Source organism: Streptomyces sp. NPDC048623 (assembly GCF_040650755.1).
In the GTDB taxonomy this organism is placed as follows: Bacteria; Actinomycetota; Actinomycetes; order Streptomycetales; family Streptomycetaceae; genus Streptomyces.
The window spans coordinates 1-56,675 of the sequence record NZ_JBEZHV010000010.1; the positions used below are offsets into that span (position 1 = coordinate 1).

48 protein-coding genes and 1 pseudogene (1 of these 49 running past the window's edge) are annotated in these 56,675 nt (G+C 72.6%); 20 read left to right on the forward strand and 29 right to left on the reverse strand.

Going from position 1 to position 56,675, the window contains the following annotated elements; genetic code table 11:
* Window positions 1-242: 242 nt before the first annotated feature.
* Window positions 243-599, forward strand: coding sequence for a DUF805 domain-containing protein (locus AB0C73_RS16570; RefSeq protein WP_362530016.1), 357 nt, complete (start codon window positions 243-245; stop codon window positions 597-599).
* A gap of 159 nt (window positions 600-758) precedes the next feature.
* Here AB0C73_RS16570 and AB0C73_RS16575 read toward each other — a convergent pair whose 3' ends face one another.
* Complete coding sequence (locus AB0C73_RS16575) at window positions 759-1,265, reverse strand: GNAT family N-acetyltransferase (RefSeq protein WP_362530019.1); 507 nt, start codon at window positions 1,263-1,265, stop codon at window positions 759-761.
* A 69-nt stretch (window positions 1,266-1,334) separates the two neighbouring features.
* Window positions 1,335-2,705, reverse strand: coding sequence for a hypothetical protein (locus AB0C73_RS16580; protein WP_362530022.1), 1,371 nt, complete (start codon window positions 2,703-2,705; stop codon window positions 1,335-1,337).
* A 217-nt stretch (window positions 2,706-2,922) separates the two neighbouring features.
* Between AB0C73_RS16580 and AB0C73_RS16585 the strand changes: the two genes are divergently transcribed.
* Window positions 2,923-4,410, forward strand: a complete 1,488-nt coding sequence (locus AB0C73_RS16585) for a SpoIIE family protein phosphatase (RefSeq protein WP_362530024.1) — start codon at window positions 2,923-2,925, stop codon at window positions 4,408-4,410.
* 195 nt (window positions 4,411-4,605) lie between these two features.
* On the opposite strand, the gene AB0C73_RS16590 is transcribed toward AB0C73_RS16585, so the two are convergent.
* Window positions 4,606-6,102: a hypothetical protein gene (locus tag AB0C73_RS16590; protein ID WP_362530026.1), complete on the reverse strand. Its 1,497-nt coding sequence runs from the start codon at window positions 6,100-6,102 to the stop codon at window positions 4,606-4,608.
* Window positions 6,103-6,339: 237 nt separating this feature from the next.
* On the opposite strand from AB0C73_RS16590, the gene AB0C73_RS16595 reads away from it, so the two are divergent.
* The 3 genes from AB0C73_RS16595 (at window position 6,340) to AB0C73_RS16605 (ending at window position 12,082) form a co-directional block, all read left to right on the forward strand.
* Window positions 6,340-7,470 (forward strand): aminoglycoside phosphotransferase family protein, encoded by a 1,131-nt coding sequence (locus AB0C73_RS16595; RefSeq protein WP_362530028.1) that lies wholly within the window; start codon window positions 6,340-6,342, stop codon window positions 7,468-7,470.
* A gap of 373 nt (window positions 7,471-7,843) precedes the next feature.
* On the forward strand, window positions 7,844-9,715 hold the full coding sequence (locus tag AB0C73_RS16600) for a peptidoglycan recognition family protein (RefSeq protein WP_362530473.1): 1,872 nt from the start codon (window positions 7,844-7,846) through the stop codon (window positions 9,713-9,715).
* A gap of 171 nt (window positions 9,716-9,886) precedes the next feature.
* Window positions 9,887-12,082 (forward strand): germacradienol/geosmin synthase, encoded by a 2,196-nt coding sequence (locus tag AB0C73_RS16605; RefSeq protein ID WP_362530031.1) that lies wholly within the window; start codon window positions 9,887-9,889, stop codon window positions 12,080-12,082.
* Window positions 12,083-12,166: 84 nt separating this feature from the next.
* On the opposite strand, the gene AB0C73_RS16610 is transcribed toward AB0C73_RS16605, so the two are convergent.
* From AB0C73_RS16610 to AB0C73_RS16645, 8 genes are all read right to left on the reverse strand, one after another.
* Window positions 12,167-12,535 (reverse strand): RNA-binding S4 domain-containing protein, encoded by a 369-nt coding sequence (locus tag AB0C73_RS16610; protein WP_362530034.1) that lies wholly within the window; start codon window positions 12,533-12,535, stop codon window positions 12,167-12,169.
* Between the two features lie 18 nt (window positions 12,536-12,553).
* A complete protein-coding gene (locus tag AB0C73_RS16615; RefSeq protein ID WP_362530037.1) occupies window positions 12,554-13,054 on the reverse strand; it encodes a hypothetical protein in 501 nt (166 codons plus the stop codon).
* 50 nt (window positions 13,055-13,104) lie between these two features.
* Entirely contained in the window at window positions 13,105-16,233 is a 3,129-nt protein-coding gene (locus AB0C73_RS16620) for an AAA family ATPase (RefSeq protein ID WP_362530039.1), read from the reverse strand.
* Between the two features lie 278 nt (window positions 16,234-16,511).
* Window positions 16,512-16,709 (reverse strand): DUF397 domain-containing protein, encoded by a 198-nt coding sequence (locus AB0C73_RS16625; protein ID WP_362530476.1) that lies wholly within the window; start codon window positions 16,707-16,709, stop codon window positions 16,512-16,514.
* Between the two features lie 189 nt (window positions 16,710-16,898).
* Complete coding sequence (locus tag AB0C73_RS16630) at window positions 16,899-18,065, reverse strand: thiolase domain-containing protein (protein ID WP_362530042.1); 1,167 nt, start codon at window positions 18,063-18,065, stop codon at window positions 16,899-16,901.
* A 10-nt stretch (window positions 18,066-18,075) separates the two neighbouring features.
* Window positions 18,076-19,155: a thiolase domain-containing protein gene (locus tag AB0C73_RS16635; protein WP_362530044.1), complete on the reverse strand. Its 1,080-nt coding sequence runs from the start codon at window positions 19,153-19,155 to the stop codon at window positions 18,076-18,078.
* The gene (locus AB0C73_RS16640) at window positions 19,152-20,090 is read right to left on the reverse strand and encodes an OB-fold domain-containing protein (protein ID WP_362530046.1); all 939 of its coding nucleotides are present in this window, start codon (window positions 20,088-20,090) and stop codon (window positions 19,152-19,154) included. Before AB0C73_RS16640 ends, AB0C73_RS16635 begins: the two co-directional genes overlap by 4 nt.
* A 66-nt stretch (window positions 20,091-20,156) precedes the next feature.
* A complete protein-coding gene (locus tag AB0C73_RS16645; RefSeq protein WP_362530048.1) occupies window positions 20,157-20,963 on the reverse strand; it encodes a crotonase/enoyl-CoA hydratase family protein in 807 nt (268 codons plus the stop codon).
* A 179-nt stretch (window positions 20,964-21,142) separates the two neighbouring features.
* Here AB0C73_RS16645 and AB0C73_RS16650 point away from each other — a divergent pair, with 179 nt between their 5' ends.
* Window positions 21,143-22,774 (forward strand): acyl-CoA synthetase, encoded by a 1,632-nt coding sequence (locus tag AB0C73_RS16650; protein ID WP_362530050.1) that lies wholly within the window; start codon window positions 21,143-21,145, stop codon window positions 22,772-22,774.
* Between the two features lie 15 nt (window positions 22,775-22,789).
* Here the strand turns inward: AB0C73_RS16650 and AB0C73_RS16655 are convergent, their stop codons facing one another.
* Complete coding sequence (locus tag AB0C73_RS16655) at window positions 22,790-24,310, reverse strand: alpha/beta hydrolase (protein WP_362530052.1); 1,521 nt, start codon at window positions 24,308-24,310, stop codon at window positions 22,790-22,792.
* Between the two features lie 154 nt (window positions 24,311-24,464).
* On the opposite strand from AB0C73_RS16655, the gene AB0C73_RS16660 reads away from it, so the two are divergent.
* On the forward strand, window positions 24,465-25,295 hold the full coding sequence (locus tag AB0C73_RS16660) for a pentapeptide repeat-containing protein (RefSeq protein WP_362530055.1): 831 nt from the start codon (window positions 24,465-24,467) through the stop codon (window positions 25,293-25,295).
* Window positions 25,296-25,307: 12 nt separating this feature from the next.
* On the opposite strand, the gene AB0C73_RS16665 is transcribed toward AB0C73_RS16660, so the two are convergent.
* The 5 genes and pseudogenes from AB0C73_RS16665 to AB0C73_RS16685 form a co-directional block, all read right to left on the reverse strand.
* Complete coding sequence (locus AB0C73_RS16665; protein WP_362530057.1) at window positions 25,308-26,087, reverse strand: GNAT family N-acetyltransferase; 780 nt, start codon at window positions 26,085-26,087, stop codon at window positions 25,308-25,310.
* 40 nt (window positions 26,088-26,127) lie between these two features.
* Window positions 26,128-27,420, reverse strand: a complete 1,293-nt coding sequence (locus AB0C73_RS16670; RefSeq protein WP_362530060.1) for a cytochrome P450 — start codon at window positions 27,418-27,420, stop codon at window positions 26,128-26,130.
* Window positions 27,417-27,974 carry a cupin domain-containing protein gene (locus AB0C73_RS16675; RefSeq protein ID WP_362530062.1) on the reverse strand — a complete coding sequence of 186 codons (558 nt, stop codon included), beginning with the start codon at window positions 27,972-27,974 and terminating at the stop codon, window positions 27,417-27,419. The genes AB0C73_RS16670 and AB0C73_RS16675 overlap by 4 nt, the downstream gene beginning before the upstream one ends.
* Window positions 27,975-27,990: 16 nt before the next feature.
* Window positions 27,991-29,214 (reverse strand): cytochrome P450, encoded by a 1,224-nt coding sequence (locus tag AB0C73_RS16680; RefSeq protein ID WP_362530065.1) that lies wholly within the window; start codon window positions 29,212-29,214, stop codon window positions 27,991-27,993.
* 248 nt (window positions 29,215-29,462) lie between these two features.
* Window positions 29,463-30,518, reverse strand: a pseudogene (locus AB0C73_RS16685) (type III polyketide synthase); the annotation flags it as partial.
* A gap of 437 nt (window positions 30,519-30,955) precedes the next feature.
* Between AB0C73_RS16685 and paaK the strand changes: the two are divergent.
* Complete coding sequence (paaK, locus tag AB0C73_RS16690; protein ID WP_362530068.1) at window positions 30,956-32,245, forward strand: phenylacetate--CoA ligase PaaK; 1,290 nt, start codon at window positions 30,956-30,958, stop codon at window positions 32,243-32,245.
* On the opposite strand, the gene AB0C73_RS16695 is transcribed toward paaK, so the two are convergent.
* Window positions 32,211-33,740 (reverse strand): fatty acyl-CoA synthetase, encoded by a 1,530-nt coding sequence (locus AB0C73_RS16695; RefSeq protein WP_362530071.1) that lies wholly within the window; start codon window positions 33,738-33,740, stop codon window positions 32,211-32,213. The genes paaK and AB0C73_RS16695 overlap by 35 nt on opposite strands.
* Before the next feature lie 275 nt (window positions 33,741-34,015).
* On the opposite strand from AB0C73_RS16695, the gene AB0C73_RS16700 reads away from it, so the two are divergent.
* Both AB0C73_RS16700 and AB0C73_RS16705 read left to right on the forward strand, forming a co-directional pair.
* A complete protein-coding gene (locus tag AB0C73_RS16700) occupies window positions 34,016-34,573 on the forward strand; it encodes a hypothetical protein (RefSeq protein ID WP_362530074.1) in 558 nt (185 codons plus the stop codon).
* A 4-nt stretch (window positions 34,574-34,577) separates the two neighbouring features.
* Window positions 34,578-35,423 (forward strand): S1 RNA-binding domain-containing protein, encoded by an 846-nt coding sequence (locus AB0C73_RS16705; protein ID WP_362530076.1) that lies wholly within the window; start codon window positions 34,578-34,580, stop codon window positions 35,421-35,423.
* A gap of 23 nt (window positions 35,424-35,446) precedes the next feature.
* Here the strand turns inward: AB0C73_RS16705 and AB0C73_RS16710 are convergent, their stop codons facing one another.
* Complete coding sequence (locus tag AB0C73_RS16710; RefSeq protein WP_362530079.1) at window positions 35,447-35,848, reverse strand: DUF5958 family protein; 402 nt, start codon at window positions 35,846-35,848, stop codon at window positions 35,447-35,449.
* Window positions 35,849-36,253: 405 nt separating this feature from the next.
* Between AB0C73_RS16710 and AB0C73_RS16715 the strand changes: the two genes are divergently transcribed.
* A complete protein-coding gene (locus AB0C73_RS16715; RefSeq protein ID WP_362530082.1) occupies window positions 36,254-36,580 on the forward strand; it encodes a DUF427 domain-containing protein in 327 nt (108 codons plus the stop codon).
* Window positions 36,581-36,595: 15 nt separating this feature from the next.
* On the opposite strand, the gene AB0C73_RS16720 is transcribed toward AB0C73_RS16715, so the two are convergent.
* Entirely contained in the window at window positions 36,596-37,267 is a 672-nt protein-coding gene (locus tag AB0C73_RS16720; RefSeq protein WP_362530085.1) for a CDP-alcohol phosphatidyltransferase family protein, read from the reverse strand.
* 110 nt (window positions 37,268-37,377) lie between these two features.
* Between AB0C73_RS16720 and AB0C73_RS16725 the strand changes: the two genes are divergently transcribed.
* A complete protein-coding gene (locus AB0C73_RS16725; RefSeq protein WP_362530088.1) occupies window positions 37,378-37,980 on the forward strand; it encodes an SRPBCC family protein in 603 nt (200 codons plus the stop codon).
* Window positions 37,981-38,068: 88 nt separating this feature from the next.
* Here AB0C73_RS16725 and AB0C73_RS16730 read toward each other — a convergent pair whose 3' ends face one another.
* A complete protein-coding gene (locus AB0C73_RS16730; RefSeq protein ID WP_362530091.1) occupies window positions 38,069-39,442 on the reverse strand; it encodes an NAD(P)/FAD-dependent oxidoreductase in 1,374 nt (457 codons plus the stop codon).
* A gap of 440 nt (window positions 39,443-39,882) precedes the next feature.
* On the opposite strand from AB0C73_RS16730, the gene AB0C73_RS16735 reads away from it, so the two are divergent.
* The 4 genes from AB0C73_RS16735 to AB0C73_RS16750 all read left to right on the forward strand — a co-directional run bounded on the left by AB0C73_RS16735 (window position 39,883) and on the right by AB0C73_RS16750 (window position 43,478).
* The gene (locus AB0C73_RS16735; protein ID WP_362530094.1) at window positions 39,883-41,457 is read left to right on the forward strand and encodes a radical SAM protein; all 1,575 of its coding nucleotides are present in this window, start codon (window positions 39,883-39,885) and stop codon (window positions 41,455-41,457) included.
* Window positions 41,454-42,257, forward strand: a complete 804-nt coding sequence (locus AB0C73_RS16740; RefSeq protein ID WP_362530095.1) for a methyltransferase domain-containing protein — start codon at window positions 41,454-41,456, stop codon at window positions 42,255-42,257. The genes AB0C73_RS16735 and AB0C73_RS16740 overlap by 4 nt, the downstream gene beginning before the upstream one ends.
* Window positions 42,258-42,447: 190 nt before the next feature.
* Window positions 42,448-42,570, forward strand: coding sequence for a hypothetical protein (locus AB0C73_RS16745; RefSeq protein ID WP_362530097.1), 123 nt, complete (start codon window positions 42,448-42,450; stop codon window positions 42,568-42,570).
* A 188-nt stretch (window positions 42,571-42,758) separates the two neighbouring features.
* The gene (locus tag AB0C73_RS16750; protein ID WP_362530099.1) at window positions 42,759-43,478 is read left to right on the forward strand and encodes a Crp/Fnr family transcriptional regulator; all 720 of its coding nucleotides are present in this window, start codon (window positions 42,759-42,761) and stop codon (window positions 43,476-43,478) included.
* Window positions 43,479-43,509: 31 nt separating this feature from the next.
* On the opposite strand, the gene AB0C73_RS16755 is transcribed toward AB0C73_RS16750, so the two are convergent.
* Complete coding sequence (locus tag AB0C73_RS16755) at window positions 43,510-44,019, reverse strand: hypothetical protein (protein WP_362530101.1); 510 nt, start codon at window positions 44,017-44,019, stop codon at window positions 43,510-43,512.
* Between the two features lie 270 nt (window positions 44,020-44,289).
* Between AB0C73_RS16755 and AB0C73_RS16760 the strand changes: the two genes are divergently transcribed.
* Genes AB0C73_RS16760 through AB0C73_RS16770 form a run of 3 tightly spaced genes read left to right on the forward strand, consistent with a single transcriptional unit; the run spans window position 44,290 to window position 46,831 of the window.
* Window positions 44,290-44,796: a hypothetical protein gene (locus AB0C73_RS16760; RefSeq protein ID WP_362530104.1), complete on the forward strand. Its 507-nt coding sequence runs from the start codon at window positions 44,290-44,292 to the stop codon at window positions 44,794-44,796.
* 53 nt (window positions 44,797-44,849) lie between these two features.
* Entirely contained in the window at window positions 44,850-46,256 is a 1,407-nt protein-coding gene (locus AB0C73_RS16765) for an SPFH domain-containing protein (RefSeq protein ID WP_362530107.1), read from the forward strand.
* Between the two features lie 32 nt (window positions 46,257-46,288).
* A complete protein-coding gene (locus AB0C73_RS16770) occupies window positions 46,289-46,831 on the forward strand; it encodes a hypothetical protein (protein ID WP_362530110.1) in 543 nt (180 codons plus the stop codon).
* 388 nt (window positions 46,832-47,219) lie between these two features.
* Here AB0C73_RS16770 and AB0C73_RS16775 read toward each other — a convergent pair whose 3' ends face one another.
* The 3 genes from AB0C73_RS16775 to AB0C73_RS16785 all read right to left on the reverse strand — a co-directional run bounded on the left by AB0C73_RS16775 (window position 47,220) and on the right by AB0C73_RS16785 (window position 50,899).
* Window positions 47,220-48,107 (reverse strand): serine protease, encoded by an 888-nt coding sequence (locus tag AB0C73_RS16775; protein ID WP_362530113.1) that lies wholly within the window; start codon window positions 48,105-48,107, stop codon window positions 47,220-47,222.
* 132 nt (window positions 48,108-48,239) lie between these two features.
* Window positions 48,240-49,793: an acyl-CoA synthetase gene (locus AB0C73_RS16780; protein ID WP_362530115.1), complete on the reverse strand. Its 1,554-nt coding sequence runs from the start codon at window positions 49,791-49,793 to the stop codon at window positions 48,240-48,242.
* Window positions 49,790-50,899, reverse strand: a complete 1,110-nt coding sequence (locus AB0C73_RS16785; RefSeq protein WP_362530117.1) for a nitronate monooxygenase — start codon at window positions 50,897-50,899, stop codon at window positions 49,790-49,792. The genes AB0C73_RS16780 and AB0C73_RS16785 overlap by 4 nt, the downstream gene beginning before the upstream one ends.
* Window positions 50,900-50,997: 98 nt before the next feature.
* On the opposite strand from AB0C73_RS16785, the gene AB0C73_RS16790 reads away from it, so the two are divergent.
* Window positions 50,998-52,677, forward strand: coding sequence for a serine hydrolase (locus AB0C73_RS16790; protein WP_362530120.1), 1,680 nt, complete (start codon window positions 50,998-51,000; stop codon window positions 52,675-52,677).
* Between the two features lie 19 nt (window positions 52,678-52,696).
* Here the strand turns inward: AB0C73_RS16790 and AB0C73_RS16795 are convergent, their stop codons facing one another.
* The 4 genes from AB0C73_RS16795 to AB0C73_RS16810 form a co-directional block, all read right to left on the reverse strand.
* Window positions 52,697-53,605, reverse strand: coding sequence for a LysR family transcriptional regulator (locus AB0C73_RS16795; RefSeq protein ID WP_362530123.1), 909 nt, complete (start codon window positions 53,603-53,605; stop codon window positions 52,697-52,699).
* Window positions 53,606-53,609: 4 nt separating this feature from the next.
* Window positions 53,610-54,809, reverse strand: coding sequence for a glycine C-acetyltransferase (locus AB0C73_RS16800; RefSeq protein WP_362530125.1), 1,200 nt, complete (start codon window positions 54,807-54,809; stop codon window positions 53,610-53,612).
* A gap of 19 nt (window positions 54,810-54,828) precedes the next feature.
* A complete protein-coding gene (gene tdh / locus AB0C73_RS16805; RefSeq protein WP_362530479.1) occupies window positions 54,829-55,857 on the reverse strand; it encodes an L-threonine 3-dehydrogenase in 1,029 nt (342 codons plus the stop codon).
* Between the two features lie 211 nt (window positions 55,858-56,068).
* Window positions 56,069-56,675, reverse strand: the end of a protein-coding gene (locus AB0C73_RS16810) for an NAD(P)/FAD-dependent oxidoreductase (RefSeq protein WP_362530127.1). 974 nt of this gene lie beyond the right edge of the window; only the last 607 of its 1,581 coding nucleotides appear in the window; its start codon lies off the right edge, out of view; it ends in the stop codon at window positions 56,069-56,071.

The window sequence follows — 56,675 nt, forward strand, 5'->3', positions numbered from 1 at the left end:
GACCGCCAGTTACGTCCTCACCAACGGCTCCGCCCGTTTCGTGTTCACCTCCGTCATCAAGGCCACCACCGACTGGCGCGCGAGGGGGCGACGCCGTTCACTTCTGTCGCGCCCATGTCTGTGAACGGCCACCGCCAGGTAACGAATTGACCCACGAGGTTTCGGCCACATAAGTTCTGCGTAAGCCTTGCTCCACAGGGACAGGCTCTCCCGCTCATACACCCAGTCCTTGGGGGGACAAAGTGAACTGGTACCTCGACGTTCTCAAGAAGTACGCAGTATTCAGCGGCCGGGCGCGCCGCCAGGAATTCTGGATGTTCACCCTGTTCAACCTGATCGCGGCGATCATCGTCATGGCCATCGACATGGCGATCAGCACCTACCCGCTGCTGTACGTCATCTACTTCCTGGCCGTCTTCCTGCCGACTCTGGGTGTGACCGTCCGGCGTCTGCACGACACCGGCCGCTCCGGCTGGTGGATCCTGATCGACCTCGTGCCGTTCGTCGGCTTCATCATCCTGATCGTCTTCCTCGCCAGCGAGGGTGAGGCCCAGGTGAACGCCCACGGCCCGAACCCGAAGGCCGCCCCGGCCTACTGACGGTCCGCACGGCGATCCGTACGCCGTACCGCTCGCGGGACCGCTGCCGAAGCCCCTGGAAGCCATGGCTTCCAGGGGCTTCTCGCATGCGCGCACCCGGTTCGGACACCCGGCGGCGTCCGGCTGTTGCTCGGCCGCGCAGGATCTGGCAGGTCGGTCTCAGGACGTGCGTCGGCGGCGGTAGAGGACCTGGTGGGCGTCCCACTCCACGAAGGACTCGGCGTGGGTCATGCCGACGGCCTCCAGGAGGCGGCGGGAGCGGACGTTGGCCTCCTGCGTGACCGCGACGACGCTGGGCGTCTCCGCGAGGGCGTGGTCGACGGCCGCGGCGACGGCCTCGCGGGCGTACCCCTGTCCCCAGTGCTCGGGCAGGAACTGGTACGAGACCTCCGTCTCCCCGTCCCGTCCCGCCCGCGCCACCGTGACCAGGCCCAGCACCGCGCCGTCGGCGACGCGCTCGACGGCGTGACAGCCCGGCGCGCCGACGATCCGCTCCCGCCGGATGCGGATCACCGACTCGACCACCGGCCCGCCCAGATGCCGCCGCACCTCGGGGTCGGTCCACAGGCGCGTGACGGCGGGCAGGTCCCGGGTACGTACGGGGCGCAGCACGAGGCGCTCGGTGACGAGCGGTGTCAGCGGCGGTGAGGCGGGGACGGGGGCCATACGTCGATGATGGCAGGCCCGGGGACGTACGGCCCACGGGGTCGCGTCGGCACGGCCCGGGAGGCCCGCTCAGCCGCCCAGCCTGCGCTGGAGCGCGGCGAGCGCTCCGGCGTGGCGGCCCGGTACGGCGCGGCGCAGTTCGACGAGCGCGGGGCCGAGGGCACGGGCCCTGGCCGGGTCCTCGATCTGCTCCCACTGGTGGTGCGCGCGATCGACCGCGCCCGCCACGTCGGGCTCGTTCGGGCCCTGCCGCAGCCCGAGCCGGGCCTGCGCCGCGGCGATCCACAGCTCGCAGCTCCGGGCCGGCTCCCCCGCCAACCGCGCCAGATCCGCCCGCACCTCCACCCAGTGCAATGCTTCCCCCGACCGCGGCCCGTACCGCCGCAGCGCGTCACTCTCCCACGCGGCCGCCACCGCCGCGGCCTCGCTGTGCCGCCCGTCCATCGCCGCGGCCAGAATCGCCGGATGCGGATCCGCCCCGGTCCCGGGCCGCGGCGGCCCGGCGGGCGCTGCGGGAGCGACCACGGAACCCCCGTGCGGCGGGTGTTCCGATGGGGCTCCGACCGCTGCGGGCACGGGCACGGAGGCTTCCGCGCTCGCCTGCCGCGGGGGCCTGACGGGCCTGTCAGGCGTGTCGGTCCGTACCGCCGCGCCCGCACGCCCCAGCCTCCTCGTCGGCGGCGACTCCACGAAGGCCGGCTCCGGAGCGGGAACCGCGACCGAAGCCGGGACCGGAGCCGGGACCGCTGCCGAAGCCGGCACCGGGACCGGAGCCGGAGCCGGCGCCACGGCGGGGGCCGACGCCTCCGGCGGGGTCAGCAGCAGCGACTCCGTCTGCGGGCCCGCCGCCGCGGCCGCCCCCGCCGCCTCCAGGTGGAGCACCGGAAGCGGCGGCCTGGCGCCCGTACGCCACAGGGTCGCGAAGTGGCGGAGGTAGTCCGGGGTGGTGAGGGGGCCGCGGCGGGGGAAGGGGGTGATGCGGGCGTAGAGGGGGATCGCGGGGCCGAGGGTGAGGGCGGACGGGTCCGTCGTGAGGCGCTGCCAGAGCTCGGGGTCGGCGGCCAGGTCGGCGACGACGTGGGTCGTGCCGGGGCGGCGCGCGGCGAGTTCGGTGGCGAGCCAGTGCCAGGGAAGTCCGGTGTAGCGCAGGGTCGTCGGCGTGCTGCGGGCGAGCGCCAGGTGCGGAAGCCGCTGGCGGCGGTCGAGTTGGACCTGGCCGGCGAGGTAGAGGGCGAGCGGTCCCGGCGTGGCCGCGGCCGCGCGGAGGCGGGTGAGAACGGTCTGCGGGTCGAGGGGGTCCGCCAGTTCGACGACCGTGGCCATGTGCGCCCCGGCCAGCACCCCGGCGGGCACCGCCGCGAGCGCGGGCAGCACGGACGCCGCGTCCATGGCACGTCCCCGTCCGGCCGGCGCCGCGGCCAACAGCACGGCCGTACCCATTGCGTTCACCTCGTCGCTCACCACACCAGCACCGTAACCTGTACGGCGTTGGCCGATTCTCGCCTGGTCTCTCCGCGCGCCGAAGGCATATGTCAGAAGCACCACCGGATCGAGTGTTGCCGAATGTCTTACGAGGTGTCCCGGGCTGTGCGAGAGTCGTACCCGGGATCCACCTCCCAGACTTGGCCGCGCCACGTCGCCTGCATCGGAGTACGACATGCCGTCCCATCAATTCGCGGACCGTCCCGCCCAACCACCCGAGCCGGGCACGGTGGACGCACTGATCTCGCAGACGCGCCGGCTGCGCGGTGGGGTCGACGCGGTACGCCGGGACGCCGTCGCGGACGAGGACGACCCGCACAACCGGTGGCAGCGCGCCCTGTGCGATCTGGCGGTGCATCAACTCGATGATCTCGGTGCCCACTTGGGGCAGTTGAAAGCCGGCCTTCCCGGCTCCGTCTCCGGCTCCGACGACGGCCCGGGTCTCGCCCCCTTCCCCTCCGCCGCGGGCGCCGTCCACGCCGAGTCCGGCCTGCCCGCGCCGCTCCCCTCGCAGCGGCTCACCGGCTCCCTCCTCTCCCGCGTCGGCAGTGCCGAGTGGGATCTCCTCACGGACGCCGCGCACTGGTCCGACGAGTTGTTCCAGATCTTCGGGCGCCCGCGGGAGAGCGGGCCGATGTCCCTGGACGAGCTGCCGTCGATGGTGTTCGCCGAGGACCAGACGCTGCTCCAGACGATGGTGACCGACTGTCTCATCGACGGGAAGCCGATCGACGGCGAGTTCCGCATCGTCCGCACCGACGGCCGGGTCCGCACGGTGCATCTGACGGGCGAGCCGGTCCTCGACTCCGACGGCTGCACCGCGTCCATGTGGGCCGTCTTACGCGATGTCAGCGAACTGCGCCGCACCGAGCGGGCGGTCCGCGAGACCCGCGACAGCCTCCAGCGCCACCAGCACATCGAGCACACCGAACGCCGGGTGGCGGTCGAGCTCCAGGAGGCGGTCCTGCCGCCCTGGCGCGGCTCGCTCCGCTTCGCCCACGACGGACCCGCGCCGCTCGACGTGGCCGGGCACTATCTGCCGGCCGCCACGCCCGGCCTCATCGGCGGCGACTGGTACGACGCACTCGCGCTCCCGGACGGGGACGCGCTGCTGACGGTCGGCGACCTGACCGGCCACGGGGTCGCGGCGACCTCCTCGATGGCGATGCTGCTCGGCGCGCTGCGCGGCATGGCGGTGGCCGGGATCCGGCCGGGCGCCCTGATGGGACACCTCAACCAGCTCCTGGACAGCTCCGTCCAGCCCGCCCTGGGCAGCGCGATGTGCTGCCGTTACGACCCCGCCGGCCAGATCCTCGTCTGGGCGCAGGCCGGTCACCCCGCCCCGCTGCTGTTCCGCGACGGGACGGGGCGCTCTCTGGCCAGACCCGAGGGCGTGCTCCTCGGGGCCACGACGAGTGCCGTGTACGAGGAGGCCGGGACCCGGCTGCTCCCTGGTGACGTGCTCCTGCTGCACACCGACGGGCTGACCCGCACGGCAGGCGGCGTGGACGACGGCCTCGGTACGGAGCGGCTCCTGGCCCTCGCCCCGCGGCTGGCCGCGGCACGGGACGCGCAGGACTGTGTCCGGGCGGTCGTGGAGGAGTTCGGCGAGGGGCCGCGCGAGGACGACGCCTGCGTGATGGTGGTCCGGGTCGGGCGGTGACCCCGGCACTGCCGCCGCGACAGCACCCACGCGCAGGACACGTACGCGTGCTCCGGACGCGCGCAGGACGCGTACGCGTACCCCGGAATCAGGAGCGGGCCCGGCCCGCTCCTTCCGCACGTCCGCAGCGGACCCTGCGGCCTTCGCGGACCCCGTGGACCACCCCGCGGACCTCCCATCCGCTCCCCCGGCCCCTCACGCCTCCCCCGTCCTCGGGCGGTTCGTCGGCGCCTTGGGGAGGGCCGTCTTGATCTCCTCCCGCAGGTGGTCGATCTTGGTGTAGCCCGCGTACTCGCCGGTGAGCCGGTACATCTCGCGGAGCCGGACCCAGGTGCGGTGCGAGGAGGTGTCGCCCATGGAGACCAGCGCGAGCCGCGCGTAACCCGCCGCCTGCTCCGGGTCGTCGGCGATGAAGCAGGCCGAGGCCATCGAGATGTGGTCGAAGAGCTTCGAGCGGTTGTGCCCGTCGCGGCGCAGCTCCAGGGCGAGCCTGGCGTGGCGCTGGGCCGGGACCGCGGCCGCCGGGTCGTGCTCGGCGAGGGTGCGGTAGGCGAGCGCCTGCATGCCGTGCAGGTCCGCCTCGTCGAAGTTCTGCATCCAACTGGGCTTGTCCTCGCCCTTGTCGGACACGAACAGGTCCTCGGCCTCGCCGAGCGTACGGCGCATGGCCTGGCCGCGGCCCATCGACGCCTGCGCCCAGGCCTCGATGGTGCGGAACATGGCCTTGGTGCGCGGCAGCAGATGCAGACGCTCGCCGGAGCCCGAGGTGGCGAGCTTCATCAGGTCGAGTGCCTCGTCGGGCCGGCCCAGGTGCACCATCTGGCGGGCCGCGCGGGAGAGCGCCTCGCCGGCGCGCGGCCGGTCGTCGCCCTCGCGGGCCGCGTGCGCGGCGATCACGAAGTACTTCTGGGCGGTGGGTTCGAGGCCCACGTCGTGGGACATCCAGCCGGCGAGCACGGCCAGGTTGGCGGCCACGCCCCACAGGCGGCGCTGGAGGTGTTCGGGGTGGTGGTAGGCGAGCATGCCGCCCACCTCGTTGAGCTGGCCCACGACCGCCTTGCGCTGGAGGCCGCCGCCACGGGAGGCGTCCCAGGCGCGGAAGACCTCCACCGAGCGCTCCAGGGCCTCGATCTCCTCCGACCCGATGGGGGCGGCCTCGTAGCGGTCGTACCCAGCGGGGTCGGCGTGGAGGGGATCGATGGCGCGGGGGGCGGCGCCGGGGTGTGCGGGGTCGGTGTGGAGCCAGTCGTGCATGGCGTTGGTCAGTGCGGAGCCGGCGACAAGCGCGGCACCCGCGCCCACCAGGCCGCGTCGGTTGAGCATGAGGTCCATTCCCGTGAATTCGGTGAGGACCGCTGCCGTACGCTCGGGCGCCCAGGGGAGCCCGTCAGGGTTGTCGGTGTTCCTGACGTTCTGCCGTTTCCCGGCGCGCCCGTGTCGTACGAACCCGAGGTCCTCGATGGTCACGACACGGCCGAGTCGCTCGGTGAACAGGGCTGCCAGCACCCGGGGCACGGGGTCGCGGGGGGTCTCCCCCCGGTCGATCCAGCGCCGTACCCGTGAGGTGTCGGTCGCCAGCTGGGGGTGGCCCATGGCCGCCGCCTGCCGGTTGACGAGTCTCGCGAGTTCGCCCTTGGACCAGCCGGCCAGGCCGAAGAGGTCTGCCAGGCGGGTGTTGGTCTGCTCTGTCACGTCTAAGCCCCCAGGTTCTCGGCTGAGTTGACAGTAGCCCCCTGTCATAGGCCTGGCGACAATTCGCCAGGGTTCGCCAGGGTGCGCTCGATGTTCCGCCACCCGCGCCTGGGTGTCAGGTAGGAACGCGCCACCCCGCGCCGCCGACCGGCCCACATTTTCCCCAGGGTGCGGACCGTTCGGTCTCGCGGGGCGACGCACGCAACTCGTCGGCGCACGAAGGGATCTGTCTCCTCCATGTACACAGCATCGTCCTCCGTGTCCGCTCCGCCCCGGCCGCTCCACCGCACCGTCCCGGCCGGTTCCGGTCCGTATCTCGCCCCCGCTCCCGCCCAGGGAGCGGTGCGGCCGAGGCGCTGGGCGGGGAGCACCGTCCAGCCGCCCAGCGGGAGGATCGACCTGTCCGGCCCCCAGGGCGCCCAACTGCGCATGGCCATCGCGTCCGTCCACCGGATCTGCCCGGAGTTCAATCCAGTGCAGGTGCTGCGGCGCAGCGGCCGTTCCGTCCTGATCGTCGGGACGACCGGCCGGACGACCGCGGTGGCGAAGTGTTTACTGGACCACTCCCCCGCGTGGGTCGAGCGGTTCCGGCACGAAATAGCGTCCTACCGTTCGTTCGTCCGGCACCGTCCTCCGGTGCGGGCGCCGCGGCTGATCGCGGCAGACCCGGAGAACTGCACGCTGGTGATCGAGCGGATGCCGGGGCGGGCCGCGGCCCTGACGCGCCACCCCGTGGACGCGCCGCCGCGGGCGGACGTGCGGGCCGCGCTCGGTGCGATCGCACGTCTGAACGCCTGGCGACCGCCGGCCGGTACCTTCGACGCGCCGCTCGACTACGGGGCGCGGGTGGCGCGCTACCACGAGCAGGGTCTGTTCACCGACCGGGACCGGGACGACCTCCAGAAGCTGCTGCGCGGGCTCACGCACGCGGGCGGGCGGCAGGGCATGGGGCAGTTCTGTCACGGTGACGCCCTGCTCTCGAACATCCTGCTCTCGCCGGCGGGTCCGGTCCTGGTGGACTGGGAGCACGCGGGCTGGTACCTGCCGGGCTACGACCTGGCGACGCTGTGGGCGGTGCTCGGGGACGCTCCCCTGGCGCGGCGGCAGATCAGCCAGCTGGCGCAGCAGGCGGGGCCGGCGGCGCGGGACGCGTTCCTGGTGAACCTGATGATCGTGCTGACCCGCGAGATCCGGACGTACGAGACGGCGGTGCAGCGCACGATCAAGGAGGCGCCGCCGGCGGGTTCGGTGCCGGTGCCGGCCGGGGCGGTCTCGCCCGGCGAGGAACAGCGGCTGCTGCTGCGGCGGCTGCACGACGACTGCGCCATGGCACGGCGGGCCGTGCGCGCGGCGGTCGGAACGCGGTAGCGAAGCGGTCCGACGCAGTACGGGGGTGGCGCGCCGCGCGCCCGGTGCCGACACACCGGGGCGCGGTGCTTCGTTTTTCCCGCGCCTCGCCCTGGGAGCGGCGTGGCGACCCCAATGGTCCACACCACTGACGCGCCGCAGGCGGGCGGGCCGCCCGCGCGAAACTCCGCGCCGCCGCGCGCGTAGCCGCTCTGACGTGGGAAATCGCCGGTGGCGACAGGTGATTGACGGGGCGTCTGGAACGGGATACCCCTGTACGGGTTCGGTTCCGCACGCCCCCGTTCTCCCCCTGTCGCTGGAGGCTGCCTTGCTCCGTTCCGCGTCCCTCAGACGTGCCGCACCGGCCGTCCTGCTCCTTCCACTGCTCGCCGGGATGCCCTCGGCCACCGCCGGCACGCCCGAGCCGGATTCGCTCCAGCGCCAGTTCGCGGTGGCGGCCGAGCGGCATCACGTACCGCAGAGCGTGCTGCTCGCCGTGTCGTATCTGCAGTCGCGCTGGGACGGGCACGGCGGCGCGCCGAGCGTGACCGGCGGCTACGGTCCGATGCATCTGACGGACGCCGTGACCGCACTGGCCTCGGCGCCGCATCACGCGGACGGTACGGAGGACGCGCGCGGCGACGACGCCCGGGCGCCCCGCACGGGGGTTGGGGCGGTAGCCTCGCCGCCGGCCGGTGAGCCGCCCGCGCGGCTGCGGACGCTCGAACAGGCGGCGCGGCTGTCCGGGCGGCCGGCGGCGGAGCTGCGTACGGACCCGGCGGCGAACATCGACGGCGGTGCGGCGCTGCTCGCCGAGGCGCAGCGGGCGGCGGGGCTGCCGGCGAGCGCGGACCCGGCCGACTGGTACGGGGCGGTGGCCCGCTCTTCGGGTGCGGACGACACGGCGACGGCCGCGGCCTACGCGGACGACGTGTTCGACGTGATCCGGAGCGGCCAGTCGCGCACCACGGACTCCGGGCAGCGGGTGACGCTCGCGCCGGATCCGGCGGTGGTTCCGGCCACCGGGCAGCTGGCCGCGCTGGGGCTCCGGGATGCGGCGAAGGGTCCGGTGGAGTGTCCGGAGACGGTGGCGTGCGAGTGGGTGCCGGCGCCGTACGAGGAGTTCGGGGACGGCGACTACGGCAATCACGACAAGGCGGACCGGCCGGTGTCGCAGTCGGTCGACTACATCGTGATCCATGACACCGAGGCGGACTGGGACACCACGCTGAAGCTGGTGCAGGACCCGACGTATGTGTCGTGGCAGTACTCGCTGCGTTCCTCGGACGGGCATGTGGCGCAGCATCTGGCGCTGAAGGACGTGGGCTGGCACGCGGGCAACTGGTTCGTGAACGCCAAGTCGGTGGGCCTGGAGCACGAGGGCTTTCTGACGTCGCCGGACTCCTGGTACACGGAGGCGATGTACCGCTCGTCGGCGCGCCTGGTGCGCTATCTGGCGCAGCGGTTCGGCATCCCGCTGGACCGGCAGCACATCCTGGGGCACGACAACGTGCCGGGGACGGTGACGTCGACCATCAAGGGGATGCACACGGATCCGGGTCCGTACTGGGACTGGGCGCACTACTTCCAGCTGCTCGGCCGGCCGATCACGCCGAGCGCCGGGCCGGACGCCGGGGTGGTGACGATCCGCCCGGACTACACCGCGAACCGGCCGGTGTACACGGGGTGCACGACGGCCGGGGTGGCGTGTGCGCCGCACGGGAGCGGGGCGGTGCGCCTGCACACCGCCCCGAGCGCCGACGCGCCGCTGGTGAAGGACATCGGGCTCTACCCCGGCGGGCAGGAGGCGACGACCGGGGTGAACGACACGGGGGCGCGGGCCTCGACCGGCCAGAGCTTCGCGGTGGCGGAGCGGCAGGGCGACTGGACGGCGGTCTGGTACCTCGGGCAGAAGGCGTGGTTCCACAATCCGCCGAAGGAACCGACGGCGGTGGACGCGCGGGGGCTCGTCCTGACGCCGAAGGAGGGTCTGGCGTCGGTGCCGGTGTACGGGCGGGCGTATCCGGAGGCCTCGGCCTATCCGGCGGGGGTGCCGGTGCAGGCGGTGTCGCCGCTCCCGTACAGGCTGCTCGCGGGGCAGACGTACGTGGTCGGTGGCCGCACCCCCGGCGAGTACCTCTTCGCTCCGACGTTCGACACGACGGGGCATGCGGTCGTGCGTGGCCAGGAGGAGTACTACGAGATTCAGTTCGGCCATCGGGTGGCCTTTGTGAAGGCCGCTGACGTGCGCGTTTCCCAGGGCTGAGGGAGCGCGGCCGACATCGGACAGGTGCCGGTCGGACCGCGGAGCGGGGCGCGGTCCGACCGGCACCTCATGCCACCGGTACGACTATTCCGGTGCTCGCGTGGGGCCCGGGGCCGAGGGGTAGGGCTCGCCCGGACGCCCGCCCGACGCTCACCGAAAGGCCTCCCTGGCATGGCTCAGCCCTTCGTTCTGCCGGATTTCTATGTGCCGTATCCGGCCCGGCTCAATCCCCATCTGGAGGCGGCCCGCACGCACACGTGCGACTGGGCGCGGGAGATGGGGATGCTGGAGGGCTCCGGCATCTGGGAGGAGGCGGACCTCCGGGCGCACGACTACGCGCTGCTGTGCTCGTACACCCACCCGGACTGCGACGCGGAGGCGCTGTCCCTGGTCACCGACTGGTACACCTGGGTCTTCTTCTTCGACGACCACTTCCTCGAGGTGTTCAAGCGCACGCCGAACCGGCCGGCCGGCAAGGCCTATCTCGACCGGCTGCCGCTGTTCATGCCGGCCGATCCCGCGGCCGGGATGCCCGAGCCGGCCAATCCGGTGGAGGCGGGCCTGGCCGATCTGTGGCGGCGCACGGTGCCGGCGATGTCGGCGGCCTGGCGGGTGCGGTTCGCCGAGGCGACCGAGGCACTGCTCAACGAGTCGCTGTGGGAGCTCGACAACATCACCGACGGCCGGATCGCCAATCCGGTCGAGTACATCGAGATGCGCCGCAAGGTGGGCGGTGCGCCCTGGTCGGCGGGGCTCGTCGAGTACGCGGCGGGCGCGGAGGTGCCCGAGCGGGTGGCGTACTCCCGGCCGCTGCGAGTGCTGCGGGACGCGTTCTCGGACGCGGTGCATCTGCGCAACGACCTCTTCTCGTACCAGCGGGAGGTCGAGGAGGAGGGCGAGAACAGCAACGGCGTCCTGGTCCTGGAGACGTTCCTCGGCTGTACGACACAGCAGGCGGCCGACGCCGTCAACGACCTGCTGACCTCGCGCCTCCAGCAGTTCGAGAACACGGCGCTCACCGAGGTGCCGGCGCTCTGCGTGGAGCAGGGCCTGGGTCCGGCGGAGGCGGCGGCCGTCGCCGCCTACACGAAGGGACTGCAGGACTGGCAGTCCGGCGGGCACGAGTGGCATCTGCGGTCCAGCCGCTATATGAACGAGGGCCTGGTGACCGGCGTTTCGGGGCGTTCCGCCGGGCTCGGGACCTCGGCGCTCGACATCAGGAACCTGCTCGGCCGCCCGGCCCGGGGCCGGGCGCGCACCCTCACGCATGTGCCGCACCAGAGGGTCGGGCCGTCCCTGCTCCCGGAGTTCCGGCTGCCGTACCCGCTGACGCTGAATCCGCACCACGCCGAGGCCAAGCGCCGCTCGGAGCAGTGGGCGCAGCGGATGGGGCTGCTCGACGACATCTGGGACCGGCGGATGCTGGACGGCTTCGACTTCGCGCTGTGCTCGGCGGGTCTCGACCCGGACGGCACGCTGGAGGAGCTGGAGCTCAGCGCGCTGTGGCTGACCTGGGGCACGTACGCGGACGACTACTACCCGATCGTCTTCGGCCGCCCCCGCAACCTGCCGGGCGCGAAGCAGCAGACGGACCGCCTCAAGGCCCTTCTCTCGCACGCCGGTTCAGCGGCGACACCGTCCCCTCAGCACCCTCTGGAGCGTTCCCTCGCCGACCTCTGGGCGCGCACGACCGCACTGATTGACGAGGCGGCCCGGGCGCGCCTGCGCGCGGCCCTGGAGTCGATGCTGGACAGCTGGATGTGGGAACTGCTCAACGTGGCCCAGCACCGGGTGCCCGACCCGGTCGACTACCTCGAGATGCGCCGCAGCACCTTCGGCTCCGAACTGACCATGCTGCTCGCCCGCTTGCGCCGGACCGAGTCGCTGCCGCCGGGGATCTTCGACACCGGCACCGTGCGGGCCCTGGAGGGTTCCGTCATGGACTACGGGGCGATGATCAACGATCTGTTCTCGTACCAGAAGGAGATCGAGGTCGAGGGCGAGCTGCACAACCTGGTGCTCGTGGTGCAGACGTTCTTCGACTGCGACTACCCGACGGCGGTGCGGATGGTCGACGATCTGATGCGGGGGCGGCTCCAGCAGTACGAGCATCTGAAGCGGCGTGAAATCCCGCTGTTGTACGCCGACTTCGGGCTCGACGCGAGCGGCCGGGCGGCCTTCGAGGCGTATCTGCGCGAGCTGGAGGACTGGTTGGCCGGCATCCTGCACTGGCATCGCGGCGTGCGGCGGTACGGCCCCGAGGATGTGCACCGGGGTGCGGGCTCGACGCTCGCGCGCCGGGGGCCGCAGGGGCTCGGCACCGGCTCGGCGCGGCTCACGACACTGTTCGGCACGCCGGTGCGCTGACGCGGACGGGCCGCCTCCGCGTCAGCGTGGGGCGGCCCGTGTCGGGTCGGAGGGGGGGACGGCGGCGCGGTCAGGGCCCCGTGGTCAGGGCTGGAGTCCGCGCAGCCGGTCGAGCTCGCGGCGGTCGCGCTTGGTGGGGCGGCCCGTGCCGCGGTCGCGGACGGCGGCCACGGCGACGTGCTCGCGGGGCGGCGGGGGCGGGCTGTTGTCGACGTAGGCCTCGGCGGCGGCCGGCGGACCGACCCGCTTGGTGAGCAGCTGCTTCACCTCGACGATCCGCTCCCGGCCACCGTGGAAGACCCGTACCTCGTCGCCCGGCTTCACGGCCTGGGCGGGCTTGGCGCGCTCCCCGTTGACCTTGACATGGCCGGCGCGGCAGGCCGCGGCGGCCTGGGAGCGGGTCTTGGTGAGCCGCACGGCCCAGACCCAGCTGTCGACGCGCACACTGCTCATCGGCCCCCGCCTTCCCGGTCAGCCCTGCTGGAACAGTTCGGCGGGCAGCGGCTTGAGCAGCGCGTACAGGTCGTCGGTGATGGGCCGGTCCCAACTGGCGATGGTGACCAGGATGTTGTCGCTGCGGTCGAACTGCACACAGGAGATACGGCTCTCGGAGAGCTTGAGGCGGCGCACGATCAGCAGGTTGTCGCCCTGCATCACCGGCATGTCCTCGCGGTCGAGCACCTCGACCGGCTCGTCGTTCTCCAGGGCCGCGAGCAGCTGGGCGACCTCGAAGGGGACCTGCCCGTCGGCGAGCTCGCGGGCCGGGGAGCCCTCCGGCAGATTGCCGATGATCATGGCGGGGCCGCGGCCGCCGAACAGGTCGTAGCGGAGGAACACGCCCTGGCAGCTGCCGTCGGGGGCCGGGAGCAGACCGGCGCCGAGGTTGCCGGGCCAGTCCCCGGGGTCCATGGCCAGGACGTCGAAGTCCGGGCCCGCGGGTGTGGCGGCGCTGCGGCGGCGGAGGAAGGACATACCGCCATGGTACGTGCCCCGGCGCGCGTCGCGGCGCGCCGGGGCCACGGTCACCGGCCGTTGGCGGGCAGGGCGCGCAGGGCGCCGTCGAGACCCGCCCGGTCGGTGCCCAGTTTGCGGTAGACGGCGGACAGCAGCCGGGTGGCGGTGGTCCGGTCGACGCCGAGGGCGGCGGCCGGGTCCTGGCCGCGCGCGGCGAGCTCCGCGGCCGCCCGCTCACGGGCGGTGAGCGTGTCGCCGTCGGCCGTGTGCAGGGCGCGGGGGCGCAGCCCGGCGGCCGCCAGCTCGGCCCGGGCCTCCTCGACGAGCCCGTCGGCACCGCAGTCCTGGGCGGTCTCCAGGCCCCGGTAGAGGTGCTCGGCGGCTTCGGCGTGGCGTTCGGTCCGGCGGAGCGCGGCGCCGAGTGCGACGAGCGAGCGGGCCAGCTCGTAGGCGGCCGGGGACTGGTCGAGCCAGTCGACGGACTCCTCCAGGAGCTTGATCCGCTCGACGCCTTCGGAGACCTCGGCGGCCACCCGCAGCGCCTGGCCGATCGCGGACGGTGCGCCGTACTGGCGGGCCCGGGTGACGGCCTCCTGCGCGGTGGCGAGGGCCCGGGCCGGGGAGACCGCGGCCTGGGCGAGGGCCAGGTGGAGCTGCCAGGGGCAGCAGGAGGGGTTGCGCTTGCCGCGCGGGTCGAGGCGCATGCCGACCGCGGACAGCTCGCCGAGGGCCTCCTCGGTGCGGCCGGTGGCGAGCAGCAGTTCGGCGTGGACGGTCTCGCAGTCGGGGATGGTGACGGCGGTGGGGAAGGGGTCGCCGAAGTCGTGCTCGCGGGCGACGCGCTCGGCCTCTTCCGTACGGCCGCGGGCGAGGAGGACCTCGATCATGACGCCGGTCGCGTACCAGAGGGCCGGCGTGCGCGGGCCGACACGCTCGGCGAGGCGGAGTCCGGCGCGGGCGAAGTCCTCCGCCTCCATGAGCCGGCCGCGCCGGAAGCGGATGTAGCCGATGAGGGTGTACGCGAAGGCGAGGTGGGCGCCGCGCCAGCCCTGTTTCTCGAACTCGGAGGTGCCGGCGGCGAACAGCTCCTCGGCGCGGCCGGGCCGGTCGGCGTACAGGTGCAGCAGGGCCACGAGGACGGGGACCTCGAAGTTGCGGCTCTCGTCGGCCCAGCTCAGGCCGCCTTCGAGGGCGCGCTCGGCGTGGCGGAGGGCGACGGTGGCGGGTTCGGCGCGCAGGGTGGCGTCCCAGGCGCGCAGGCCGATGATGTAGCGCTCGGTGAGATCGCGGCCGGTGAGCCGCTCGGCGAGGGCGGCGAGGCGCCGGGAGCGGGCGGGCGAATCGGGTTCGTCGGCGCGCAGGGTGTCCCACATGAACTTCTCGGCCTGCATGCGCAGCCGGCTGCGGGCGTCGGTGGTCTGCCGGGTCTCGCGTTCGAGGAGTTCGGTGGCCTCGACGAGCCGGTCGCTGTGGGCGAGGACCTGGGCGAGACGGTAGACGATGCCGTGCCGCAGGGCGGGGTCGGCGACCGGCTCCTCCAGGGCGGCGCGCAGATGGTTGACGGTGGTGGCGGGTTCGGTGAGCAGCGAGGCGCAGCCGAGCTCGAAGAGCACGGCGGCCCGCTCGTCGTAGTCCGGGGGTTCGCGCAGGGCGCGGGCGAGATAGCGGCGGGCGGTGTCGGGGGCGCCGGCCCGCAGGGTCTCCTGGGCGGCGGCGCGCAGATGCTGCACCACCCAGGGGTCGCTCTCCGGGTGGGTCTCGACCAGGTGGCGTGCGGCGGCGGTGGAGCCGAGCCCGGCGTCGACGACGCACCAGGCGGCCTGGCCGTGGAGGGCGACGCGGGTGGCGGCCGGGATGGCGTCGTAGACGGCGGAGGCGATGAGCGGGTGGACGAACTCGAGGGTGTCGCACTCCGGGTCGACGGGTTCGGCGAGGACACGGGCGCCGCGCAGCAGGGTGGCGCTGCGGGCGACGTCCTCGCCGCCGAGTGCGGCGACGGCACCCGCGAGCTGCGGGGAGATCTCGGTGCCGAGGACCGCGCAGGCCCAGGCGAGGCGGACGGTGGCGGTGCCGAGGCGTTCGATCTGGGCGATGAGTCCGCTGCCCTTGACGGCGGCGGCGAGGTCGCGCAGGGCGTGGGCGCGGTCGGCGGTGGGTTCCAGACCGCGGTCGCGGATGCGGGCGGCGAGCTCGACGGCCTCGAAGGGGTTGCCGGAGGTGACCTCCCAGCACTCCTGGCAGAACTCGTCCTCGGCGTGGGCGCCGACCCGGTCGCGGACCAGGCGGGCGATGGCGCCGGAGGTGAGGGGTTCCAGGCCGAGCGGGCGCTGACCGGACCGGCGGCCGGTGAACTCCTCGCCGGTGTCCGGGAGTTCGTCGGGCCGGTAGGCGACGACGAGGAGCATGGGGAGTTCCTCGGCGCGCGGCGAGAAGGCGGAGAGCCAGCCGAGGGACTCGGGGTCGGCCCAGTGGGCGTCGTCGAGGACGACGACGAGCGGGGCACGGCGGACGGCGAGGTGGGTGAGCACCCAGTCGAGTCCGTCGCGCAGACCCTGCGGGTCGGGCGGGGAGCCCTCGGCGGCGGTGCACAGGCCGAGGGCGGGGCCGACGATGTCGTACCAGCTGCCGAGGCGCTCCCTCAGTTCGGTGCGGGAGGCGGCGGCGAGCTGGGGCTGGAGGAGCTGGCGGGCGACGTGGAAGGCGACCCGCTGTTCCTGGTCGCCGCCGCGGGCGGACAGCACCGTGCAGCCCTTGGCGGCGGCACGGCGGCGGATCTCGGCGAGCAGGGTGGTCTTGCCGAGCCCGGCGGGCGCGGCGAAGGCGAGGACACCGCCCTGGCGGACGGTGCGGCCTGCGGACCCGGGTTCGGGGGTGGTGCGCGGACGGTCGGTGGGCCTGGCGGCGTGGTCGGCGCCCTTCACCAGGCGGAGCGCCGGTCCGGCGAGGGCGTCCCGGGGCTGCGGGACGCGGTCGGGGCGCTCGCCGGGACGGGCCCGGCCGACGGCATCAGCGTTGGCCTCGCCACGGGCCTCGGGCACGCCGGGGGATGCGGCGGGTCCCGCGGGGGCGCCGGGCGGTCCCGCGTCGGTGACGTGCCCGACGAGGAGGTTCAACGCCTCCTCCGCCGCCGCGAGTTCGGCCTCGCGCTCGAACAGGCCGAAACCGCGGCCGGCCCGTCCGCCCGTGTGTGCTGCCATCGTCCACCCCCACGCCGGGGGCGCACGCCCGGCGCACAGGGGGGTGCGTCCGGGGGCGACGGCCCCACCAAAGGCCCAGCGTACGCCGGGATGCGCCCTCAGGGAGCGGGATTGTGGGGGATGTTCACTTCCGGCCCGCACCTGGCCGACGATCTTCACCGGCGGCCGGGTTCGCCCGGCTTACGACCCGTCTTGCGACCCGTCGTGCGACCCGCCTGACGAGCACGTCGCGCACGGTATCCGCGCGGGGGCGGGCCCTGCTCTCATGTCACGTCACATCACGTCAGATCGAACTCGCCGTCACGCGCGTTCACCACGAACGCGCGCCACTCGGCGGGGGTGAACACGATCGACGGACCGCCGGGGCGGCGCCCGTTGCGCATGGCGATGAAGCCCTCCACGAACGCGATCTGGACGTCCCCGACCCCGTGACTGCCGGAGCGCCAGTCGGCCCCCGCCAGATCGAGCTCCGGCAGGTCCTGTCCCGTGCGCCCGTGCTGGGCGAGCCCGTGCCGGTCGCCTCCGTGCTGCCTGGTGGGGCCGGTGATGGTGCTGTCCGCCACGTCGGTGCTCCTCTCGCGTTCCCCGCGTCACGCTCCGCGGTCAGGCCGACACGGCCTGGTCCGGGCCTCAGCGTAGCGAGCGGCCCAGGCCGCCGACACCCCTCAGGAGGTGGGCGGCCGGTCGCCGACCAGCCACATGGAGAAGAACTGTGCGCCCCCTCCGTAGGCGTGTCCGAGCGCCGTGTGCGCCCCCTCGACCTGGTGCTCGCCGGCCCGCCCGCGCACCTGGAGGGCCGCCTCGGCGAAGCGGAGCATGCCGGAGGCGCCGATGGGGTTGCTGGACAGCACACCGCCGGAGGGGTTCACCGGCAGGTCGCCGCCGAGTTCGGTGACACCGGCCTCGGTGAGCTTCCAGCCCTCGCCCTCCTCGGCGAAGCCGAGGTTCTCCAGCCACATCGGCTCGTACCAGGAGAACGGCACGTACATCTCGACCGCGTCGATCTGGCGGCGCGGGTCGGTGATCCCGGCCTGCCGGTAGACGTTGGCGGCACAGTCCCGGCCGGCCCGAGGGGAGACGAAGTCCTTGCCGGCGAAGAGGGTCGGCTCGCTGCGCATCGCGCCGCCGAGCATCCAGGCCGGCGGGCGGGGCGAACGGGCCGCGCCCGCCCGGTCGGTGAGCACCATCGCGCACGCGCCGTCGGAGGACGGACAGGTCTCGGAGTAGCGCACCGGGTCCCACAGCATCGGCGACGCCTGCACCTTCTCCAGGGTGATGTCGTGCTCGTGGAGGTGCGCGTAGGGGTTCTTCAGGGCGTTGCGACGGTCCTTGTACGCGACGAGTGAGCCGATCGTGTCGGGGGCGCCGGTGCGCCGCATGTACGCGCGCACGTGCGGGGCGAAGAAGCCGCCCGCACCGGCGAGCAGCGGCTGCTGGAAGGGCACGGGCAGCGAGAGGCCCCACATGGCGTTGGACTCGGACTGCTTCTCGAACGCGAGGGCGAGGACGGTGCGGTGGACCCGGGCGGCCACCAGGTTGGCGGCGACCAGGGCGGTGGAGCCGCCGACCGAACCGGCGGTGTGGACCCGGAGCATGGGCTTGCCGACCGCGCCGAGCGCGTCGGCGAGGTACAGCTCCGGCATCATCACGCCCTCGAAGAAGTCGGGGGCCTTGCCGAGGACGACGGCGTCGATGTCCGCCCAGGTCAGCTCGGCGTCGTCGAGCGCGCGCCGCGCGGCCTCGCGGACGAGCCCGGCGAGGGAGACGTCGTGGCGGGCGGCGACGTGCTTGGTCTGCCCGATCCCGACGACGGCCACCGGTTCCCTGCTCATGCGAGTCCCCTTACTCATGCGAGTCCCCTTCGAGTACGGCGACGAGGTTCTGCTGCAGGCAGGGCCCGGAGGTGGCGTGGGCGAGGGCCCGGTCGGAGGCGCCGCGGTGGATACGGGCGGCGGCCTCGCCGATGCGGATCAGCCCGGCGGCCATCAGCGGGTTGGCGGCGAGCGCGCCGCCGGAGGGGTTGACGCGCACCTCGTCGCCGAGGCCGAGGGCTTGGCGCAGCACGACCTCCTGGGAGCTGAAAGGTGCGTGGAGTTCGGCGGTGTCGATGGGCCGTTCGGCGGCCGGGTCGTAGGCGCCGGCCCGTTCGGCGGCGAGGCGGGTGGAGGGCGAGTCGGTGAGGTCGCGGACGCCGAGCGCGTGGGCCTCGATGCGATGGTCCATGCCGGTGATCCAGGCGGGCCGGGCACACAGCTCGCGGGCCCGGTCACCGGCGGCCAGGATCACGGCGGCGGCGCCGTCGCCGACCGGCGGGCAGTCACCGGTGCGCAGCGGCGCGACCTGGTAGGCGCCCTGCGGGCGGGCGCCGGGGAGCTGGGCGTGCGGGTTGGAGGCGGCGTCCCGGCGGCTGCGGGCGGCCACGGCGGCGAGCTCCGCCTCGTCGGTGACACCGGCGTCGATCAGGGCCTGCGCCTGGAGCGCGGCGAGGGCGACGGAGTCGGGCCACAGCGGGGCGACGTAGTAGGGGTCGAGCTGGCGCGAGAGCACGTCGCGCACGGAGCCGGGCGAGGACTTGCCGTACGCGTAGACGAGCGCCGTGTCGGCGTCGCCGGTGAGCAGCTCGACCCAGGCCTCGTACAGCGCCCAGGCGCCGTCGGCCTCGACGTGGGACTCGGAGATCGGCGGCCAGGCACCGACGCCGTCGAGGGTCATGGTGAAGGAGAACGCGCGGCCGGCGAGGTAGTCGGAGGAGCCGGAGCAGGTGAAGCCGATGTCGGAGGTCTTCAGACCGGTTTGGCGCAGTACGTCGTGGAGGACCGGCATCACCATCTCGACCTCGGAGAGTTCGTCGGTGCGGCGGGTGTGGTCGGTCTGGGCGAAGGCGACGATCGCCACCTCCCGGCCCGGGCGGGCAGCGCTCACAGCAGCTCCTTGTACGTGTCGTAGGCGGCGTCCGGCTCGCCGCTGGGCCGGTAGTGGTCGGGGTGCCGGCCGCCCTCGGTCCACACGGGTTCGACCCTGAGGCCCATCCGGACCTGGTCGTAGGGGATGCCCCCGATCCGCCCGTGCAGGGCGAGGCCGGCGCCGTCGAGGGCGATGTGGGCGTAGACGTACGGCACTTCGATGTCGAGGTTGCGCGCCTTGATGTTGACGATGCAGAAGGTGGTGACGGTGCCGCGGGGCCCGACCTCGACGCGTTCGGTGGTCGCGACGCCACAGGTGGGGCAGGCGCCGCGGGGCGGCACGTACACCTTGGCGCAGGAGGGGCAGCGCTCGCCGACGGTGCGCCGCTCGGCGAGGGACTCCAGCCAGGCGGTCTGGGCGCGGCCGGGGGTGTAGTCGTAGTCGAGCCGGGCGGGGGTGACGATGCCGGTGACGGGCTCTTCGAACACGCCGTCGTGGGGGCGGGGCCGGGAGTCCTCGGGGCTGCCGTCGTACGGCTCGAAGCAGGCGATGTCGGTGATGGCGCCGGTTCGTTCCGCGGCCCAGCGGATCCGCACCCGCATACCGGTGCGTACGGCCTCGGGGCCGGGGGCGTCCAACGCGTGGAGCAGCGCGGTGTCCGCACCGTCGGGCCGGACTAGCACCCAGGCGAAGGGCGTGGCCAGCGGCTGGCCGGTGCGCGGCTCGGGGTTCCAGGCCCAGGTGGTGACGGTGCCGGTGTCGCCGAGTGCGACGAGTTCGCGCAGTTCGGCGGCGGTCTCGGGGTCGTACTCGACGGGCGGGACGAGGATCCGGCCCCTCTCGGTGCGCACCCCGAGGAGGGTGCGCTCGCGCAGTCCGGTGAGGAAGGCGGACTTGACGGGGCCGAGGGAGCGGGTGAAGGGGAACTCGACGGTGAGGGGGGCGCGGAGCATCTGGGTCTCCTGGGGTTCCTTTTTGAGGGGGTGCGGGTGGGGTGCCTGCGGCGGGGTGGGGAAGAATCACTCCCGGCGATACACCGGCGCACGCTTCTCCGCGAAAGCCGTCGCCCCCTCCTTCGCGTCCGCCGTCGCGAAGATCGGCCACCCCCGCTTCAGCTCCGCCGCCAGCCCCTCCGCCTCCGTCATCTCCGCGGTCTCGTACACCGACGCCTTCACCGCCTCCACCGCCAACGGCCCGCACCCGTTCACCCGCTCCGCGATCTCCAGCGCCGCCTCCAGCGCCGTCCCGTCCGGCACGACGTGCCCGATCAGCCCGATCCGGGCCGCCTCGTCGGCCGTGTACGCGCGCCCGGTGAGGAGCATTTCGAGGGCGTGGGTGCGGGGGATCTGGCGGGGCAGCCGGACGGTGGAGCCGCCGATCGGGAAGAGGCCGCGGCGGACCTCGAAGAGGCCGAAGGTGGCGGAGGCGCCTGCGACCCGGATGTCGGTGCCCTGGAGGATCTCCGTGCCGCCGGCCACGCAGTGGCCCTCGACGGCGGCGATGACCGGTTTGCGCGGGCGGTGGTGGCGCAGCATGGCCTTCCAGTGCAGGTCGGGGTCGGCCTTCATCCGGTCCCGGTAGCGGTCGCCGCCCGCCATTCCGGCCCCGGCGAGGGCCTTGAGGTCCATACCGGCGCAGAACGAGCCGCCGGCGCCGGTGAGGACGACGGACCGGACGGTGTCGTCCGCGTCGGCGGCGAGCCAGCCGTCGTACAGGCCGACCAGCATCGGCAGCGAGAGCGCGTTCTTCGTCTCGGGCCGGTTGAGGGTGAGGACGAGTGTGGCGCCCTCGCGCCGCACGGTGAGATGTTCGGTTCCGCCGCTCATGGATGTCTCCCGTCGCCGGCGTCGTCGCCATTTCTGGAACAGGTTGCAGGAGTCTCCAGGCCACTTCAATAGTTTTCTGACACATAGTCAGATTCTTCTGTGCGCCCTCTTCCCACCTCTGCCCATCGGCGCTCTAATGACCGGCCTAGTACCCGGCGGGCCAGGGATCAGGAGGAACGGTGGAGTACAACCTTGCCGACCTGTTCGAATCGGTCGTCGACGTGGTCCCGGACCGCGAGGCACTGGTGTACGTCGACCACCCCGGCACCGGCGCCGAGCGCCGGCTGACCTATGCCGAGCTGGACGCCGCCGCCAACCGGCTCGCCCACCACCTGATCGACGCGGGGCTGCGGCCCGGCGAGCACCTCGGCCTCCACCTGTACAACGGCGTCGAGTATCTGCAGACCGTGCTCGCCTGCCTCAAGGCCCGGTTGGTGCCGGTCAATGTCAACTACCGTTATGTGGAAGAGGAGTTGGTCTACCTCTACCGCGACGCCGATCTGGCCGCGCTCGTCTTCGACGCCGAGTTCGGCGCGCGGGTCGCGGGCGCGCTGCCGCAGACGGAGAAGCTGCGGCACCTCGTGCGGGTGGGGACCCCGCCCGAGGACTCGCCTGTGCTCGACTGCTTCGCATTCACGGCGGCCGAAGCGGCCGGTTCACCGGAGCGCGGCTTCGCGCCGCGCTCGGCAGACGACCTCTTCATCATCTACACCGGCGGCACCACCGGCATGCCCAAGGGCGTGATGTGGCGCCAGGAGGACCTGTTCTTCGCGGGCCTGTTCGGCGGGGACCCGAGCGGCGAGCCGGTGAAGCGGCCCGAGGAGCTGGCCGAGCGGGTCGCGGCGGGCGGCGCGGGGATCACCTTCTTCCCCACTCCCCCGCTGATGCACGGCACCTCCACCCTCACCTCGTTCATCGCCTTCCACTACGGGCAGCGGGTGGTGCTCCACCGCAAGTACGTGCCCGAGGAGGTGCTGCGCACCATCGAGAAGGAGAGGGTGTCCAGCGTGTCCCTGGTCGGGGACGCGATGCTGCGCCCGCTGATCGACGCGCTGCACGGGCCGCTCAAGGGCACGGATCTCTCCTCCCTCTTCAGCCTCTCGTCCTCCGGCGCGATCATGTCGGACACCGTGCGCGACCAGTTCCGGGCGCTCGCGCCGAACGTGCTCCTGCTCAACAACTTCGGTTCGTCCGAGTCGGGTTCGAACGGGCGGGCCACCGACGACTCCGGCCCCGACAAGGGTTTCCGGCTGCACGTCAACGAGCGCACCCAGGTGGTCGACCCGGCCACCCACGAGCCGGTACCCGTCGGCGAGGTCGGCCGGCTCGCGCAGCGCGGCCATGTGCCGCTCGGTTACTACAACGACCCGGCGAAGACCGCCGAGACCTTCTTCCGCAAGGGCGACGAACGCTGGGTGCTGCTCGGCGACATGGCGACCGTCGACGCGGAGGGCATCGTCACCGTCCTCGGCCGCGGCTCGCAGTGCATCAACACCGGTGGCGAGAAGGTCTATCCGGAGGAGGTCGAGCAGGCGCTGAAGTCCCACCCGGACGTGTACGACGCGCTGGTCGCCGGCGTGCCCGACGCGAAGTGGGGCAGCCATGTCGCGGCCGTCGTCCAACTCCGCGACGGGGCGGCCCCGTTGGAACTGGCCGCGCTCCAGGACCACTGCCGCACCCGGCTCGCCGGATACAAGGTGCCGCGCCAGCTCGTGCTCGCCGACACCATCCAGCGCTCCCCCAGCGGCAAGGCGGACTACCGCTGGGCCCGGTCGGTGGCGGCGCGGGCGGACGCGGCCGGCCGGACCTGAGCCCGGCTCGTACCCTCAGACGCCGAACTCCCGCAACGCCTCCAGGAACTGCCGCGGCCGCTTCTCGTGGATCAGATGCCCGGCCTTGATGGTGACGAGCCGGGCGTCCTGGATCTCCTCCGCCATCCAGGTCAGCTGCTCCTGCGGCAGATGGCTGCCCTTGCCGCCGGCGACGATCAGGGTGGGGCGGGAGATCTCGGGGAGTTCCGTGCGCCAGGCCGGGTCGGGCTCGTTCAGCTGCGCGTCGGTCGCGGCGACCACCGCCCAGTCGAAACCGAGCGGCCCGTCCGGGCGTTCCACGAAGCCGCGCGGCGGATCGAGCGGGAAGAAGACCGGCGTGTCCTCCAGGACGAGCCGGTCCATCAGCTCCGTCTCGCGCTGGGCCAGGAGGTACACGGCCGCGCCGCCCATCGAGTGCCCCACGACGGCGGGACGGGTCAGGCCGAGGGCCTTCAGGAAGCCGCTCAGCTCGTCGCGGAAGACATCGAAGCCGTAGTGCCCGGGCCAGTCGCTGAGCCCGTGGCCGCGCAGGTCGAGCGCGTACACCCGCCGGTCGGTGGCGAGTCCGGCCGCGATCTCGGCCCAGTGGGTGCTGTTCTCGCCGCGGCCGTGCACCAGGACCACCGGCGGCGCGCCCTCGGGGCCGCTGACGCGGTAGGCGAGCCGGACGCCGTCGACGGTGACGGTGCGCACCTCCGGGTCGAGGAACGCGGCGACCGGGCGGACGAAGGCGCCGGCGTCGTCGATCCACGGGTAGTGGCCGGCGCCGGGCTGGACCACGAGCTCGGCGCGCGGGAAGCAGGCGGCGAGCTCGGCGGCCCGGGCCGGGCCGGGGCCCGCGTCGTACTCGCCCGCGAGGACGAGGACGGGGGCGGTCAGCTCGCGCAGCGCGGCCCGGGTGGCCTCGGGATCGAAGGCGCCGGGCGCGTGGAAGGCCTCGGCGGCGGCCCAGTTCATCTCGGTGGCGCTGCCGGCCGCGTGCGCCCGGGCGGCCTCGTCCCAGCGCCCGTACGCGAAGGGCATGGCGATCTCCGACACCTCGGGCAGCGGGGTGTCGGGTCCGACGCCCTCCAGGGCGGCCCGCGCCTCCGGGTACCAGTCCTGGTCCGCGAAGACCTCGGCGGCGGAGTCCCACTCCTCGTCGGAGATCTCGATGCCGACCGCCCGTGTGCCGCCGGTGACCAGGACGAGCGAGCGGATCCGGCCGGGGTGCGCGGCGGCGTACAGGGTGGCGAGGGCGCCGCCCGCGGAGTGCCCGAGCAGGTCCATCCGCTCCAGGCCGAGATGGGCGCGCAGCGCCTCGACGTCGCCGACCTGCCGGTCGCAGCGGTGGCTCGCCGGGTCGGCGGGGGTCGCGCTCGCGCCGACCCCGCGCTGGTCGGGCACGATCAGGGTGCGGTGGGCGGCCAGACCGCCGAGGTCGCCGAGGTAGCGCGCGTCGCGCATGGGTCCGCCGGGCAGCACGACGAGCGGTTCCCCGGTGCCCAGGGCGCGGTAGGCGAGGACGGTTCCGTCGTACGTCGTGAACTGAGGCATGGTCATGATCATGGGCGGCGGGCGCCGGGCGCGGCAACCGTGTTTCGCGGGGGCCTGTCCGGCGGACCGGGGCCGGGCCCCTGGTCCGCCGGACAGGCCCTGGGGCGCGATACGGTGGGAGGCCCGCCCCACCTGCGAAGGAAGCCGTCTTCCCGTGTCCCAGACCCGCCCGGCCGTGCCGCACCCCGACGAGCTGCGCGGGGACTGCGTGAACTGCTTCGGCCTGTGCTGTGTCGCCCTGCCCTTCGCGAAGTCCCACGACTTCGCCGTGAACAAGGCCTCGGGCGAGCCCTGCCGCAACCTCCAGGACGACTTCCGCTGCGGCATCCACACCCGGCTGCGGGACTCCGGTTTCCCCGGCTGCACGGTCTACGACTGCTTCGGGGCCGGCCAGCATGTCTCCCAGGTCGTCTACGGCGGGGTGTCCTGGCGCGAGGCTCCGCGGACCGCGCGGCAGATGTACGAGGTGTTCCCGGTGGTGCGCCAGCTGTACGAGCTGCTTCGCTACCTCACCGAGGCGCGCGGCCTGGCCGCCACCCGCCCGCTGCACGCCGAGCTCGACCGGGCGCTCGCCCGGGTGACCGAGCTGACCGCGGCGGACGCCGCCACCCTGGAGAAGCTGGACGTCGCCCCCGTACGCGCCGAGGTGAACCCGCTGCTTCTGCGGAGCAGCGCCCTGGTGCGCGCGGCGGCCGGCGGGAAGCCCAAGGACCGGCGGGGCGCCGACCTCGTCGGGAAGCGGCTGCGCGGGGCGCGGCTACGGGGCGCGGACCTGCGCGGGGCGCTGCTGATCGCGGCCGATCTGACCGGGGCCGATCTGTCGCTGACCGATCTGATCGGCGCGGACCTGCGGGACGCCGACCTGTCGGGGGCGGACCTGACCGGGGCCCTGTTCCTCACCCAGCCCCAGCTCAACGCGGCGCGCGGCGACGCCGCCACCCGCCTCCCGGAGGGCTTCGAGCGTCCCGCGCACTGGGCGCGCTGAGTCCCGTACGCCTCACTCGATCGCGTACACGTACGGCGTCGTGGTGGTCAGCTCGGCGAAGCCGAGCCGGGCGAGGATCGGGCGGCTGGTGTCGGCGGCGTCGACCTGGAGGTGGCGGTAGCCGCGGGCGGCGGCGATCCGGGCGCGGTGGGCGACCAGGGCGCGGTAGAGGCCGCGGCCGCGCCAGGCCTCGACGGTGCCGCCCCCGTACAGTCCGGCGAAGTCCGTGCCCGGCGGGAGTTCGAGGCGGGCGGCACTGACGGGTTCGCCGTCGGCGAGGGCGACGACCGCGGTGACGGTGCCGGGCGCTTCGGCGAGCTGGTCGAGGAGGCGGCGGCCCAGCCGCGAGGAGTCGCCGCCGAAGGCCCGGTCGTGCACCTGGACCACCATCCGTACCCCTTCCTCGTCGGTGACGGGGCGCAGTTCGAGGCCGTCGGGGAGGTCGACGGGAGCGGATACGGCGGCGGCCTCGGCGACCATCACGGTCTCCCGCTCGTCGGGCACGAACCCGGCGGCGAGGAGGCGGTCGGCGAGGTCGGCCGGGCCGTCGTGGCCGTACAGCTTCCATTCGAACGTGCGGCCGGCGGCGCGGAAGTGGCGGATCTGCGCGGCGATGGCCGCGTCGGCGTCGTCGGGGGTCAGCCCGGACCAGAAGACGCCGTTCCAGCCGTGCGCGGGTCCGGTCTGGCGGACGACCGGTCCGTCCCGCTCCACCCGGGCGCCGGGCCCGTCGGGGCGGGCGCCGAGGCGGAGCTGCTGGTCGTGGAGGGTGCGGAGGGCGGCGAGGTCCATGGCCCCACCCCAGCATCGGCGGGGCCGCGGTGCCAGTGGTTTACCAGGTGACGGGGAGGGTCTCCGGGCCCCGGTTGACGGTGCCGGTGCGCCAGGCGATGTGCTCGGGCGGGGCGGCGAGCGCGAGGCCGGGGAACCGCCTGAGCAGGGTGCCGAGCATGACCTCGGCCTCCATGCGGGCGAGTTGGGCGCCGGCGCAGTAGTGGGCGCCGTGGCCGAACGCGAGGTGCGGGGCCTCGGCGCGGGTGAGGTCGAGCCGGTCGGGGTCGGTGAAGACGGCGGGGTCGCGGTTGGCGGCGGGGTAGAAGACGTGGACGGCCTCGCCGGCCCGGACGGTGACGCCGCCGACCTCGATGTCGGCGGTGGCGATGCGTGGCATGCCGACGCCGTTGCGCTGCGGGATGTAGCGCAGGAGTTCGTCGACGGCGCCGGACAGGCGGCCGGGCTCGGTGCACGGCTCGGAGCCCAGCTCGGTGCTCATCTCGGCGCGCAGTTCGGCGCGCAGTTCGGCGGTCTGCTCGGGGTGGGTGAGGAGCACGTACACCATGGTGGAGACGATGTTGCGGACGGCGTCGAGGCCGTTGAGGGTGAGCATGACCGCCATGGAGACCAGCTCGGGGGTGCTGAGCTCGCCGGCGGCGCGGGCCGCGGCGAGTTCGCTGATCAGGTCGTCGGCGGGGTGCGCGGCGCGGTGCCGGGCGAGGTCGGCGAAGTAGCCGGCGATCTCCCGCTTGACGGCCTCCCCGGCGTCGGCGGTGGTGTCGTGGGAGAGGATCCCGGCGCGCCAGTCCTGGACCCGGTCGAGGTCGGCGGCGGGGACGCCGAGGAGTTCGGCGACGACCGCGGCGGACAGCGGGCCGACGTAGCTCTCGGCGATGTCGGTGGGCGGGCCGGTCTCCAGGAGGTCCAGGGCGAGGGTCTCGGCGCGCCGCTCGGTGTGGGCGCGCAGGGCGGCGATGCGACGGCGGCCGAAGGTGGGGGCGATGAGCCGGCGCAGCCTGGTGTGGTCGGGCGGGTCGGCGCGGCCGACGCCGCCGGCCGGGGCGAGGGTGTGCGGGGTGGTGCTGGGCAGGGGCCGGCCGACGGTGAGCGCGCGGCTCATCCGGGGGTCGGCGCCGATCAGCCTGACGTCCTCGTAGCGGGTGACGAGCCAGGCGTGGCCCTCGCCGTACGGGAGGCGTACGCGGGCGACGGGCTCTTCGTGGAGGAGGCGGTGCGGCACCGGGTCGAAGTCGGTGCCGGGCAGCGACGCCACGGCCCAGTCGTGGACGACCGGGCCGTGGTGCGACGCGTGCGAGGCGTGGTGCGGGCCGTGGTGCGGGCTGGTGGTCATGGCGTGGGCGCGGCCTCCGGCAGGGCTCCGGCGTCGTGCCGGAGGGGGGTGATCTGCTCGATGTCGTAGCGGATCCGGAGCCGTTCGACGGCGGCGTGGTCGACCTCGCCGCCCTCGGCCGCGCCGAGGATCCCCATGAGCTCCTCGAAGTACGTCTCGTGGTACGTGGGCGGCGCGACCTGGAAGAGCATCCTGGCCGGGCGGCCGCCCACGTTGGCGAAGGCGTGCGGGCAGCCGGGCGGTACGAGCATGAGCGTGCCGGGGGTGGCCCGGACGGCCCGCCGGCCGTCGGCGGAGCGCCAGCCGCGCCAGCTGTCGGCGGTGCGCACCTCGGGTTCGAAGGCGAGCACCTCCAGCTCGCCGTCGAGGAGGTAGAACAGCTCCTCGGCACGCCCGTGGGTGTGGGCGCCGACGTCGAAGCCGGGTGGGACGGCGACTTCGAAGGTGGACGCGGTGACGGTGTGCTCGCCGGTGACCTTGAAGGTGACGTGCTGGGCCGGGGTGGCGAGGGTCCTGCCGTGCCCCGGGGGCACGATGAGGCCGGTGGGGGTCATCGTCGGTTCGGTCCTCTCACCAGGTGACGGGCAGGGTCTCGGGGCCGCGGATGAGGGCGCCGCGCTGCCAGCGGATCTCGTCCTCGGGGACGGCGAGTCTGAGGTCGGGGAAGCGGGTCCACAGGGTGTCGATCAGGATCTCGGACTCGATGCGGGCGAGTGCGGAGCCGGGGCAGTAGTGCGGGCCGTGGCCGAAGGCGACGTGCGGGTTGTAGCCGCGGTCGAAGTCGAGTTCCTCCGGGTCCGCGAAGACCTCGGGGTCGCGGTTGGCCGTGAGGTACGAGACGTAGACGGGGTCGCCGGCCGGGATGATCGTCCCGCGGACCTCGACGTCCTCCAGGGCGATCCGGGAGAGGCCCACGGCGTTGCGGTGCGGGATGTAGCGCAGGAGCTCGTCGACGGCCCGCGGGAGGAGGCCGGGTTCGGCGCGCAGCCGGGCCAGGTGGTCGGGGTGGGTGAGCAGCGCGTAGACCATGTTGGCGCTGTTGTTGCGTACGGCGTGGGCGCCGCCGATCTGGATGAGCACGGCGAGGCCGACGGCCTCGTGCTCGTCCAGGGTGTCCTCGTCGATCGCGTCGGCGAGGACGGCGGCGAGGAACTCCTTGCCGGTGCCGTGGCTGCGGCCGATGAGTTCGGTGAAGTAGCGGGCCATCTCGGCCTTGGCCTTCTCGCTGGCTTCGCGGCCCGCGCCGGCCGAGATGATGGTGTCGGACCAGAGGGCCATGAGGGGCTGGTCGCCCTCGGGGACGCCCATCAGTTCGCTGACCATGGCGAGCGGGAAGGGCCGGTTGACCAGGGCCATCAGGTCGGCGGGCGGCCCGTGCCGCTCCAGCCGGTCGAGCAGCCGGTCCATGACGTCCTGGGCGTGGTCGCGCAGGGTGCGCAGGGCCCGGGCGCCGAAGGCGCGCGCGACGACCCGGCGCATCCGGGTGTGGTCCGGCGGGTCGGCGAAGCCGACGGCGCCTTCCATGGGGATGAAGTGAGGCGCGAGCCGGGTGATGGAGCGTCCGTAGACGGCCTGGCGGCTGAACCGAGGGTCCACGGAGACGAACTTGACGTCCTCGTAGCGGGTGACGAGCCAGGCGTGGCCCTCGCCGTGCGGGAGGCGTACCCGGGTGACGGGGTCCTCGTGGAGGAGCTTGGCGAGGAGCGGGTCGAAGTCGAGCCCGGTGAGGTCGGGGACGGCCCAGAAGTGGACGTGCGGCTCGTCGCTGGTGCGGGGGGTCGTGGTCGTCGTCATCGGGCCACCGCCGTGGTCGTGGGGACGGGCAGCACCGGGGTGCTCGGGGCGGCGACGGCCGGCACCGCCGGGGCGCCTGGAGCCCCGGCGGCAGTCGGCGCCGAGGCCTGGTGCGCGACGGCCGCGTACGGCGCCGGGACGCGGTGGCCGCCGGCGGCCACGGACGCCGGGGCCCGGTGGGCACCCGCCCCGTGACGGGCCACCGCCCCGTCGTCCGCGCAGGCCGCGTCCCTGGGCCGCGGGCCGGTCCAGCTGCCGAGGGAGATCTCGGCGGTGATGCCGGGGCCGAAGCCGGCCAGGATGCCGGTGGCGCCGGGGGCGGGTCCGCCCTCCTCGAAGAGGCGGCGCAGCGCGTCGAGGACGACGGCGCTGGCGATGTTGCCGTACTCGGTCAGCGTCGCCCGGCTGAAGCGGAACATGTCGGCGGGCACGCCCAGGTGCTTGCCGAGGTCGTCGAGGATGCGCGGGCCGCCGGCGTGGACGAGGTAGAAGTCCTGGCGGCCGGCGTCGCGGCCGTGCCGGGCGGCGAGTTCGACGAGGGCGGGGGCGAGTTGCTCCATGGTGCCGGGGACCCGCTTGTCGAGCATGAAGTGGAAGCCGGTCTCGCGGACCTTGTAGGCGATCCAGTCCTCGCTGCCCGGGACGAGGTAGGAGCCGTTGCGTTCGAGCCGGATGCCGGTGACCCCGGTGACTCCGGTGCCGCCGGAGCCCCGTACGACGGCGGCGGCAACGGCGTCGCCGAAGAGCCCGTTCGAGAGCAGATTGCCGGTGGTGAGATCGGTGGGCTGGTAGCAGAGCGAGCAGAACTCGCAGGCCACGACGAGGACGTTGGCGCCGGGGTAGGCGGAGCAGAAGTCGTGGGCGCGGTTGATCGCCGCTCCGCCGGCGGCACAGCCGAGCTGGGCGATGGGCATCTGGCGAGTGTCGCTGCGGAAGCCCAGGTTGTTGATCATCCACGCGGTGAGCGAGGGCATCATGAAGCCCGTGCAGGACACGTAGACGATGAGGTCGATGTCGCGCGGTCCGAGCCCGGCGTGGCCGAGGGCCTCGGCGACGACGGCGGGGACCCGCGCCTTGGCCTCGGTCTCGTAGCGCGCGTTACGGGCCTCGAAGCCCGGGTGCGCGAGCGTCCGTTCGATGGGCTGGACCAGATGCCGTCGGGCCACGCCTGTGTTGCGGATCAGCCGGAGGACGAGCGGCAGCGACGCGTGGTCCGTGTGGAGCGTGCGGGCCAGGTCGAGGGTCTCCTCCTGCGTGATCACGTGTTCGGGCACGGCGACGGCGGGACGGCACAGGACAGGCATGGTGGTCGTGGGTCCATTTCGTCCGGGGCTGGGGAGGGGAGCCGGACGGACTTCATCTTGGGGTCCGTTTTCCCCCGCGCCGCGCCGTATCCGCGCTCCGCGGCGTAATCGCACCCGAATGTGTGATCTTGACCCGACCCGCGTGACCTGCGGAAAGGTGACTCCGGTGACCATCGCCGGGCCAGTCGGACGACCGAGTGCAGAATTCCGGGCCCGACCTCTTGCCAAGCCCGGGGTGTGGCCGGTTTTACTGATGCAGCACACAGCTACCGAATGATCGGTCGTCCGGTTTACGGCGTGCGGTGCGGTGGCGTGGTGGCGTGGTCGAGGTGGCGCACAAGGTGCGGCGTGGCGCGTGAGGCGCGCGCGGCCTGAGGCGATCCGATGTGAGGCGATGCGGTGTGAGGCGATGCGGTGTGAGGCGAGGGAGTGGCGGCATGACGGATCTGCTGGACGCCGGCGAGCGGCTCGGACGCGACGAGCTGGCGGCCCTCCAGCTGGAGCGGCTGCGCGCGACCCTGCGCCATGCCTACGACAACGTGCCTTTCTACCGGCAGTCGTTCGACAAGGCGGGGGTACGGCCGGAGGACTGCCGCTCCCTCGCCGATCTGGCCCGCTTCCCCTTCACAGCGAAGACCGATCTGCGCGACCAGTACCCCTTCGGCATGTTCGCGGTCGAGCAGTCCGAGATCCGCCGCATCCACGCCTCCAGCGGCACCACCGGACGGCCCACCGTGGTCGGCTACACCCAGCGCGACCTCGACACCTGGGCGGACGTGGTGGCCCGGTCGATCCGCGCGGCCGGCGGCCGGCCCGGGCACAAGGTGCATGTGGCGTACGGATACGGCCTGTTCACCGGCGGTCTGGGCGCGCACTACGGCGCCGAACGCCTCGGCTGTACGGTGATCCCCGCCTCCGGCGGCATGACCGCCCGTCAGGTCCAGCTGATCCAGGACTTCCGGCCCGAGATCATCATGGTCACGCCCTCCTACATGCTCACCCTGCTCGACGAGTTCGAGCGTCAGGGCGTCGACCCGCGCGGCACCTCCCTGAAGGTCGGCATCTTCGGCGCCGAGCCGTGGACCGAGGAGATGCGCCGCGAGATCGAGGAGCGCTTCGCCATCGACGCCGTGGACATCTACGGCCTGTCCGAGGTCATGGGCCCGGGCGTCGCCCAGGAGTGCGTCGAGACCAAGGACGGACTGCACATCTGGGAGGACCACTTCTACCCGGAGGTCGTGGACCCGTTCACCGGCGAGGTGCTGCCGGACGGCGAGGAGGGCGAGTTGGTCTTCACCTCGCTCACCAAGGAGGCCATGCCGGTGGTGCGCTACCGCACCCGCGACCTGACCCGGCTGCTCCCCGGCACCGCGCGCGTCTTCCGGCGCATGCAGAAGATCACCGGCCGCAGCGACGACATGGTGATCCTGCGCGGGGTCAACCTCTTCCCCACGCAGATCGAGGAGATCGTCCTCCGCACCCCCGCCGTGGCCCCGCACTTCCAGCTCCGGCTGACCAAGGAGGGCCGTATGGACGCCCTCACGGTACGGGCCGAGGCGCGCCCGGACGCCTCGCCCGAGCAGCGCGCGGACGCCGCCCGTACGATCGCGAAGGCGGTCAAGGACGGCATCGGCGTCTCGGTGGCCGTGGAGGTGGTCGACCCGGAGACGCTGGAGCGTTCGGTCGGCAAGATCAAGCGGATCGTGGACCTGCGCCGGGAGCACTGAACCGGTCCCGCAGCTCCCGCTTCAGGATCTTCCCGCTCGCGTTGCGCGGCAGCGCGTCCACCAGGACGATCCGCTTCGGGGCCTTGAAGTGGGCCAGCTTCTCGCGGGCGTGGGCGAGGAGTTCGGCCTCGGTGACCCCGGCCTCGGCGCGCGGGACGACGAAGGCGGTGACCGCCTCGATCCAGCGCGGGTCGGGGAGGCCGACGACAGCGGTCTCGGCGACCGCCGGGTGGGTGTAGAGGGCGTCCTCGACCTGGCGGGAGGCGACGAGCACGCCGCCGGAGTTGATGACGTCCTTGACCCGGTCGACGACCGTGAAGTAGCCCTCGGCGTCGCGCACGGCGAGGTCGCCGGAGCGGAACCAGCCGTCGCGGAAGGCCGCCGCGGTCTCCTCGGGCTTGTCCCAGTAGCCCTCGCACAACTGCGGTGAGCGGTAGACGACTTCGCCTGCCGTGCCGTCGGGCACGTCCTTGCCGTCCTCGTCGGCGATCCGCGCCTCGACGTGACGGACCGGCCGGCCGCAGGAGTCCATGCGGCCCTCGTGCTCGTCGGGGCCGAGGACGGTGGCGAGCGGGCCGATCTCGGACTGTCCGAAGCAGTTGTAGAAGCGCAGACCGGGCAGCCGGGCGCGCAGGCCCTCCAGGACGGGCACGGGCATGATCGAGGCGCCGTAGTAGGCCTTGCGGAGGGCGGAGAGGTCACGGGTGGCGAACTCGGGGTGGTTGGCCAGGGCGATCCAGACGGTGGGCGGCGCGAACAGGCTGTCGCAGCGGCCTGCTTCGATCAGGTCGAAGAGGACGGCCGGGTCGGGCCCGTCGACGATGGTGCTCTCGGCCCCGACCGCGAGGTAGGGCAGCAGGAAGACATGCATCTGCGCCGAGTGGTAGAGCGGCAGCGAGTGCACCGGGCGGTCGTCCTCGTGCAGGCCGAGGGCGTCGATCGCGCTCGCGTACTCGTGGACCAGGGCCCGGTGGGTCATCATCGCGCCCTTGGGCAGCGCGGTGGTGCCCGAGGTGTAGAGCAGCTGGACGAGATCGCGCGCGTCGTGGTCCGTGTCGTACGGCTCCGGCTCGGCGAGCGCTGTGAGCAGCGAGTCCTCGGTGTCCCGCAGGGCCCGTACGGGGAGGTCGCCGGGGACGCGGTCGGCGAGTGCCGGATCGGCGAGGACGAGTGAACTGCCCGACTGGCGCAGGATGTAGCCGAGGTCGTCACCGGTGAGGTGGTGGTTGACCGGCACGTGCACGAGGCCGGCGCGGGCGCAGGCGAGGAACGCGATCAGATAGGCGTCGGAGTTGTGGGCGTACGTCGCCACGCGGTCGTACTCCCGCAGGCCCCACCGCTCCCGCAGCACGGCGGCCGCCGTGGTGACGGCGGCGTCGAGCTCGGCGTAGGTCCAGGCGCGGTCGGCGTAGCGCAGGGCGGTCCGGTCGGGTACGCGCTGGGCGCTCATGCGCAGGACACCGTCGACGGTACGGGTGAGCAGTCGTCGTTCCATGGCTCGAGATCCTCGGCGCGGCCGGGCGGCCGGTCAAGTACCGCGACAGACACGCGGGGCGGCGACCTCGGACACCGAACGGACTGTTGGCAGGGCAAGCGTTTGGCCGTCTGGATGGCCCAACCGCGTTCCCCGCACGCCCGTTGGGAAGCACCTTGCACCTCCGCACCTTCTTCTCCGCGCGCCTGATCACCGGTGCCCCTCACTGGGCCTTCTGGGCGCGGAGGGAGTAGATAATCTGACTGCCTCGTAGGCGGCTGAGCGATCAGGGTGAGGTGGTGTGGAAGGTGGGCGTCTGGAGGGTTGTCGACGAGGCTGACCGCGTTCAGTGGGAGATGCTCCCTGGCGTGGGCGTCGGGCCGCTGAAGTTCGGCATGTCGCACAACGAAGCGGCCGCTGCGATCGCAGACGTATTGAGCCCTCTCACCACTCGTGGCGGCTATGGCAGCCCTGTTGAGAGTGCGGAGTTCTCCCTCGTCGGTGCAGCAATCGCGCCGGCGGTGACGGCTTACTACGACGTCGGCCGCCTGGCTTGTGTCGCCGTGAACGCACTTCGCGGTCCACAAGTCACCTTGGACGGACTGCGGCTCGTCGGCCGCGTCCCATCTGAGCTCGAGGACGCCTTCGCCGAGTACACCTCCACGAACGGCCACGACCTGCGGTACTCCCAGCACGCAGACCCAGGCTCCGAGACGCTCGGCCTCGTCCTCCGCACCCAACGCGCCGGGGACGTAGTCCTGAGCAGGCCGGTGTTGGTCGCCTCCACCTGGGCCGAGCGCTGCTGTGACCTCTCTGAAGGCTGCATCCCCACTGAGGAGTGGTCCGCGTCGTAGGGTCATGAACGTGACCGAACCCCAGTCGAGCGAGGCATTGAAGAGCTTTCTGAACACGCTGCGGGCCGGCGAAGTCCGCACCGGCCGCGTCATCAGCGTCGAAGACCGGGAGGTGCTCGTCGAACTGGACGGGTTCTCCGGTTCCGGTCGAGCAGTGGGTCATATCCCCCGTGGCGATCTGACCCGGAAGGCGATCGGGCATCCGTCCGAAGTCGTGAGCAAGGGACAGCGGCTCACCTTCGAAGTGATAGCCGTCGACCGGCAGCAGGAGTGCGTCTGGGCCTCCGCCTCAGCGTGTGAGGACCCGGCTCTGCGAGCGTTCCTTCTTGGCCTTACGCGTGGCGCAACACACCAAGGTCAGGTGCAGAGCGTCCACAACTTCGGTGTGTTCGTGAACCTCGACGGCGAACCCGCCGATCTGTGCACCGGGTTCATCAGAGGCCCTGAACTGAGCTGGCTGCGGATCGACCACCCCGCAGATGCCGTCACGGCCGGCCAACGGGTCATGGGCGAGATCATCGACGTCGACACCCGGCGTGGACAGGTCCAGCTGTCACTGAAGGCACTCCAGGAGAACCCGCTCGCTCCCTTCGCCGACCAAGCAGGCCTTGTCACGACCGGCAGGGTCACCAAGCTGATCCCGTTCGGAGCCTTCGTCCGCATCGCCGACGGAGTCGAAGGCCTCGTGCACAACACCGAGTTCGGTGACGAGCCCGTCGAGGACCCCGGCCAGATCGTGAGCGAGGGCGACGAGATCAGCGTACGGATCCTCGAAGTCGACCTCACGCGCCACCGCCTCACCCTCTCCGCCAGAAACATGCCGCCGCGGGACGGGAAACGATCTTCGTGAGGGAGGAAGCAGGTTGTGAGCAGTCATTCAGCGGCAGACAGGTGGTGCCACCAGTGAGCGCAACCGCCGGAGCAGTAGAGCTCGCGGCGTCGCGCGTCGGCGACCGTGAGCACCGCGATCAGCAGCCTGAATGCCTTGCGGCGTTCGTCGCGGGGCCTGAGACCGGCGATCTTTCCCAGTTGCTCGTCGATCCGGCCCCGTGAGATCAGCACCGCCGGCGTATGCGTCGGGCGCAGCCCAGCCCGGCGGATGCTCTCTGGCGCATCCCCGGCGACAGCGCGCGCCTGGACACAGTGATGACGCAGGGATAGGAGCACCACGGACTCGTCTTCCGGGCCGAGGCCGTCGAACCACTCGATGCCCTCGGACATGGGGCGCAGCCCCTGCGCGAGTTCATTGAGCAAGACGTCCCGTTCGTTCACCATGCCCCCGGAAGATCAGGCGGCACTCGGCCGCGGCGCCGGCGTGGATCCATCCGCCTCGTCAGGACGCATGCCCACAGCTCACTGACCACGCCACTCTGCCGTGCGCAGCCGCTCGAACACCAACCCGTTACGAGTGCCATCGGTGCAGTGCCGGGGGAAACGATCCCCAGTCAGCCGGGAAGCGATCTTCTTCAGCCTCTGGAGCGCCGGGCGGTGCTCCGGGTGCCGGCGGAGCGGGCCACCGTGACGGAGGCGGCCGACTGCACGCACCGATGCCGAGGTGTGGCGGGATCCTCACGGCGTCCACGGGCGGTATCAAAGGTGAGCGTCCTCACTGAAGAGGCCGGGCGGGCCTGCCTAGCGTGAAGCCATCCGGGGCTTTCCGCCCCGTTCACGGTGAGGAGCATGGCCATGCTGCGTGCGGTGTGGAACGGCAGGGTGATCGCGGAGGCCCCGCGCACGGTGATCGTGGAGGGCAATCACTACTTCCCGCCCGAGTCGCTCGACCGGCAGTACGTCAGGGCGAGCAGGTCCAGGTCGCTGTGTTTCTGGAAGGGGGTGGCCCACTACTACAGCCTTGAGGTCGATGGGCGGACGAATCCGAACGCCGCCTGGTACTACCCCAAGCCGAGCCCGCTCGCCCGGAGGATCAAGGACCATGTGGCGTTCTGGCAGGGCGTGCGCGTGGAGGGCACTGCGGAGTCCGGCGTTCCCGCTGACGGCGGGAAGTGACGGTCGACGGCACAGTCAGCGGCGGGTGAGGTGCCGGACGGCGACCACGGCCTGGAGGGCGGCGGCCGGCCGCAGCAGGACGGGGCGTGGCCGCTCGGGCATCGTGCCGCGCCGCACGGCGACGCCGGTGAGGGTGACAACGGGAACCGCCCAGGCTGCGGCCGCCGCCGCTCGTACGGTGCGACTCGGCTCGTGGCGCAGGGTGAGCCACATCCAGTAGGCGGCGTCGGCGAAGGTGTCCGCGTAGTCGCCGAACGGGGTGACCGTGCTCTGGCGGCGGGCCAGGCGTCCGTCGGCGAGATCGAGGCCGATCGCAAGCATTCCGGAGGCGCGGCCGGATCCGCCGGGCAGGGCGGGGAGGTTGGCGCGGAGCAGCGTGAGTACGTCTGCGGTGGCCAGGCGGGTGCGGTGCTCCAGGAGCCCCAGGTGCAGGACGGAAAGTCCCCAGCTGGTCGCCACCCAGCCCCGTCCGGGCCGCCTGCCGGCGGCCAGCGCGTACAGGGCTGCGTGCAGGGCCGTGAGCTCGGCCAGGGCCCGCGGACGGCGCACGGCCTGGTGCAGCGACCGACGCGCAGCCTGGTCGAGGAAGCGTACGAGGGCTGCCGAGGCGGGGCGCCCTTCGCGCAGTTCCCTCAGAAGCGCGTTCGTGGCGGCTCGGCTGTCGGTCATCTCGGCTACGGGCTGCACGCTTCTCCTTCCTCCGGATCGTGATGGCGCTCAGGTTAGGGGCCGACGCGTGGGGAGGACGGTGAGCGCGCTCACTGAACGCGGGGGCTGGCGGCCCTAGCGTCGGAGGAGTGAAGCGACGGACGCGTGGAGAGGTCTCGGCGATGGTGTGGATCGGTGCTCTGGCGTCAGCGGCAGTGGCGGGTGCGGGAGCCGCGGCGGGGTATCTGGGGCTGGTGACCGGGGCACTGCCCCTGGACGTGGGTGTCGGCCGGCGCACCCGGCCGCTGGGACCGCAGACCGTTGATGTCGCCGCGCCACGCGAGGTGGTGTTCGACGTCGTCGCCCAGCCGTATCTGGGCCGGGCCACACGGGCCATGCGGGAGAAGGTCCAGGTCCTTGAGCGGGGCACCGACATGGTGCTCGCCGCCCATCGCACTCCGGTCGCGGGCGGGCGGCTGACCGCGACGACGACGGAGACGGTGCGATTCACCCGCCCGGAAAGGGTCGATTTCCGCCTCGTGCGCGGGCCGGTCCCGACCGTCGCCGAGTCGTTCGTCCTCACCGAGCGCGGGCCGGGCACGCGCCTGGTGTACGAGGGAGAGCTCGCCACGGACCTGTGGCGAGCCGGCGAGTGGTGGGGCGGCCTGGTCGCCCCACGGTGGGAGGCCACCGTCGCCACGTCCCTGGCGGCGATCCGCCAGGAGGCCGAACGACGGGCGAAGGCGGCCTGATCCGGGCGCTGCGTTCGGCTCCGCCGGGCACCGGGTTGCTGCCACGACCGCGAGGACCCGAGCGGATGCCCCTTTCCACGGGGCCTCGTCAGTTGTCGTGGCGCAGGTCGGCGAGGGCGTCCTCGACTCCGCGGTGGAAGGTGGGGTAGGCGTAGATCATGTGGCGGAGCCGGTCGACGGGGATCTGGTTCTGGACGGCGACGGCCAGCCCGTACAGGACCTCCCCGCCCGTCGGTCCGGCGGAGGTGGCGCCGACGAGGACGCCCCGGTCGATGTCCTCGACCAGTTTGATCAGGCCGTGGTTGCCGGCCTTGTGGATCCAGCCGCGCGCCGACGAGGGCACTCGTGCGGTGCCGGTCCGCACCGCCAGTCCCTGCTCGCGGGCCGCCTGTTCGCTCAGCCCGACGGAGCCGACCTCAGGATCGGTGAAGGTGACGCGGGGCAGGGCTCGGTAGTCGGCGTCCGGGCCCGGTCGGCCGAGGATGTCGCGTACGGCGATCTCGGCCTGGTACATCGCCACGTGCGTGAACAGTCCCCGTCCGGTGAGGTCGCCGACACCCCACAGGCCGTCGGCGGCCCGCATCTGTGCGTCCACGGCCAGCGCGCGGGCAGCGGGGTCGAGACCGATGGTTTCGAGGCCGAGCCCGCTCAGATCGGGTCGGCGACCGGTGGCCACCAGCAGACGCTGTCCGGTGACCTCTTCCCCGCCGTCGAGCGTCAGCCGGAACACGTCGTCCGCGTGACGGACCCCGGTGGCACGCGCTCCGACGCGTACGGTGACGCCCTCCTCCTGCAGCACCTCGTGGAGCAGCTCGCCGGCCTCGGGCTCGTCCGCGGGCAGCAGCCGCTCCATCGCCTCCACGACGGTCACGGCGGTGCCGAAGCGGGCGAAGGCCTGCGCCAGTTCGACGCCGATGGCGCCGCCGCCGAGCACCAGCAGCGATGCGGGCGGCTCCTTGGCGGAGACGGCCTGCCGGTTCGTCCAGTACGGCACATCCGCCAGACCCGGCACCGGCGGGATCTGCGGGCGGCTGCCGGTGGCCAGCACCACCCCGCGCCGTACGGAGAATGCCTGGCCGTCGGCCTCCACGCGGCCGGGGCCGGCCAGTCGGGCACGGCCGCGCACGAAGTGGCCGCCCTTGCGGGTGAACCGGTCGACGGCGACCTGGTCGTCCCAGTCGTCCGTGGCCTCGTCCCTGATCCGGGCGGCGACCGGCGCGAAGTCCGCGTGGACCCGGGTCTCGCCGGCCATGCCGGGGACCCGCCGGGCCTCGGCCAGGAGGTTCCCGGCGCGAATCATCATCTTGCTGGGGATGCACGCCCAGTACGGGCATTCGCCGCCGACGAGTTCCACCTCCACCCCTACCACGTCAAGGCCTTCCTCGGCCAGCCGCTCGGCGACATGCTCACCGCCCACCCCCATTCCGATCACCACAACGTCGACTGCCTGTTCCCGCGCCATGAGGGCCTCCTCGATCAGACGTGCCCGGGGATCTCGGATATGCGTATCCCGGGGCGACGGGGGTGCTGGTGCCGCCACGTCGCCGGCGTCACCCGGGTGGTGGCCACGCCCGCCCGGGCCGGCCGCGTCCCTTCATCGCGAATAACCCCTTGAGCCGGCTCGGGCCATCGGCTCGCGCGGGGGCGGGCACCTTTTCGCACCCTTCGATCGTGCCGGGGACGAAGGAGGAGGTTCGGTGAGCGCGCTTACAGTTCTCGCCCTGCCCGGCGGCCTACGTTCGGATCATGGTGCTCAGGATCGTTCTCGGGACAGCGTCCTCGGCGATGGCCATCACCCAGCTGCTGTTCCACTCCGCCCGCACCACACCCGCCCCCTCGACAGGCGTCCGACCGACTGGAGGCGAGGGACCGTGCGCCGCACGACTCACAGAGGAGCTCCGCGTGACTCAGGAAGCCGCACCCCAGGCCAAGACCGAACGCGACGAGGTGTTCGTGGAGTTCACCAAGTCGATCTGCCCGATGTGCAAGACACCCGTCGACGCACAGGTCAACATCCGAAACGACAAGGTGTACCTGCGTAAACGCTGCCGTGAGCACGGCGAGTTCGAGGCACTGGTCTACGGGGACGCCGAGGAGTACCTGTCCTCGGCCCGGTTCAACAAGCCCGGCACCATCCCGCTCACGTTCCAGACCGAGGTGAAGGACGGCTGCCCGCTCGACTGCGGGCTGTGCCCCGAGCACAAACAGCACGCCTGCCTGGGAATCATCGAGGTCAACACCGGTTGCAACCTGGACTGCCCGATCTGCTTCGCCGACTCAGGACACCAGCCGGACGGCTACTCCATCACCCACGAGCAGTGCGAGCGCATGCTCGACACCTTCGTCGCGAGCGAGGGCGAGGCGGAGGTGGTGATGTTCTCCGGCGGCGAGCCCACCATCCACAAGCACATCCTCGACTTCATCGACCTCGCCCAGGCCCGCCCGATCAAGAACGTCAACCTCAACACCAACGGCATCCGTCTCGCCACGGACAAGCACTTCGTCGCCGAACTCGGCAAGCGCAACCAAGCTCCGGGCAAGTCGGTGAACATCTATCTCCAGTTCGACGGCTTCGAGGAGCGCACCCACCTGGAGATCCGGGGCCGGGACCTGCGTACGTTCAAGCAGCGGGCGCTCGACAACTGCGCCGAGCACGGGCTGACCGTCACCCTGGTCGCCGCCGTCGAGCGCGGTCGGAACGAGCACGAGGTCGGCGCGATCATCGAGTACGGCATCGACCACCCCGCCGTCCGCTCGGTCGCCTTCCAGCCGGTCACGCACTCCGGCCGGCACGTCCAGTTCGACCCGCTGAACCGCCTCACCAATCCCGACGTCATCCGGCTCATCAACGAACAGCGGCCGGAGTGGTTCCAGAAGGGCGACTTCTTCCCCGTCCCCTGCTGTTTCCCGACCTGCCGCTCCATCACCTACCTGCTGGTGGACGGCGAACCGGGCAATCGCACGGTCGTGCCGATCCCGCGCCTGCTGAACGTCGAGGACTACCTGGACTACGTCACCAACCGCGTCATGCCCGACACCGGCATCCGCGAGGCCCTGGAGAGGCTGTGGTCGGCCTCCGCGTTCATGGGGACGGAGACCACCGAGGAGAAGCTGCGGGCCGCGGCCGAGGCCCTGGACTGCGCGGACTCCTGCGGCATCGACCTGCCCCAAGCGGTGAAGGACCTCAACGACAAGGCGTTCATGATCGTCGTGCAGGACTTCCAGGACCCCTACACCCTCAACGTCAAGCAGCTGATGAAGTGCTGCATCGAGGAGATCACCCCCGACGGCCGCCTCATCCCCTTCTGCGCCTACAACTCCGCCGGCTACCGCGAACAGGTCCGCGCCGAGATGTCCGGCGTGCACGTCGCCCCGGTCGCCCCCAACGCCCTGCCGCTCGCCGGCCGCCTCACGGAGACCCCGTACGGATCGAAGACCGCGAGCACCCCGGGCGAGGAAGGGAAGCTCCCGTCATGACCCGGACGCCCAACGGCGAGGAGCTGAAGGCGTGCTGCGCCGCCGCGTACTCCTCCGACGTCGTCGCGCTGCTCCTCGGCGACTCCTACCACCCCGGCGGCACCGCCCTGACCCGCCGGCTCGCCGACGGCCTCGGTCTCACCCCGGGAGCGCGGGTCCTCGACGTCGCCTCCGGGCGCGGCACCACCGCCCTGCTCCTCGCCGACAGCTACGGCGCCGAGGTCGACGGGGTGGACTACGCGCCCGGGAACACCGCCCTCGCCCAGGGCGCCGCGCAGGCAGCCGACCTCGCCGACCGGGCCCGCTTCACCACCGGGGACGCCGAGCACCTCCCGTACCCGGATGGCGTCTTCGACGCGGTCGTGTGCGAGTGCGCCCTGTGCACGTTTCCCGACAAGGCGCGGGCCGCGGCCGAGTTCGCCCGCGTCCTGGGGCCCGGCGGCCGCCTCGGCATCACCGACGTCACAGTCACCGCAGAGCGGCTTCCGCCGGAGCTCACCGGCCTCGGCGCCCGCATCGCCTGCATCGCCGACGCCCGGCCGCTCCAGCAGTACACCGAGATCCTGGCGGGCGCGGGCCTGCGCACGCTCCGCACCGAGCGCCACGACCAGGCGATGCTGCGGATGATCGACCAGATCGAGGCAAGGCTGAACCTGCTACGCATGACCGCCGCGGCACATCTCACCACCGCGGGCGTCGACCTCGACGCCGCCCCCGCCGTCCTGGCGGCCGCCCGGTCTGCGGTCTCGGACGGCGTCCTCGGCTACGCGCTGCTGATCGCCGAGCGCACGCCGCGGTAGGGGGCCGGGGGCGGAGGCGCCTGCCGCGTCAGCTCCATCCCGGGCGCCGACCGGCAGCCGGACGCCGGACGCCGGACGCCGAGTGGGACCACCACCGCGTACGTAAGGGTGCTCACATACCTGCCCACACCACCCGGTCTAGCGTCGTCGACGACAGCGAAGGCACGAACCCACGGATGGGACGATCACCATGACCACGGCAGCACACGCCTCCCCCAAGATCGCCTCGATCCCCGTGCACGCCGTCCGGGGCGCTGCGGCCGGACTCCTCGGCGGCGTCGGCATGGGCAAGCGCACCGGTCCGGCCCGATGAGCAGCGAGCCCGCCGCGTCGTCCCCTGGTCCGACTGCCGCACCGTCGGGCGCGGCGCCGCGGCGCACAGGCCGGGTCGACGGCGCGGTGCCCTACTGTCTGGCCAGCAGCGCCGAGGCACTGGGCAGCCCGGCGTGGGGCGCCGCACCACCACCATGGGCCCCCGGACGACGCGAGGAGACGCACACCATGACCGACGCCGCAGCAGGCCACGAAGGTCCGGAGCGGACCTGGTGCCTGGCCGAGGTCGACATCTTCTGCGACCTGTCCGAGCAGGAGATGGAAGCCATCGCCGCCGCCGCTCCGATGAAGACGTATCAGGCCGGCGAGATCCTGTACTCGCCCACCCAGCCCTCCGAGGTGCTGTTCATCCTCAAGAAGGGCCGAGTCCGCGTCTTCCGGGTCTCCGCCGACGGCCGCGCGCTGACCACCGCGATCGTCAGCCCCGGCACCATCTTCGGCGAGATGGTCCTGCTCGGGCAGCACATGTACGACAACTACGCCGAAGCCCTCGACGACACCGTCGTGTGTGTGATGAGCCGCGGCGACGTCCACCGGCTCCTGCTCGCCGACGCCCGCATCGCCGCCCGGATCACCGCGATCCTCGGCCGGCGCCTGGCCGACCTCGAACAGCGTCTGTCCGACAGCGTGTTCAAGACCGTCGCCCAGCGCGTCGCCACCACACTGACCACCCTGACCAGCGCCCAGCCCCCGGCAAGCCCGCTGCGGCCGGTCGGACGCCACCCGCAGATCGCCCTCACCCACGAACAGCTCGCCGCCCTCGCCGGCACCTCCCGCGAGACCTGCACCAAGGTGCTGCGCGACTACGCCGACCACGGCCTGCTCCGCCTGGCCCGCGGACGCATCACCGTCCTCGATCCCGAGCGGCTCAAGGACGCCGCCGGCTGACAGCGCCACACACCAGAATCAGCCGGCTCACCTAAGCCGTGATGGAGAAGAAGTCGCCGAGTGCGCGGGCAACGCGGTTCGGGTGTCCTCCGTTGTCAGCGGCAAGGTGGCCGACGCCTGAGAGGGTGACTCGACGGGCGTGGGGCATGGCTGTCTGGAGTGCGTCGAGGGCCTCTTCGAGGTAGCGAGGGCTGCGGCTGCCACCGAGGAGGAGCGTGTCGGCACGTACGGCCGCGGAAGCCTCGATGAGGTCTGCTGCGCCGAGTACCAGCTGCGCGTCGTGGTGCATCGTCGGGATGAGATCGAGCAGCGGCACCGCGTCGGCGGGGGCCTGTCCGGCCTGCGCGCGCATCGCGAAGTGCATCAGGGGGACGGTCACGGCGCGGGGCAGGATCTGCAGGAGCCGGGAGTCCTTGGTGCCCTTGGCGACGGTGACCATGGCGGCGGCAAAGTGCCCTTGGCGCATCTCGCGGTCGTAGCGGCCGAGCCAGTGGGCGGGGTCGGAGCCGTGGACGGGCAGAGGCGGCTCGTAGAGGGCCACTTGGTGGTCGGCGGTAGCCGATGACAGTGCCGTCCTTGGACGTGACGGATCCGGTGAGATAGGGAGTCGTGGTTCTGTTCATGGCCCCTCACTCGGACGTGATACGCCGGTCGCCGCCATGGCCCGGGCGGGTGTCGGCCAAGGACAGGCGGCACTCGAACGGCATCAAGAGCGCATAAAGATTGCCGAGAACCGGCAATGAACAAGCGTGCCCTCCCATGGAACCATCCCCGTGACGGCGGAAAGCGCGCGTGGAACGGGGTGTTGCCGATGGACTGGTTTCTTGGTCTGGGCATCGCCGGTCTGGTGCTGCTGGTCCTGTCCCTGATCTTCGACGGGGTGTTGGAGGGGGTCCTCGACGGGTTCGGCGGGGGGCTGGACGGGTTTCTGTCGTTGCCGGTGATCGCCGGGTTCGTATCGGCTCTCGGTTTCACGGGAGCGATCGTGCTCGGGACCACCGGTACGGGGGCGGGGGTCGCCACCGGTGCGGGCGTGCTCACGGGGGCAGTCGTGGGATGGGCGACCTGGCGGTTCAGCCGGGCGCTCATGCGCGACGCCGGCACGCCCGCGCCGAGGGGCGAGGACCTGACCGGGACGCCGGGGTCGGTGATCACGGCGATCCCGGCCGACGGGTACGGCGAGGTGCTGCTGTATCTCGCGGGCCAGCCGGTGAAGTACGCCGCGAGGTCGGCGTCGGCAGTCGGCCGCGGCACCGAGGTGTGGGTCGAGTCCGTTCTTTCGCCGACGTCCGTCAGCGTCCGGCCGGTCGAACGCTGACCCTGCGCCCGCCGGCAACTCTTCGAAGCTACTTCTGATCGAAAGGGGTTCCCATGAGCCCTGTACTGGTGTCCGTGCTGGGCATCGTCGCCCTTGTCGTCCTGCTCGGCCTCGTCGTCATCACGCGCTACAAAGTCGCGGGCCCCAGCGAGGCGTTCATCATCACAGGTCGGCGCGGCAAGAAGGCCACCGATCCGGCCACCGGGCGGGAGTACACCGACAACAGCGGCCAGAAGGTCGTCGTCGGTGGCGGCGTTTTCGTCGTGCCGTTCGTACAGCAGAAGTTCAGCCTCGACCTGTCCAGCCGGCACATCCCTGTCGCGGTACGGGGCGCGGTCACCCTGCGCGGGGTGAAGGCGAACCTGGAGGGCGTCGCGATCGTCAAGGTCGGGGGCACCGAGGACTCCATCCGGGCCGCCGCCCAGCGATTCCTCATGCAGCAGGACGGGATCGTCGGCTTCACCCAGGAGGTGCTGTCCGGCGCGCTGCGCTCGATCGTCGGCCGGATGTCGGTCGAGGACATCATCCGCGACCGCGCCGCGTTCGCCGGGCAGGTCGCGGAGGAGGCCGAGGCGAGCCTGTCCGGGCAGGGCCTGGTGCTCGACGCCTTCCAGATCCAGGACATCACCACCGAGGGCTCCTACCTGGAGGACCTCGGCCGGCCCGAGGCCGCCCGCGCCAAGCAGGAGGCCGACATCGCCGAGGCCGTCGCCCGCCGGGCCGCCGAGCAGGCCCGGCTCAAGGCCGAGGAGGAGATCGCCGTCGCGCAGCGGACCCTCTACCTGAAGCAGGCCGAGATCAAGGCCCAGACCGACGAGGCGGCCGCCCAGGCCAACGCCGCGGGCCCGCTGGCCAAGGCCGCGCGTCAGCAGGACGTCCTCACCGAGCAGGAGAAGGTCGCCGCCCGGCAGGCCGCGCTGACCGACCGCCAGCTCGACACCGAGGTCCGCAAGCCCGCCGACGCCGCCCGCTACCGGGCCGAGCAGGAGGCCGAGGCCCGCCGCATCGCCCTGGTCAAGGAGGCCGAGGCGGCCGCCGAGCGCGCCCGGCTGACCGGTGAGGGCGAGAAGGCCCAGCGCGCCGCCCTCGCCGAGGCCGTACGGATAGAGGGCGAGGCCCAGGCCGCCGCCATCGCCGCCAAGGGCTCGGCGGAGGCCGAGGCGATGCTCAAGAAGGCCGACGCCTTCGGACAGTACGGCGACGCCGCCGTCCTGCAGATGCTCGTCGAGATCCTGCCCCAGGTCGTCGCCAAGGCCGCCGAACCGCTCGCCGCAGTCGACAAGATGACCGTCATCTCCACGGACGGTGCGAGCCGGCTGACCCGCACCGTCACCGACAACGTCGCCCAGGGCATGGAACTGCTCACCTCCGCCACCGGGGTCGACCTCGCCGCCCTCCTCCAGGGCGTCACCCAGAAGAAGCCGGAGACGCCGAGCGCGGCGGTCGAGATCACCGACTAGAACAGAGCGAGAACAGAGGCAGAGGGGGCACCGTGAGAACCAGCTTCAAGATTCACGCCGGGCTGCAGTTCGCCCTGTCCCTCGCGGGACTTCTCGCCGCGACGTTCACCGCCCTGCCGGACCTGCCGCCCTTCGCCGACGAGTGGCTCCTGCTCGGCATCGGCATCGCCCTGCTCCTGCCGCTCCACGTGCTGACGATCGTCCGCAGCAACATGATCGCCTTGCGCACCGACAGCCTCACGACCAAAGCGCACCAGTGGCGAGCCCTCCGCGCCCTCCCGCTCCCGGCCCAGCTCCTGCTGGTGGGCGCGGGCCTGGCCGGAGCCGCGCTGTTCGTCGGCACGGGGAGAGCCCCCTCCCACCTCCTGAACCCCGGCTCCGCGCAGGGCCGGTACTTCGCCGTCGAGACCACCGACCCGAAGCGGCAGCCGATAGAGATCACAAAGAGCACGTACGAAGCCCTCCGCAAGGACGAGCAGACGTCGCTCTTCGCGGGATACGGCCTCATCGCGGCCGGCGGTGGCGGCCTGACGCTCGTCTTCGCGAAGCTCGATGCCTGGGCCGGCGCACGTTGAGCAGAGGCACCCGGCACGGCAAGCCCTACAGCGCCGTCCAACGACGTCTCCAGAGCATCCTGGTCGCCATCGGCGGAGTCCTCGCCCTGCTCGCGGGCACCGCACTGCCGACAGTGCCTGACCGGCCAACGCGGACCGGCCGGTCACGGGTTACGAGCGGATCGTCGGCACCGTCGGGACGCCGCGCGCGCGGAAGGGCGCTGCGGGACGCGGTGGCGGAGCTGCGGGCGGCGGAGGTCGCGCGCGGTACGAGCCATGTGCGGGCGGTCGGCTGGGACGGGAGCGGCGGTCCGGTGGCCCGCGCCCGGCTCCCGAGGTCCTCGAAGGTCCCCCTGGAGCCGGGCGAGCGGGCGAGCGGGCGGAGTTCAGCGGGCGTGGGACCGTGGTGTCACGGCTTCGGCAGGGCGCAGCCGGGGCGGCTCAGGTCGAAGACGCTGCCCGCGCCGATGCAGGGGACCATGTTGTACGTCTCCTGGGCGTAGTTGATGCCCTGGCGGACCGTCACGACGCCGTTCTCGTCCACCTCGCACGGGTTGTTGACGGTGCAGCTCTGCCCGTCCTCGTTGCCCGTGTTGTTGACGGCGACGACCTTGCCGGTGTTCCGGTCGATGACCGGCGAGCCGGAGGTGCCGCCGATGGTGTTGCAGGTCGAGGTGTAGCGGACCGAGTCCTTCCAGGTCCAGTCGCCCTCCTTGAGGCGGTAGACGAACCCGTCGATGTCGCAGCTGTAGGTCCGCTTCCAGTACCCCGAGACGACCGTGATCGGCGTGCCCGCCACCGGGTGGGTGTCGGAGAGGGTGAGGGCGCTGATCCCGTAGGTGCTCTGGATCTGCGCGTAGGTCTTGGTCAGCTGGTAGACCGAGACGTCCGTGTCGGTCATCGTGCCGTACGCGATCTTGCTGGCGCGCAGGGTGCCGACGCCGGTGCCGGCCGAGTTGAGCAGCGTGAACGAGCGGCTGGAGCGCTTGTTCATGACGACCTGGCCGGGCGCCGGGAAGCCGGTCTCCAGGCAGTGGCCGTTGGACAGGACGAGCGCGGGGTCGCTCAGCAGGGAGCTGGGCGTGCGCACGACGGAGCCGGAGCAGTTGCTGAGCGCGACCGTGCCGGCGAAGTCGACGGCGGCGAGCGCCGGGGACGCCGGCTGCGCGGGGGCGCTGCGCGGCGCGGACGCCGGGGCCTGTGCGGCCGTGTCCGAGGGTGCGGACGCCACGGCCGGGGCTGCCGCCGCTCCGGTGAGGAGCAGGGCGAGCAGGGCACCGACGAGAGGCTTCTTCATGTGGGGGTTCCCCTCTGCATGGTGTGCGACCGGAGATCCTCCGGTTGTCATGGGCATTCTCGAAAGACCCGTCTCCGCTGACAAGAGGGCGTCACGCGCCACCCGCCCGCCGGCACCCGGTGACCCCGCCCGTCACAGCGGCCGCTCGTGGCCCTCCCAGTACGGTTCGCGCAGACGGCGCTTGTAGAGCTTGCCGTTGGGGTCGCGGGGCATGTGGGGGATGAAGTCGACCGACTTCGGGCGCTTGTAGCCGGCGAGCCGCGCCTCGCAGTGGGCGAGGATCGCGGCCGCGAGTTCCGGGCCGGGGGTGTGGCCCTCGGCGGGTTCGACGACGGCCTTGACCTCCTCGCCCCAGTCGGTGTGCGGGATGCCGAAGGCGGCGGCGTCGGCGACGGCGGGATGGGCGAGCAGGGCGGCCTCGATCTCGGCGGGGTAGATGTTGACGCCGCCGGAGATGATCATGTCGATCTTGCGGTCGCGGAGGAAGAGGAAGCCGTCCTCGTCGAGGACGCCGAGGTCGCCGACGGTGAAGAAGTCGCCGATACGGCTCGACGCGGTCTTGGCCTCGTCCTTGTGGTAGCGGAAACCGCCGGTGCTCATCTTCATGTAGACGGTGCCGAGTTCGCCGGGGCCGAGCCGCCTGCCGTCGTCGTCGAAGACGGCGAGTTCGCTGATGGGCCAGGCGCGGCCGACGGTGCCGGGCCTCTTGAGCCAGTCCTCGGCGGTGGCGAAGGCGCCGCCGCCCTCGCTGGCCGCGTAGTACTCCTCGACGCAGCTCCCCCACCAGTCGATCATGGCGCGTTTCACCTGCTCGGGGCAGGGCGCGGCACCGTGGATGGCGTGGCGCATGGCGGAGACGTCGTACCGGCTCCGTACCTCCTCGGGCAGGGCGAGGAGGCGGTGGAACTGGGTGGGCACCATATGGGTGTGGGTGCAGTGGTGGACGTCGATGAGCCGCAGCATCTCCTCGGGGGTCCACTTGTCCATGAGGACCACCGGGTGGCCGATGTGCAGGGCGGCGCCGGCGAACTGGAGCACGGCCGTGTGGTAGAGCGGCGAGCAGACGAGATGCACATGCCCGTCGAAGGGCTTGATGCCGAAGATGCCGAGGAAGCCGCCGAGATAGGTCTCCTCCGGGGGCTTGCCGGGCAGGGGGCGGCGGATGCCGCGGGGGCGGCCGGTGGTGCCCGAGGTGTAGTTCATGACCCAGCCGAGGGTGCGGCCGTCGGGCGGGGTGCCGGGCTGCCCGTCGAGGAGTCCGGCGTACGGGCGGAACCCGGGCACCGCGCCGACGGCGTAGCGCCGGCCGGCCGGGAGGCCGGCCTCCTCGGCGGCGGCGACGGCGGCCTCGGCGAAACGTTCGTGGGCGATCAGGACCTTGGCGCCGGAGTCGGAGACGATCCAGGCGATCTCGGGGCCGACGAGGTGATGGTTGACCGGCACCAGATAGAAACCGGCCTGACTGGCCGCCAGATAGGCGGTGAAGAACTCGACGCCGTTGGGCAGGACGACGGCGAAGGCGTCGCCGCGCTCCATGCCGGCGGCGCGCAGACCGTGGACGAGCTGGTTGACGGCCGTGTGGAGGCGGCCGGCGGACCACTGTTCTCCGTCCGGGGCGGTGATCACCGTCCGGCCGGGGTCGGCGGCGGCCTGCGCCCAGAAGCCGTTGGGACCCTGCTCCGTCACTGCGCGCCCCTTCCGGCGATCCGGTTGATCCGGTCCACGGCCCGCTCGAAACCGCGGGTCAGATCGTCGAAGACCTGCCGCACACTCCGCTCGGAGTTCATCCGGCCGACGATCTGGCCGACCGGTGTGCCGAGCAGCGGCCCGACCTCGTACTTCTGGATCCGGGAGACCGCCTCCGCGACGAGCAGGCCCTGCAGCGGCATCGGCAGCGGGCCGGGTCCGGCCGGGTCGTCCCAGGCGTCGGTCCACTCGGTGCGCAGCTGCCGGGCGGGCTTGCCGGTGAGGGCGCGGGAGCGGACGGTGTCGCCGGAGCCGGCGGCGAGCAGCTTCTCGGTCAGCGCGCGGGAGTGGAGTTCGGCCTCGGTGGTGGTGAGCCAGAGCGAGCCGAGCCAGACGCCCTGGGCGCCGAGGGCGAGTCCGGCGGCGATCTGTTCGCCGCTGCCGATGCCGCCGGCGGCGAGCACGGGCAGCGGGGACACGGCGTCGACGACCTCGGGGGTGAGCACCATGGAGGCGATCTCGCCGGTGTGGCCGCCGGCCTCGTAGCCCTGGGCGACGACGATGTCGATGCCGGCCTCGGCGTGGTGGCGGGCGTGCCGGGCGCTGCCGGCGAGGGCGGCGACGAGGACGCCGTGCTCGTGGGCGCGGGCGACGACGTCGGCCGGCGGGGATCCGAGTGCGTTGGCGAGGAGTCGGATCGGGTAGTCGAAGGCGACGTCGAGCTGACTGCGGGCGACCTGTTCCATCCAGCCGGTGATCCGCCAGCCGGAGGCCTCGCCCTCGGCGAGTTCGGGGACGCCGTGCTTGGCGAGGGTCTCGCGGACGAACGCGCGGTGCGCCTCGGGGATCATCGCCTCGACGTCGGCCTCGGTCACACCCTCCACCTTCTTGGCGGGCATGACGACGTCGAGGCCGTAGGGCAGGCCGTCGGTGTGCTCCTGCATCCAGTCGAGGTCGCGGGCGAGGTCGTCGGGGGCGGTGTAGCGCACGGCGCCGAGGACGCCGAACCCGCCTGCTCTGGTGATGGCGGCGGCCACCGCGGGGAAGGGCGTGAAGCCGAAGATGGCGTGCTCGATCCCCAGGGTGCGACTCAGCTCCGTCTGCATGGGCGGCAGGATGCCGCAGCTCCCGTGCCGAGGGAAGAGATTTTCTGATGCAGTGTCAGATTGTTTCGCGACGGGGAGGGCGGTGGGAGAGGGTGGGCATGACGGAGACGACGAGGACTTCGGGGTACGGGGGCGGGGCGCGGCGTACGACGCTGTCGCGCGGGTCCGCCGAGCGGGCCGGGCTGCTGCCCGGGCATCTGGACCGCCTCGTCACCGAGGCCGAGACCTTCCTGCGCCCCTCCCCCACACACCCCTGGTACGCGGGCGCCGTGCTGCTCGCCGGGCGCGGCGGCACGGTGGCGCTGCACCGTGCGATCGGCACGGCCGTGCGCTACGCGGCGTACGACGAGAAGACCGACACCGGCGTGGAGCTGCCGGCCGACGAGCGGATCCCGATGCGCGAGGACACCGTCTTCGACCTGGCATCGGTGTCCAAGCTCTTCACCTCGCTGCTCGCCGTGCAGCAGATCGAGCGCGGGGCGCTGGCGCTCGAAGAGCGGGTCACGGCGTATCTGCCGGAGTTCGGGGGCGGCGGCAAGCAGGAGATCACGGTCCGTCAGCTGCTCACCCACACCTCGGGGTTCCGGGCCTGGATCCCGCTCTTCGAGGAGCCGACCCGGGAGGGGCGGCTGCGGCTGCTGTGGAACGAGGTTCCGGCGAACCCGCCGGGCACGGTCTATCTCTACTCCGACCTGAACCTGATCACGCTGCAGCTGGTCCTGGAGGAGATCACCGATCGCACTCTGGACGACCTGCTCCGAAGCGAGATCACCGCTCCGCTCGGGATGCACCGCACCTGTTTCAATCCCCCGCTCTCGTGGCGGCCGCGGATCGCCGCCACCGAGGACGCGCGCCCGCCGTGGTCCGGGCTCGACCGGGGCATGGTGTGGGGCGAGGTGCACGACGAGAACGCGTACGGCATGGGCGGGGTGGCCGGGCACGCAGGGGTGTTCGCCGACGCGTGGGACCTCGCGGTGCTCGCCCGTACGCTGCTGAACGGCGGGGCGTACGGCGACGCGCGGATCCTCTCCCCCGCCTCCGTCGAGCTGATGTTCACCGACTTCAACACCGCGTTCCCCGGCGACGCGCACGGCCTCGGCTTCGAACTCGACCAGCGCTGGTACATGGGCGCGATGGCCACCCCGCGCACGGCCGGCCACACCGGTTTCACCGGCACCAGCCTGGTCCTCGACCCCTCCACCGACTCCTTCCTGATCGTCCTCGGCAACTCGGTCCACCCGGTGCGCGGCTGGCGCTCCGGCTCGGCGCCCCGGGTCGCCACCGCGGACGCCCTGGCCCGCGCGGTCCCGGTCCGCCCGGCCCGGGGCCGTACCGCCTGGTTCTCCGGCATGACGAACGGCACGACCGCCACGCTCACCCTCCCGGAGGTCCCGGGCGCGGCCCGCCTGGAGTGCGCCATCTGGTGGGACGCCGAACCGTCCGCGGACGCCGCCGTCCTGGAGGCCTCCACGGACGGCGGCACCACCTGGGCCCCGGTCCCCTTCAGCACCGCCGGCCCCGACGAGGAGCACCCGACGGCCGCCCTCACCGGCTGGTCCGGCCGCCGCTGGCACTCCCTGACCGCCGACCTCACCCCCTGGCCGGCCCCGCCACGCCTCCGCTGGCGCTCCACGACGGACCGACGCTACGTCGGCCGCGGGGTCTACGTGGACGTCCTCCGCCTCCTCGACGCCTCGGGCCGCCCGCTCTTCGACGAGTCCCGCCCGGCGGACCGCTCCCGCATCGAGGCGGCGGGATGGACGGAGTCGGCGGACTGAGCCGCGCCCGCGCCCCTGTCTACAGGGTGGGTTCCGCCGCTGCCCGCAGCGCTTCCAGGACCGGGCGGATCAGCGGGTGTTCCTCCGCGCCGCGGCGGACCGCCGCGAAGACGCGGCGGGTCGGGGCCACGCCGTCGACCGGGCGGACGACCGCGCCCGTGAGGTCGGTGCCGAGGAGCGCGGAGCGCGGGACCAGAGCGACGCCGGCACCGGCACCGGCGAGGGCGACGACGGCGCGGAAGTCGTCGGAGACGTGCTCAAGGCGGGGGGCGAAGCCCGCGTACTCGCAGGCGAGGACGGTGACGTCGTGGCAGGGGTTGCCGGCGGACTGGCCGATCCAGGGGTCCTTGGCGAGGTCGCCGAGGGCGACCCGCTCGCGGCCCGCGAGGGCGTGGTCCGGCGGCAGGACCGCGTCGAAGGGCTCCGCGTACAGCGGGACGCGGGTGAGACGGGCGTCGTCCTCGCCGGGGGCGCCCCGGTACTCGACGGCGACCGCCACGTCGACCTGCCGGTCCAGGACCATCAGCAGGCTCTCGTCGCCCTCGGCGTCCTGGACGCGCACCCGGATGCCCGGCGCGGTGCGGGCGAGGGAGCCGATGGCGGGGGCGACGACCAGGCCGATGCCGGTGGCGAAGGCCGCCACCGTGACGGTGCCGGCCTCGCCCGCGCTGTACGCGGCGAGCTCGGCCTCGGCCCGTTCCAGCTGGGCCAGGACGGCGTTGGCGTGGCTCAGCAGGATCTCCCCGGCGGGCGTGAGCCGGGTGCCCCGCGCGCCCCGCTCGACCAGCCGGTGGCCGGTCTCCTGCTCCAGGGCGGCGAGCTGCTGGGAGACCGCGGAGGGTGTGAGATAGAGCGCGGCGGCAGCCGCCGTGACGGTACGGTGGTCGGCCACCGCCCGGAGGATGTGCAGCCGCCGCGCTTCGATCATGCCCCTAGTCTCGCAGGGCGGCGCGCGCGTCGACGAACGCGTCGACCGCGCGGTTCACGTCCTCCGTGGAGTGCGCGGCGGACAGCTGCACGCGGATGCGTGCCGCGCCCTGCGGCACCACCGGGTACGAGAAGCCGATCACGTACACCCCGCGCTCCAGGAGCAGCTCGGCCATGCGGCCGGCCTCGGCGGCGTCGCCGATCATCACCGGCGCGATGGCGTGGTCGCCGGGAAGGATGTCGAAGCCCTCCTCGGTCATCCGGCGGCGGAACAGCGCGGTGTTGGCGTTGAGCCGCTCGCGCAGGTCGCCGGCGGACTCCAGGAGGTCGATGACCTTGAGGGAGGCGGCGGCGATCACCGGCGCGAGGGTGTTGGAGAACAGGTACGGGCGCGAGCGCTGGCGCAGCAGGGCGACGATCTCGGCGCGGGCCGCGACGTAACCGCCGGAAGCGCCGCCGAGGGCCTTGCCGAGGGTGCCGGTGATGATGTCGACGCGGTCCATCACGCCGTGCAGCTCGGGGGTGCCGCGGCCGCCGGGGCCGACGAAGCCGACGGCGTGCGAGTCGTCGACCATGACCATGGCGTCGTAGCGCTCGGCCAGGTCGCAGATCTCGGCGAGCGGCGCGACGTAGCCGTCCATGGAGAAGACGCCGTCGGTGACGATCAGCTTGCGCCGGGCGCCGCCCTCGTTCGCCTCCTTGAGCTGCTGCTCCAGGTCGGCCATGTCGCGGTTGGCGTAGCGGAAGCGGCGGGCCTTGGAGAGGCGGATGCCGTCGATGATGGAGGCGTGGTTGAGGGCGTCGGAGATGACCGCGTCCTCGGGGCCGAGCAGGGTCTCGAACACGCCGCCGTTGGCGTCGAAGCAGGAGGAGTAGAGGATCGTGTCCTCCTGGCCGAGGAACCGCGACAGGCGCGCCTCCAGCTCCTTGTGGACCTCCTGGGTGCCGCAGATGAAGCGGACGGACGCCATGCCGTAGCCCCAGCGGTCGAGCGCGGCGTGGGCGGCGGCGACGACGTCGGGGTGGTCGGCGAGGCCGAGGTAGTTGTTGGCGCAGAAGTTCAGCACCTCGCCGGGGCGGCCGCCGGCCGTGACCTCGACGGTGGCGGACTGGGGGGTGCCGATGACCCGCTCGGGCTTGTGCAGGCCGGCCTGGCGGATCTCTTCGAGCGTGGCGCGGATGTCGTCGCGTACGGAGTCGAACATGTCAGGGAGCTCCCGGGTCTCAGACGGTCCAGTCGAGGATGATCTTGCCGCTCTTGCCGGACGCGGCGTCGTCGAAGGCGGCCTCGAAGTCGGTGTACGCGTAGCGGCCGGTGATGACCGGGGACAGGTCGAGCCCGCCCTCCAGGAGGACCGACATGGCGTACCAGGTCTCGAACATCTCGCGGCCGTAGATGCCCTTGATGGTGATCATCGAGGTGACGATCCTCGCCCAGTCGACGGCGAAGTCCTCGGCGGGCAGGCCGAGCATGGCGATCTTTCCGCCGTGGGTCATGTTGGCGACCATGTCGCGCATCGCGCGCGGGTTGCCGGACATCTCCAGGCCGACGTCGAAGCCCTCCTTGAGGCCGAGGGTGCGCTGGCCGTCGGCGATGGTCTGCCCTGCGACGTTGAGCGCGAGCGAGACGCCGGTCTTGCGGGCGAGCTCCAGGCGCTCCTCGCTGACGTCGGTGATGACGACATGGCGGGCGCCGGCGTGCTTGGCGACGGCGGCGGCCATGATGCCGATCGGGCCGGCGCCGGTGACCAGGACGTCCTCGCCGACCAGCGGGAAGGACAGGGCGGTGTGCACGGCGTTGCCGAAGGGGTCGAAGATCGCGGCGACGTCGAGGTCGACCGGGACCCGGTGCACCCACACGTTGGACGCGGGCAGCACGACGTACTCGGCGAAGGCGCCGTCGCGGCCGACGCCGAGGCCGACGGTGGCGCGGCACAGGTGGCGGCGGCCGGCCAGACAGTTGCGGCACTTGCCGCAGACCAGGTGGCCCTCGCCGCTGACCAGGTCGCCGGCCTTGATGTCGGTGACGTCGCGGCCGGTGTCGACGACCTCGCCGACGAACTCGTGGCCGACGGTCATCGGCGTCGCGATGGTCTTCTGCGCCCAGCCGTCCCAGGAGCGGATGTGCAGGTCGGTGCCGCAGATACCGGTCCGCTTGACCTTGATCAGAACGTCACCGGGGCCGTACTCCGGCTCGGGAACGTCCGTGAGCCAGAGTCCCGGCTCCGCCTTCTGCTTGACCAGTGCCTTCAATGTCACGGCTCCCGACGTACGTGTCCTGTGATGTGCCGGGTCCGGGCGCGACGAAGCGCCCAAGATCCCTGGGGAAAATCTTCCGTACGTCGGTAGCCATGGTCCATCGAGGATTTCTTAAACGCCCTCGCAGATCACCTTCACACCGCTGGCGGACGCGCGTCTCGCGTCAACCCGCGTCCGTCAACCCGCGTCCGTCAACCCGCGTCCGTCAGCCCGCCGGTCCTTCGAGCACCGCCATCGCCGCGTTGTGCCCGGGTACGCCGCTGACCCCGCCGCCGCGGACCGCGCCCGCGCCGCACAGCAGGATGTTGGGCCGGCCGGTCTCGACGCCCCAGCGGCCGCCGCCCTCCTCGCCGTACGGGAAGGACAGATCGCGGTGGAAGATGTGCCCGCCGGGCAGCCGGAGCTCGCGTTCGAGGTCGAGCGGGGTCTTGGCCTCGATGCAGGGCCGGCCGTCGGCGTCACGGGCCAGGCAGTCGGCGATCGGCTCGTCGAGGCGGGCGTCGAGCTGGGCGAGGGTCGCCTTCAGCAGGGCGTCGCGGGCGCCGTCCGGGTCGGCCGCGAACAGCCGGGCGGGGGCGTGCAGTCCGAACAGGGTGAGGGTCTGGTAGCCGCGCGCGGCGGCCTCGGGGCCGAGGATGCTCGGGTCGGTGAGGGTGTGGCAGTAGATCTCCGAGGGCGGCGCGGCGGGCAGCCGGCCGGCGGCGGCCTCGGCGTGGGCGGCGGCCAGCTCCCCGTACCCCTCGGCGATGTGGAAGGTGCCGGAGAAGGCCTCGCGCGGGTCGACGGAGCGGTCCCGGAGCCTGGGCAGCCGG

What these genes read in the sequence shown, in the direction of transcription:
- AB0C73_RS16580 (WP_362530022.1), bottom strand. Translation starts at nt 2,705, where the DNA reads ATGGGTACGGCCGTGCTGTTGGCCGCGGCGCCGGCCGGACGGGGACGT.
- AB0C73_RS16605 (WP_362530031.1), top strand. Translation starts at nt 9,887, where the DNA reads ATGGCTCAGCCCTTCGTTCTGCCGGATTTCTATGTGCCGTATCCGGCC.
- AB0C73_RS16595 (WP_362530028.1), top strand. Translation starts at nt 6,340, where the DNA reads ATGTACACAGCATCGTCCTCCGTGTCCGCTCCGCCCCGGCCGCTCCAC.
- AB0C73_RS16710 (WP_362530079.1), bottom strand. Translation starts at nt 35,848, where the DNA reads ATGGTGAACGAACGGGACGTCTTGCTCAATGAACTCGCGCAGGGGCTG.
- AB0C73_RS16785 (WP_362530117.1), bottom strand. Translation starts at nt 50,899, where the DNA reads ATGCAGACGGAGCTGAGTCGCACCCTGGGGATCGAGCACGCCATCTTC.
- AB0C73_RS16795 (WP_362530123.1), bottom strand. Translation starts at nt 53,605, where the DNA reads ATGATCGAAGCGCGGCGGCTGCACATCCTCCGGGCGGTGGCCGACCAC.
- AB0C73_RS16630 (WP_362530042.1), bottom strand. Translation starts at nt 18,065, where the DNA reads ATGAGCAGGGAACCGGTGGCCGTCGTCGGGATCGGGCAGACCAAGCAC.
- AB0C73_RS16760 (WP_362530104.1), top strand. Translation starts at nt 44,290, where the DNA reads ATGGACTGGTTTCTTGGTCTGGGCATCGCCGGTCTGGTGCTGCTGGTC.
- AB0C73_RS16705 (WP_362530076.1), top strand. Translation starts at nt 34,578, where the DNA reads ATGAACGTGACCGAACCCCAGTCGAGCGAGGCATTGAAGAGCTTTCTG.
- AB0C73_RS16600 (WP_362530473.1), top strand. Translation starts at nt 7,844, where the DNA reads ATGCCCTCGGCCACCGCCGGCACGCCCGAGCCGGATTCGCTCCAGCGC.
- AB0C73_RS16675 (WP_362530062.1), bottom strand. Translation starts at nt 27,974, where the DNA reads ATGACCCCCACCGGCCTCATCGTGCCCCCGGGGCACGGCAGGACCCTC.
- AB0C73_RS16730 (WP_362530091.1), bottom strand. Translation starts at nt 39,442, where the DNA reads ATGGCGCGGGAACAGGCAGTCGACGTTGTGGTGATCGGAATGGGGGTG.
- AB0C73_RS16745 (WP_362530097.1), top strand. Translation starts at nt 42,448, where the DNA reads ATGACCACGGCAGCACACGCCTCCCCCAAGATCGCCTCGATCCCCGTG.
- AB0C73_RS16585 (WP_362530024.1), top strand. Translation starts at nt 2,923, where the DNA reads ATGCCGTCCCATCAATTCGCGGACCGTCCCGCCCAACCACCCGAGCCG.
- AB0C73_RS16750 (WP_362530099.1), top strand. Translation starts at nt 42,759, where the DNA reads ATGACCGACGCCGCAGCAGGCCACGAAGGTCCGGAGCGGACCTGGTGC.
- AB0C73_RS16695 (WP_362530071.1), bottom strand. Translation starts at nt 33,740, where the DNA reads ATGGAACGACGACTGCTCACCCGTACCGTCGACGGTGTCCTGCGCATG.
- AB0C73_RS16680 (WP_362530065.1), bottom strand. Translation starts at nt 29,214, where the DNA reads ATGACGACGACCACGACCCCCCGCACCAGCGACGAGCCGCACGTCCAC.
- AB0C73_RS16615 (WP_362530037.1), bottom strand. Translation starts at nt 13,054, where the DNA reads ATGTCCTTCCTCCGCCGCCGCAGCGCCGCCACACCCGCGGGCCCGGAC.
- AB0C73_RS16715 (WP_362530082.1), top strand. Translation starts at nt 36,254, where the DNA reads ATGGCCATGCTGCGTGCGGTGTGGAACGGCAGGGTGATCGCGGAGGCC.
- AB0C73_RS16790 (WP_362530120.1), top strand. Translation starts at nt 50,998, where the DNA reads ATGACGGAGACGACGAGGACTTCGGGGTACGGGGGCGGGGCGCGGCGT.
- AB0C73_RS16575 (WP_362530019.1), bottom strand. Translation starts at nt 1,265, where the DNA reads ATGGCCCCCGTCCCCGCCTCACCGCCGCTGACACCGCTCGTCACCGAG.
- AB0C73_RS16640 (WP_362530046.1), bottom strand. Translation starts at nt 20,090, where the DNA reads ATGCTCCGCGCCCCCCTCACCGTCGAGTTCCCCTTCACCCGCTCCCTC.
- paaK (WP_362530068.1), top strand. Translation starts at nt 30,956, where the DNA reads ATGACGGATCTGCTGGACGCCGGCGAGCGGCTCGGACGCGACGAGCTG.
- AB0C73_RS16740 (WP_362530095.1), top strand. Translation starts at nt 41,454, where the DNA reads ATGACCCGGACGCCCAACGGCGAGGAGCTGAAGGCGTGCTGCGCCGCC.
- AB0C73_RS16610 (WP_362530034.1), bottom strand. Translation starts at nt 12,535, where the DNA reads ATGAGCAGTGTGCGCGTCGACAGCTGGGTCTGGGCCGTGCGGCTCACC.
- AB0C73_RS16775 (WP_362530113.1), bottom strand. Translation starts at nt 48,107, where the DNA reads ATGAAGAAGCCTCTCGTCGGTGCCCTGCTCGCCCTGCTCCTCACCGGA.
- AB0C73_RS16800 (WP_362530125.1), bottom strand. Translation starts at nt 54,809, where the DNA reads ATGTTCGACTCCGTACGCGACGACATCCGCGCCACGCTCGAAGAGATC.
- AB0C73_RS16670 (WP_362530060.1), bottom strand. Translation starts at nt 27,420, where the DNA reads ATGACCACCAGCCCGCACCACGGCCCGCACCACGCCTCGCACGCGTCG.
- AB0C73_RS16665 (WP_362530057.1), bottom strand. Translation starts at nt 26,087, where the DNA reads ATGGACCTCGCCGCCCTCCGCACCCTCCACGACCAGCAGCTCCGCCTC.
- AB0C73_RS16765 (WP_362530107.1), top strand. Translation starts at nt 44,850, where the DNA reads ATGAGCCCTGTACTGGTGTCCGTGCTGGGCATCGTCGCCCTTGTCGTC.
- AB0C73_RS16655 (WP_362530052.1), bottom strand. Translation starts at nt 24,310, where the DNA reads ATGCCTCAGTTCACGACGTACGACGGAACCGTCCTCGCCTACCGCGCC.
- AB0C73_RS16645 (WP_362530048.1), bottom strand. Translation starts at nt 20,963, where the DNA reads ATGAGCGGCGGAACCGAACATCTCACCGTGCGGCGCGAGGGCGCCACA.
- AB0C73_RS16620 (WP_362530039.1), bottom strand. Translation starts at nt 16,233, where the DNA reads ATGGCAGCACACACGGGCGGACGGGCCGGCCGCGGTTTCGGCCTGTTC.